The organism is Variovorax sp. CF313 (genome assembly GCF_000282635.1).
In the GTDB taxonomy this organism is placed as follows: domain Bacteria; phylum Pseudomonadota; class Gammaproteobacteria; order Burkholderiales; family Burkholderiaceae_C; genus Variovorax.
Map to the genome: position 1 here is coordinate 1 of NZ_AKIW01000019.1, position 53,030 is coordinate 53,030.

Annotated in this window: 53 protein-coding genes; 32 read left to right on the forward strand and 21 right to left on the reverse strand. The window is 68.2% G+C overall.

Annotated features, from left to right (window positions below; all coding sequences use genetic code 11):
- The 9 genes from PMI12_RS05945 to PMI12_RS05985 all read left to right on the forward strand — a co-directional run.
- A partial coding sequence (locus PMI12_RS05945; RefSeq protein ID WP_007830130.1) for a DUF4260 domain-containing protein occupies window positions 1-491 on the forward strand: 491 nt, incomplete at its 5' end.
- The gene (locus PMI12_RS05950) at window positions 485-877 is read left to right on the forward strand and encodes a hypothetical protein (RefSeq protein WP_007830132.1); all 393 of its coding nucleotides are present in this window, start codon (window positions 485-487) and stop codon (window positions 875-877) included. The genes PMI12_RS05945 and PMI12_RS05950, both read left to right, overlap by 7 nt.
- 50 nt (window positions 878-927) lie before the next feature.
- Window positions 928-1,626: a response regulator transcription factor gene (locus PMI12_RS05955; RefSeq protein WP_007830136.1), complete on the forward strand. Its 699-nt coding sequence runs from the start codon at window positions 928-930 to the stop codon at window positions 1,624-1,626.
- Window positions 1,627-1,664: 38 nt separating this feature from the next.
- Window positions 1,665-3,020, forward strand: coding sequence for a HAMP domain-containing sensor histidine kinase (locus PMI12_RS05960; RefSeq protein WP_007830141.1), 1,356 nt, complete (start codon window positions 1,665-1,667; stop codon window positions 3,018-3,020).
- Window positions 3,021-3,138: 118 nt separating this feature from the next.
- Window positions 3,139-4,182 (forward strand): NADP-dependent oxidoreductase, encoded by a 1,044-nt coding sequence (locus tag PMI12_RS05965; RefSeq protein ID WP_007830142.1) that lies wholly within the window; start codon window positions 3,139-3,141, stop codon window positions 4,180-4,182.
- Between the two features lie 170 nt (window positions 4,183-4,352).
- A complete protein-coding gene (locus tag PMI12_RS05970) occupies window positions 4,353-4,922 on the forward strand; it encodes a fimbrial protein (RefSeq protein WP_007830143.1) in 570 nt (189 codons plus the stop codon).
- Between the two features lie 151 nt (window positions 4,923-5,073).
- Window positions 5,074-5,850: a fimbrial biogenesis chaperone gene (locus PMI12_RS05975; RefSeq protein WP_007830144.1), complete on the forward strand. Its 777-nt coding sequence runs from the start codon at window positions 5,074-5,076 to the stop codon at window positions 5,848-5,850.
- Window positions 5,851-5,870: 20 nt separating this feature from the next.
- Window positions 5,871-8,534 (forward strand): fimbria/pilus outer membrane usher protein, encoded by a 2,664-nt coding sequence (locus PMI12_RS05980; protein ID WP_007830145.1) that lies wholly within the window; start codon window positions 5,871-5,873, stop codon window positions 8,532-8,534.
- Entirely contained in the window at window positions 8,531-9,532 is a 1,002-nt protein-coding gene (locus PMI12_RS05985) for a fimbrial protein (protein ID WP_007830156.1), read from the forward strand. The genes PMI12_RS05980 and PMI12_RS05985 overlap by 4 nt, the downstream gene beginning before the upstream one ends.
- 7 nt (window positions 9,533-9,539) lie before the next feature.
- Here the strand turns inward: PMI12_RS05985 and PMI12_RS05990 are convergent, their stop codons facing one another.
- The 9 genes from PMI12_RS05990 to PMI12_RS06030 all read right to left on the reverse strand — a co-directional run bounded on the left by PMI12_RS05990 (window position 9,540) and on the right by PMI12_RS06030 (window position 19,425).
- Window positions 9,540-9,863 (reverse strand): hypothetical protein, encoded by a 324-nt coding sequence (locus tag PMI12_RS05990; RefSeq protein ID WP_007830158.1) that lies wholly within the window; start codon window positions 9,861-9,863, stop codon window positions 9,540-9,542.
- Window positions 9,864-9,939: 76 nt separating this feature from the next.
- Window positions 9,940-10,779, reverse strand: coding sequence for a DMT family transporter (locus tag PMI12_RS05995; RefSeq protein ID WP_007830159.1), 840 nt, complete (start codon window positions 10,777-10,779; stop codon window positions 9,940-9,942).
- Window positions 10,780-10,976: 197 nt separating this feature from the next.
- Complete coding sequence (locus PMI12_RS06000) at window positions 10,977-11,687, reverse strand: AraC family transcriptional regulator (protein WP_007830161.1); 711 nt, start codon at window positions 11,685-11,687, stop codon at window positions 10,977-10,979.
- Window positions 11,688-11,771: 84 nt separating this feature from the next.
- Window positions 11,772-12,923 (reverse strand): SLC13 family permease, encoded by a 1,152-nt coding sequence (locus PMI12_RS06005; RefSeq protein WP_007830163.1) that lies wholly within the window; start codon window positions 12,921-12,923, stop codon window positions 11,772-11,774.
- Window positions 12,920-14,173, reverse strand: a complete 1,254-nt coding sequence (locus tag PMI12_RS06010; protein WP_007830165.1) for an MFS transporter — start codon at window positions 14,171-14,173, stop codon at window positions 12,920-12,922. Before PMI12_RS06010 ends, PMI12_RS06005 begins: the two co-directional genes overlap by 4 nt.
- A 19-nt stretch (window positions 14,174-14,192) precedes the next feature.
- Complete coding sequence (locus tag PMI12_RS06015) at window positions 14,193-14,945, reverse strand: hypothetical protein (RefSeq protein WP_007830168.1); 753 nt, start codon at window positions 14,943-14,945, stop codon at window positions 14,193-14,195.
- A gap of 150 nt (window positions 14,946-15,095) precedes the next feature.
- Window positions 15,096-16,454, reverse strand: a complete 1,359-nt coding sequence (locus tag PMI12_RS06020) for a sigma-54-dependent transcriptional regulator (protein ID WP_007830169.1) — start codon at window positions 16,452-16,454, stop codon at window positions 15,096-15,098.
- Window positions 16,439-17,899 carry a sensor histidine kinase gene (locus PMI12_RS06025; protein WP_007830170.1) on the reverse strand — a complete coding sequence of 487 codons (1,461 nt, stop codon included), beginning with the start codon at window positions 17,897-17,899 and terminating at the stop codon, window positions 16,439-16,441. Before PMI12_RS06025 ends, PMI12_RS06020 begins: the two co-directional genes overlap by 16 nt.
- Window positions 17,896-19,425, reverse strand: coding sequence for a class I adenylate-forming enzyme family protein (locus PMI12_RS06030; protein ID WP_007830171.1), 1,530 nt, complete (start codon window positions 19,423-19,425; stop codon window positions 17,896-17,898). The genes PMI12_RS06025 and PMI12_RS06030 overlap by 4 nt, the downstream gene beginning before the upstream one ends.
- A 195-nt stretch (window positions 19,426-19,620) precedes the next feature.
- On the opposite strand from PMI12_RS06030, the gene PMI12_RS06035 reads away from it, so the two are divergent.
- Entirely contained in the window at window positions 19,621-19,863 is a 243-nt protein-coding gene (locus PMI12_RS06035; RefSeq protein ID WP_007830172.1) for a GlsB/YeaQ/YmgE family stress response membrane protein, read from the forward strand.
- Window positions 19,864-19,876: 13 nt separating this feature from the next.
- Window positions 19,877-20,371: a hypothetical protein gene (locus tag PMI12_RS06040; RefSeq protein ID WP_007830173.1), complete on the forward strand. Its 495-nt coding sequence runs from the start codon at window positions 19,877-19,879 to the stop codon at window positions 20,369-20,371.
- A gap of 15 nt (window positions 20,372-20,386) precedes the next feature.
- Here the strand turns inward: PMI12_RS06040 and PMI12_RS06045 are convergent, their stop codons facing one another.
- The 9 genes from PMI12_RS06045 to PMI12_RS06085 are packed head-to-tail and all read right to left on the reverse strand — an operon-like array spanning window position 20,387 to window position 29,147.
- The gene (locus tag PMI12_RS06045; RefSeq protein WP_007830177.1) at window positions 20,387-21,814 is read right to left on the reverse strand and encodes a galactosyl transferase GMA12/MNN10 family; all 1,428 of its coding nucleotides are present in this window, start codon (window positions 21,812-21,814) and stop codon (window positions 20,387-20,389) included.
- Between the two features lie 46 nt (window positions 21,815-21,860).
- The gene (locus tag PMI12_RS06050; RefSeq protein ID WP_007830178.1) at window positions 21,861-22,967 is read right to left on the reverse strand and encodes a DegT/DnrJ/EryC1/StrS family aminotransferase; all 1,107 of its coding nucleotides are present in this window, start codon (window positions 22,965-22,967) and stop codon (window positions 21,861-21,863) included.
- Window positions 22,964-23,920, reverse strand: a complete 957-nt coding sequence (locus PMI12_RS06055; protein ID WP_007830179.1) for a Gfo/Idh/MocA family protein — start codon at window positions 23,918-23,920, stop codon at window positions 22,964-22,966. Before PMI12_RS06055 ends, PMI12_RS06050 begins: the two co-directional genes overlap by 4 nt.
- Window positions 23,917-24,711 (reverse strand): hypothetical protein, encoded by a 795-nt coding sequence (locus PMI12_RS06060; protein WP_007830180.1) that lies wholly within the window; start codon window positions 24,709-24,711, stop codon window positions 23,917-23,919. Before PMI12_RS06060 ends, PMI12_RS06055 begins: the two co-directional genes overlap by 4 nt.
- Window positions 24,708-26,171, reverse strand: a complete 1,464-nt coding sequence (locus tag PMI12_RS06065; protein ID WP_042672942.1) for a glycosyltransferase family 4 protein — start codon at window positions 26,169-26,171, stop codon at window positions 24,708-24,710. Before PMI12_RS06065 ends, PMI12_RS06060 begins: the two co-directional genes overlap by 4 nt.
- Window positions 26,172-26,179: 8 nt before the next feature.
- Window positions 26,180-27,181 carry a lipoyl synthase gene (gene lipA, locus PMI12_RS06070; protein WP_007830183.1) on the reverse strand — a complete coding sequence of 334 codons (1,002 nt, stop codon included), beginning with the start codon at window positions 27,179-27,181 and terminating at the stop codon, window positions 26,180-26,182.
- A 7-nt stretch (window positions 27,182-27,188) separates the two neighbouring features.
- Window positions 27,189-27,917 carry a lipoyl(octanoyl) transferase LipB gene (gene lipB, locus PMI12_RS06075; RefSeq protein ID WP_007830184.1) on the reverse strand — a complete coding sequence of 243 codons (729 nt, stop codon included), beginning with the start codon at window positions 27,915-27,917 and terminating at the stop codon, window positions 27,189-27,191.
- Between the two features lie 31 nt (window positions 27,918-27,948).
- Window positions 27,949-28,257: a YbeD family protein gene (locus PMI12_RS06080; protein WP_007830185.1), complete on the reverse strand. Its 309-nt coding sequence runs from the start codon at window positions 28,255-28,257 to the stop codon at window positions 27,949-27,951.
- Window positions 28,254-29,147, reverse strand: coding sequence for a D-amino acid aminotransferase (locus PMI12_RS06085; RefSeq protein WP_007830186.1), 894 nt, complete (start codon window positions 29,145-29,147; stop codon window positions 28,254-28,256). The genes PMI12_RS06080 and PMI12_RS06085 overlap by 4 nt, the downstream gene beginning before the upstream one ends.
- 157 nt (window positions 29,148-29,304) lie before the next feature.
- Between PMI12_RS06085 and PMI12_RS06090 the strand changes: the two genes are divergently transcribed.
- The 20 genes from PMI12_RS06090 to PMI12_RS06185 all read left to right on the forward strand — a co-directional run bounded on the left by PMI12_RS06090 (window position 29,305) and on the right by PMI12_RS06185 (window position 50,245).
- A complete protein-coding gene (locus PMI12_RS06090) occupies window positions 29,305-29,790 on the forward strand; it encodes an ATP synthase subunit I (RefSeq protein ID WP_007830187.1) in 486 nt (161 codons plus the stop codon).
- A 4-nt stretch (window positions 29,791-29,794) separates the two neighbouring features.
- A complete protein-coding gene (atpB, locus tag PMI12_RS06095) occupies window positions 29,795-30,664 on the forward strand; it encodes a F0F1 ATP synthase subunit A (RefSeq protein WP_007830189.1) in 870 nt (289 codons plus the stop codon).
- Window positions 30,665-30,725: 61 nt separating this feature from the next.
- On the forward strand, window positions 30,726-30,989 hold the full coding sequence (atpE, locus tag PMI12_RS06100) for a F0F1 ATP synthase subunit C (RefSeq protein WP_007830191.1): 264 nt from the start codon (window positions 30,726-30,728) through the stop codon (window positions 30,987-30,989).
- A gap of 81 nt (window positions 30,990-31,070) precedes the next feature.
- Window positions 31,071-31,541, forward strand: a complete 471-nt coding sequence (locus tag PMI12_RS06105) for a F0F1 ATP synthase subunit B (protein ID WP_007830193.1) — start codon at window positions 31,071-31,073, stop codon at window positions 31,539-31,541.
- Between the two features lie 8 nt (window positions 31,542-31,549).
- Complete coding sequence (locus PMI12_RS06110; protein WP_007830197.1) at window positions 31,550-32,080, forward strand: F0F1 ATP synthase subunit delta; 531 nt, start codon at window positions 31,550-31,552, stop codon at window positions 32,078-32,080.
- Between the two features lie 39 nt (window positions 32,081-32,119).
- A complete protein-coding gene (atpA, locus tag PMI12_RS06115) occupies window positions 32,120-33,733 on the forward strand; it encodes a F0F1 ATP synthase subunit alpha (protein ID WP_007830199.1) in 1,614 nt (537 codons plus the stop codon).
- A gap of 33 nt (window positions 33,734-33,766) precedes the next feature.
- Window positions 33,767-34,642: a F0F1 ATP synthase subunit gamma gene (gene atpG, locus PMI12_RS06120; RefSeq protein ID WP_007830201.1), complete on the forward strand. Its 876-nt coding sequence runs from the start codon at window positions 33,767-33,769 to the stop codon at window positions 34,640-34,642.
- Between the two features lie 89 nt (window positions 34,643-34,731).
- Window positions 34,732-35,118: a hypothetical protein gene (locus PMI12_RS28660; RefSeq protein ID WP_007830202.1), complete on the forward strand. Its 387-nt coding sequence runs from the start codon at window positions 34,732-34,734 to the stop codon at window positions 35,116-35,118.
- 134 nt (window positions 35,119-35,252) lie between these two features.
- Window positions 35,253-36,653 carry a F0F1 ATP synthase subunit beta gene (gene atpD / locus PMI12_RS06130; RefSeq protein WP_007830203.1) on the forward strand — a complete coding sequence of 467 codons (1,401 nt, stop codon included), beginning with the start codon at window positions 35,253-35,255 and terminating at the stop codon, window positions 36,651-36,653.
- 12 nt (window positions 36,654-36,665) lie between these two features.
- Entirely contained in the window at window positions 36,666-37,085 is a 420-nt protein-coding gene (locus tag PMI12_RS06135; RefSeq protein ID WP_007830205.1) for a F0F1 ATP synthase subunit epsilon, read from the forward strand.
- Window positions 37,086-37,311: 226 nt separating this feature from the next.
- Entirely contained in the window at window positions 37,312-38,481 is a 1,170-nt protein-coding gene (locus tag PMI12_RS06140; RefSeq protein WP_007830207.1) for an ROK family protein, read from the forward strand.
- Window positions 38,478-40,016, forward strand: coding sequence for a sugar ABC transporter ATP-binding protein (locus PMI12_RS06145; protein ID WP_007830208.1), 1,539 nt, complete (start codon window positions 38,478-38,480; stop codon window positions 40,014-40,016). The genes PMI12_RS06140 and PMI12_RS06145 overlap by 4 nt, the downstream gene beginning before the upstream one ends.
- Window positions 39,979-41,010: an ABC transporter permease gene (locus tag PMI12_RS06150; RefSeq protein ID WP_007830211.1), complete on the forward strand. Its 1,032-nt coding sequence runs from the start codon at window positions 39,979-39,981 to the stop codon at window positions 41,008-41,010. The genes PMI12_RS06145 and PMI12_RS06150 overlap by 38 nt, the downstream gene beginning before the upstream one ends.
- A gap of 43 nt (window positions 41,011-41,053) precedes the next feature.
- Window positions 41,054-42,016, forward strand: a complete 963-nt coding sequence (locus PMI12_RS06155; RefSeq protein ID WP_007830212.1) for a substrate-binding domain-containing protein — start codon at window positions 41,054-41,056, stop codon at window positions 42,014-42,016.
- A 109-nt stretch (window positions 42,017-42,125) separates the two neighbouring features.
- Complete coding sequence (locus PMI12_RS06160) at window positions 42,126-43,289, forward strand: Gfo/Idh/MocA family protein (protein ID WP_042672931.1); 1,164 nt, start codon at window positions 42,126-42,128, stop codon at window positions 43,287-43,289.
- Between the two features lie 25 nt (window positions 43,290-43,314).
- Window positions 43,315-44,019, forward strand: a complete 705-nt coding sequence (locus PMI12_RS06165; protein ID WP_007830214.1) for a phosphatase PAP2 family protein — start codon at window positions 43,315-43,317, stop codon at window positions 44,017-44,019.
- A 77-nt stretch (window positions 44,020-44,096) separates the two neighbouring features.
- Window positions 44,097-44,624 carry a DUF3617 domain-containing protein gene (locus PMI12_RS06170; protein ID WP_007830215.1) on the forward strand — a complete coding sequence of 176 codons (528 nt, stop codon included), beginning with the start codon at window positions 44,097-44,099 and terminating at the stop codon, window positions 44,622-44,624.
- Window positions 44,625-44,715: 91 nt separating this feature from the next.
- Entirely contained in the window at window positions 44,716-45,843 is a 1,128-nt protein-coding gene (locus tag PMI12_RS06175; protein ID WP_007830216.1) for a ligase-associated DNA damage response exonuclease, read from the forward strand.
- The gene (locus PMI12_RS06180; RefSeq protein WP_007830217.1) at window positions 45,840-47,495 is read left to right on the forward strand and encodes an ATP-dependent DNA ligase; all 1,656 of its coding nucleotides are present in this window, start codon (window positions 45,840-45,842) and stop codon (window positions 47,493-47,495) included. The genes PMI12_RS06175 and PMI12_RS06180 overlap by 4 nt, the downstream gene beginning before the upstream one ends.
- On the forward strand, window positions 47,492-50,245 hold the full coding sequence (locus tag PMI12_RS06185) for a ligase-associated DNA damage response DEXH box helicase (RefSeq protein ID WP_007830219.1): 2,754 nt from the start codon (window positions 47,492-47,494) through the stop codon (window positions 50,243-50,245). Before PMI12_RS06180 ends, PMI12_RS06185 begins: the two co-directional genes overlap by 4 nt.
- Before the next feature lie 5 nt (window positions 50,246-50,250).
- Here PMI12_RS06185 and trxC read toward each other — a convergent pair whose 3' ends face one another.
- Entirely contained in the window at window positions 50,251-50,700 is a 450-nt protein-coding gene (trxC, locus tag PMI12_RS06190; RefSeq protein WP_007830221.1) for a thioredoxin TrxC, read from the reverse strand.
- 77 nt (window positions 50,701-50,777) lie between these two features.
- On the opposite strand from trxC, the gene pdeM reads away from it, so the two are divergent.
- Window positions 50,778-51,455 (forward strand): ligase-associated DNA damage response endonuclease PdeM, encoded by a 678-nt coding sequence (pdeM, locus tag PMI12_RS06195; protein WP_007830223.1) that lies wholly within the window; start codon window positions 50,778-50,780, stop codon window positions 51,453-51,455.
- Between the two features lie 45 nt (window positions 51,456-51,500).
- On the opposite strand, the gene PMI12_RS06200 is transcribed toward pdeM, so the two are convergent.
- Together PMI12_RS06200 and PMI12_RS06205 are read right to left on the reverse strand one after the other, a co-directional pair.
- Window positions 51,501-52,031: a TPM domain-containing protein gene (locus PMI12_RS06200; RefSeq protein ID WP_007830225.1), complete on the reverse strand. Its 531-nt coding sequence runs from the start codon at window positions 52,029-52,031 to the stop codon at window positions 51,501-51,503.
- A gap of 5 nt (window positions 52,032-52,036) precedes the next feature.
- Window positions 52,037-52,948: a TPM domain-containing protein gene (locus PMI12_RS06205; protein WP_157632150.1), complete on the reverse strand. Its 912-nt coding sequence runs from the start codon at window positions 52,946-52,948 to the stop codon at window positions 52,037-52,039.
- Window positions 52,949-53,030: the final 82 nt, after the last annotated feature.

The window sequence follows — 53,030 nt, forward strand, 5'->3', positions numbered from 1 at the left end:
GACCTCCCCCAGGCTTTGCGCACTTCGTGTCGCTGCGCCACCCCCCTCTCCGGGGGCGACACCAGTGGCCCGGCGAAGCCGGTTCCACGGTGTCTCCCGAAGAGGCCGCGGCGGCAGCCGCGGGCGGCGTGCGCACCCTGCTGCGCCTCGAAGGCGCAGTGGTGCTGGGCGTGGCGCTCGCCGCCTACGCCCGGTTCGGGGCGGGCTGGGGCGTGTTCGCGCTGTGGCTGCTCGCGCCCGATCTCTCGCTGCTGGGCTACCTCGCGGGACCGCGCACGGGAGCGGCGCTCTACAACGCCGCGCACTCGTACGTCGGCCCGGTGCTGCTGCTGGCGCTCGGCGTGTTCGCGGCCATGCCGTGGGCGGTGGCCGGCAGCCTGATCTGGCTGGCCCACATCGGCATGGACCACGCGCTCGGCTACGGGCTCAAATACGCGACCGGCTTCGCCGCCACGCACCTGGGCCGCATCGGCAGGGCTGATCCATGGTGAGCCGCGACGACGGCGCTTCCCATGCCATGCACGCGCCTGCCGCGCGCGCATGGATGCTGACAGAGGCGCTCGCGCTGGGCATCGCGTCGATGGTGCATGCGGGGTTCCTCGCGCCCGGCTACGCGCATCCGGCAGCCCGCACCGCAGAGGCGGTGATCGCCACCGTGCTGGTGCTGGCCTCGGTCGAGACCTGGCTGCGACCCCACCATGCGCGCCGCGCGGCCATCTTCGGCCAGGGCTTCGCGCTGCTGGGCACGCTGGTCGGGCTTGGCACCATCATCGCGGGCATCGGCCCGCGCACGGTGCCCGACGTGGTCTACCACGCGCTGCTGCTTTCCATCCTCGTGACGGGCCTGACCTGGGCGCTGCGATGCCGGCGGGTCTGATGGTCAGCGAGGTCATTCGCCACCTTCTTGTCCGGAGGCACAATCCCGCCATGCCGCGCATCCTGCTGATCGACGACGACGAACATCTCGCCGCGCCGCTGACCACCTACTTCGCACGCTTCGGCTGCACGCTGGAAAGCGCCGTTCGCCCGAGCGAAGGCCTCGCAAAGTTGCGTGCAGGCACCTACGACGCCGCCATCCTCGACGTGATGCTGCCCGAGATGGACGGCTTCGAGCTGTGCCGCGAGATCCGCAAGGAAAGCGACATTCCCATCGTGATGCTCACCGCGCGCGGCGAGGTCATGGACCGCGTGGTCGGCCTCGAACTCGGCGCCGACGACTACGTGCCCAAGCCGTTCGAGCCGCGCGAACTGGTGGCGCGCGTGCAGACCATCCTGCGCCGCCAGCGCAGCGCCGCGCCGCAGGCAGTGGCCAACGGCACGCAGCATCGCGTGTTCGACGGCCTGGCTATCGACCTCGACCGGCGCCAGGTGCTGCGCCACGGCGAGCGCGTGGAGCTCACCGGCACCGAGTTCGAACTGCTGGCGCTGCTGGCGGCCGAGCCCGGCAAGGTGTTCAGCCGCGACGACATCCTCAACCGCCTGCGTGGCCACGAGGCCGAGCTCTACACGCGCGCGGTCGACATCGTGGTGAGCCGGCTGCGCAAGAAGCTCGAGCCACTGGACTGCATCAAGACACTGCGCAACGCCGGCTACGCGCTGGCGGTTGCGCGCAGCGAGCCCGCATGAGATCTCGCCGGGGAGGTTTGCGCAAGGCGTGGCGCGAAATGGCCTGCCGCCGTGACGAGCTGCACAGGCAATGGCATGCCCAGTGGCACGAGAAGGTGCAGGGCAAGCGCCGCTGGCGCCGCTCGCTGCGCATACGGCTGGTGATGATGTTCGTGATGCTCGCGCTGGTGATGGCGGCGGTCTTCATGGTCGGCATGAAGAAGTCTTTTTCCACCGGCTGGGCCGAGGCCGCCAAGCCGATGCTCACGGACTACACCGACCGCCTGGTCGCGGAGATCGGCACGCCGCCCGACGTGGCGCGGGCGCAGGCGCTGGTGGCGCGGCTGCCGATCACCATCCGCATCGTCGGCCCCAAGGTCAACTGGGACTCCAACCCCCGCGGCGCGAGCAGCCCGGGCGGCTGGATGCACGACCGCGAAGAGGCGTTCGGAGGCGACAAGTGGTTCATCCGGCCCACTGCCGACGGACACCGCGTGATCTTCGGCTGGGCGCCCAAGCTCTGGCAGCTCGCGCCGCGGGTCATCGGCTGGGCCACGCTGGGCGTGCTGCTGTCCTGCGTGCTGCTGGCATATGCCTACGTGAGCCGGCTGCTGCGGCCGCTGATCGACATCCGCGAAGGCGCGCAGCGCTTCGGCCGCGGCGAGTTCACGCAGCCCATTCCGGTGCGCCGCAACGACGACCTGGGCGACCTCGCGCAGCACATCAACACCATGGCCGACGACATCCAGGCGATGCTCGATGCCAAGCGCGGCCTGCTGCTCGCGCTGAGCCACGAACTGCGCTCGCCGCTCACGCGCGCGCGCCTCAATGCCGAGCTGCTGCCGGCCACGCCCGAAGGCCAGGCAGAGCGCGAGGCACTGCTGCGCGACTTGAACGAGATGCGCGACCTCATCAGCGACCTGCTCGAAAGCGAACGCCTCGCGAGCCCGCACGTGGCGCTGCTGCGCGAGCCGGTCGACCTCGCGGCGCTGATCCGCGAGATCGTGGCCGAGATGCCTGGTGCGCAGCACGTGCACCTCGACCTGGCCGATGGCCTGCCGCCGCATGCCGTCGACCGCATGCGCATCCGCCTGCTGGTGCGCAACCTGCTGGACAACGCGCTGCGCTACAGCGCCGACGCACCGCGGCCGCCGTGCGTGTCGCTGCGCGCGGTACTCGACGGCAAGAAGCAGGGCATCGAGATCGAGGTGCGCGACCACGGCCCCGGCGTGGACGTCGAACAGCTCGGGCGCCTGACCGAGCCCTTCTACCGCACCGACGGCGCGCGGGCGCGCGCCACCGGCGGCGTTGGCCTTGGCATGTACCTGTGCAGGCTGATCGCCGAAGCGCACGGCGGCGAGCTGACCGTGCGCAACGCCGAGCCCGGGCTGCAGATCGTCGTCCGGCTGGCCTGACGCCCGGCGGAGCTGGCGGGCCGGCGGGTGCTGTCGCCTGCGCTACCAGCGCGCCTGTGGCCCGCGGCTACGATGCGCCTCCGTGCCAGCGTCCGGCATTCAAGGTCAAGGAGACACCATGAGCAGCCCCCTCACCAACCACCAGGTCCGCCTCGCCAAACGTCCCGAAGGCGCGGCCACGCGCGAGAACTGGAAATTCACCACCGAACCCGTCGGCGAGCCGGCCGAGGGCGGCGTGCTGGTCAAGACGCTGTCGCTGTCGCTCGACCCGGCCATGCGCGGCTGGCTCAACGACGCCAAGAGCTACATCCCGCCCGTGGGCATCGACGAAGTGATGCGCGCCGGCGGCGTCGGCCGCGTCATTGCCTCCAAGAACCCGCAGTTCGCGGTGGGCGACACCGTGTACGGCACGCTGGGCGTGCAGGAATACATCCTGATCCCCGAAGACCAAGTCAAGCGCAACGGCCTGGTGAAGATCGACTTGCGCGTGGGCACCATCACCCAGTGGCTCAACGTGCTGGGCATGCCCGGCATGACTGGCTACTTCGGCCTGATGGACGTGGGCATGCCCAAGGCCGGTGAAACGGTGGTGGTTTCCGGCGCGGCCGGCGCCGTGGGCCAGACCGTGGGCCAGTTGGCCAAGATCAAGGGCTGCCGCGTGGTCGGCATTGCCGGCGGCGCCGCCAAGTGCGACTGGGTGGTAAAGGAGCTGGGCTTCGACGCCTGCATCGACTACAAGGCCGGCGCCGGTGCAGTGCGCGAAGGCCTCAAGGCTCATTGCCCGAAGGGCGTGGACATCTACTTCGACAACGTCGGCGGCGAGATCCTCGACATGGTGCTGGCGCGGCTCGCGCGCAAGGCCCGCATCATCATCTGCGGCGCCATCAGCCAGTACAACAACGCCAACAGCATGCCGGCGGCCGGCCCGAAGAATTACCTGAGCCTGCTGGTCAACCGCGCGCGCATGGAAGGCATCGTGGTGTTCGACTACGCCGACCGCTATCACATCGCCGTCGCCGAAATGGCCGGCTACCTGAAAGACGGGCGCATGAAGAGCAAGGAGGACGTGGTGAAGGGCCTGGACACCTTCCCGGAATCGCTCAACAAGCTGTTCGCCGGAGAGAACTTCGGCAAGCTGGTGCTGCAGGTGGCTGACGAATAGCGTCCCGATTTCCAGTAGCGGGGGTTTATTTCACGGTTATTCGAAAGAGACTATTAACTATAGTTAACTCCACTAACTTCACCCATTTTGCGTTTTTGAGTCCCTAGACTGCGGCTGCCTTGCCGAAATGCAGGTAGTTACATAGTCATATCAATACTCAGGGAACGCAAATGCCAAAGACCATCTTCGTCAAACTCGCAACGCTGGCCGTGGCCGGCATGCTGTCGCAAGGCGCTTTCGCGGCGGACGGCACCGTCAACTTCACCGGCGAGATCGTCGACGCGCCTTGCTCGATTTCGCCCAACAGCCAGAACATGACCGTGCCGCTGGGCAAGGTTTCGCGCACCGTGTTCGGCACTGTCAGCGGTACGCCGCCCGTGAGCACCGCGACGATCGGCAAGAAGTCCACGCCCGCCCACTTCACGATCGACCTGCTGGGTTGCGGCGCGACCGCCAAGGGTGCGACCGTGACCTTCTCGGGCACCGCCGACCTCGACGACGCCAGCTATCTGCGCGTGGCCAACTCTGGCCAGGTGGGCGTGGGCGCGGCTTCGGGCGTGGCGATCGAGCTTGGCGATTCCGCCGGCACCAAGATCGCGCTGGGTTCGCCGTCCGGCGAATACGTTCTGGGCCTCGGTGACAACTCGCTGAAGTTCCAGGCTGCGTACGTCGCGACCCGCACGGCCGTGACGGTCGGCCCGGCCAACTCGGTCGCGCAGTTCACGGTTGCCTACAAGTAAGTAGCCCCCTTCGCCGGCGCCGAGCCCGGACCCCGCGTCCCCGGCCGGCGCCGGCATTTCCCTCTTTCCCGTTTTCTCGGCGGTGCCGCGATGCGCCGCCGTGCCGGGGTGCGTGCGTTGCGCATCTCGCTCGCGCCAAGGACTTTTTCTCATGTGCAGCAACAATCGCTTCCGCTGGGCTCTTGCCGTCCTGCTGATGCTGGGTCTCCAGTGGCCGGCCGGCGCGGGCGTGATGCTCGGCGGCACCCGCGTGATCCTCGGTGAAAAGGACCGCGAAGCTTCCATTCCGGTGAAGAACACCGGCACCACGCCCTACGTGGTCCAGGCCTGGATCGATGCCGGCGAAGGCAGGAACAAGACCCCGCTGCTCGTCACGCCGCCGCTGTCGCGGCTCGACCCCGGCATGGAAAACATCCTGCGCATCATGCGAGTGGGCGGCGAACTGCCGGCCGACCGCGAGTCGGTGTTCTGGCTCAACGTCAAGGAGATTCCCGAGAAGCCGAAGGAAGAAAACGTGCTGCAGATTGCGGTGCGCAGCCGCATCAAGCTGTTCTACCGGCCTGCGAAGCTCGCGGGCAAGCCCGAGGAATCGCGCGCCCAGCTCAAGTGGGCGGTCGGCGCCGGTGCGCAGGGGCAGGGCGCCGTGCTCAAGGTCGGCAACCCCACGGCCTATCACGTGACCTTCACCGCGCTGAACGTCAACGACGGCCAGCAGCTGATCAATGCCGACATGGTGCCGCCGTTCGGCGAAATGGCGTATCCGCTGAGCGCCGTGAAGACGCCGCAGGCGGTCCAGCTCAACTTCACCACGCTCAACGACTACGGCGGCGAGTCGCCCGAAGAGTTCGTCAAGGTGCCCGCAGGTGCCGAGCCGGTGGCCGTGCAGGCCGAGCCGGTCCCGCTGCCCGCGCGCAGTGCGAAGCCTTGAGACGCGAGGGATGAACCGCCATGCGTTGCTCACCCGCTTTCCACGCGCTGTTCCGGCTGACGATATGCGCCGCCTTGCTGGGCGCCGTGGGCCTGCCCGGCCATGCGCAGCAGCAGGTGGCCGGCTCCAGCTTCAATGAAGAGTTCCTCGGCATCGGCGGCGACCAGCCGCATGCGGACCTGTCGCTTTTCTCCTTCGGCAACCGCGTGCTGGCCGGCAGGTACATGGTCGACGTGTCGCTCAACGAACGCGGCGCCGGACAAACCGAAATCCGCTTCGTCGAGAAGGATGGGAGGAACGACGCCGTGCCCTGCCTCACGCGCCCCATGCTCGACGACTGGGGTGTCAACGTGGCGGTGTTCCCCGCGCTGGCGAACGTTGCGGAAGATGCCTGCGTCGACCTGGCTGCGACCATTCCCGATGCGGCGTTCACCTACGACGGCGGCAAGCAGCGCCTGTTCGTCAGCATTCCGCAGGCGGCGCTGAAGCGCTCGGCGCGCGGCGCGGTCGGTCCCGAGAAGTGGGACAGGGGCATCACCGCCGGCATGTTCGACTACCAGCTGAATTTCGCGCGCTACAGCGGCAACCGCTACCGCAACGATGCCAACCCCTTTGCGGTGCCGCAGAACGTGTTCGACGGCAACCCCTTTGCCGATCGCAACAGGAACATCCTCCAGCGCAACACCCTGTTCGCGGGCCTGCGCGCCGGCTTCAACCACGGCGACTGGCGCTTGCGCCACTTCTCGACCTACAACCGGGGCATCGACGGCCGCAGCCGCTGGCAGGGCATCAGCACCTACGCGCAACGCGACCTCGCCTCCATCCACGGCCGGCTGCTGATCGGCGACGGCAACACGCCGGGCAACTTCTTCGACAGCCTGCCGTTTCGCGGTGTGCAGCTGTCGTCCGACGATGCGATGCTGCCCGACAGCCAGCAAGGCTATGCGCCCACCATCCGCGGCGTGGCGCAGACCAACGCACGCGTCACGGTGCGCCAGAACGGCTATGTCGTCTACAGCACCTTCGTGGCGCCGGGCCCGTTCGTCATCGACGACCTCTATCCGACCGCGTCGAGCGGCGACCTCGAGGTGACCATCGTCGAGGCCGACGGCCGGCAGACCCGGTACACCCAGGCCTTCTCGGCCGTGCCCACGCTGCTGCGCGAAGGTACCTGGCGCTATTCGGCCACCGCGGGCAAATACCGCAACGGCTATCACGGCGGCACACCGGGCATGCGGCGTTCCCTCTCGCAGCCGGCTTTCATGCAGGCGACGCTGGCGCGCGGCCTGGGCAACGAGGTCTCGCTCTACGGCGGCGCGCTGATGGCGAACATGTACCAGTCGCTGCTCGTGGGCGTGGGCAAGAACCTGCGCGATTTCGGGGCCGTGTCGGTCGACTTGTCGAGCGCGCGCACCACCGACCGCACCCGCGCCCAAGGCGTGAGGACATACGGCGGGCAGTCGCTGCGCTTCCTCTATTCGAAAGCCTTTCTCGATTCGGGCACCAATTTCCGCGTGGCCGGCTACCGCTATTCGACCAGCGGCTACCGCACCTTCCAGGAAGCGGTGCAGATGCAGGACCTGCGACCCTTCGAATCGTTCAACAGCCGCCGCAACGAGGTGCGCTTCGAACTCTCGCAGCAACTCGGCGACCAGGGCACGGTGTACGCGTCCGCACGCCAGCAGAGCTACTGGGGCACCGCTGCCAAGGACCGGCTGGTGCAGCTGGGCTACTCGGGCAACTACAAGCAGTTCGGCTACAGCGTGTTCTACAACCACACCACCAGCCTGAACCGGCCGGCTAGCCGCCAGATCATGTTCACGCTGACCGTTCCGCTCGGCGACACCCGCGCCAGCGCCCAGTACGCCGTGACCCGCGACGGCAGCAGCCGCGTCAACCAGCAGGCCAGCGTCTATGGCTCGGCCTTCGAAGACAGCCGCCTGACTTACAACGTGACGGCCGGCCATGCGAACCGGGGCGGTAGCGACAGCGGCAGCGCGGGTGCGAGCTACCTGTCGCCGGTCGGGCGTTTCGACGTCGGCCACTCGATGGGCCGCGGCTATGGCCAAAGCACCTTCGGCATGGCCGGTGGGGTGCTGTTCCATGGCGGCGGCGTCACGCTGTCGCAGCCGCTCGGCGAAACCGTGGCGCTGGTGCGGGCGCCAGGGGCGCAGGGCGTGGGCTTCGAGTCGCAGCCCGGCGTGGCAACCGACCGGGCCGGCAATGCCGTCGTTCCCAACCTGACGCCGTACCGCCTGAACCGCCTGGCCATCCGCACGGCCGATCTCGGCGACACGGTGGAAGTGAAGAACGCCGCGACCGAGGTGGTGCCCACGCGCGGCGCCGTGGTGCACGCGAAGTTCGAGACCTCGGTGGGCTTCCGCCTGCTGATGACGCTGACCGATCCGGGCGGCCGCATGCTGCCCCTGGGCTCGAAGGTCGAGAACGAGGCGGGCCAGGAAGTCGGCGTGGTCGGTCCCGAGGGGCAGGCCTTTGTCACGGGGGCGGGCAGCACCGGCCGCCTGACCGTGCGGTGGGGGGCTGGCAAGGCCGACCAGTGTGTCGTGTCCTACAGCCTTCCCGAAGAAGAGAACCCACCGCCGATCCGCGAGCTGAGCGGGCAATGCGATACCACCACAACCGCGCCCACGCCAAACGACAAACAACCAAAGGGAACGGAATGAGCCACAGCATTTCTTCTGGCCTCATGCGTATCGCCGTTGCAGCAGCGGCGGCGCTGCTCGGCGCGCAAGGCGCCTGGGCGGCGTGCACGCGCTACCCAGGTGCGACGGAGAAGTTCATCACCATGGACATGGGCAAAGTGATCATTTCCAATGATCTGCCTGTCGGAGCCGTGATTGCGAGGAAGGTGTTTCCTATTCCAACCAGGGGCACGTCGGAGTACATGTTCGACTGCACCCGGGGCGGCGGCACGCTCATCGGGGAGATGCTGCTGGGAGCACCGATGCCGAGCGATCCGACGACCTACTCGACGGCGGTGCCAGGTATCGGCATCCGCTTGTCGCGAGTGATCGACGCAACCTTGACCGTGAACTACCCGCACCGGCTTCCGCGTGGACCCTTCTACATCTACTTTCCGCTGGGAACGCAGTTCCAGGTCGAGCTGATAAAAACAGCGGCCGCTACAGGAAACGGGGCACTGGCCTCGGGGACCTATACCCGCTACTACGGTGACGGCGACGGTGTGTCGATGCTGACTACCGTGCTCTCCGGCAATGGCATCACCATCGCCGCGCCGTCATGCTCGGTGGACCTGGGCTCCCGGAACGTTTCGGTGCAGTTCGGGAGGGTGCCCCAGAGCAACTTCAAGGGCAGAGGCTCCACCACCGGCGACCGCAACTTCAACATCAAGCTCAGCTGCCAGGCCGGGCAGAACACGCAGAACACCGTCTACCTGCGGATGGATGCGACGCAGGACCCGTCGAACGAACAGGGCGTCCTGAAGATCACCCAGGGCGGCTCGGGCACCGCCACTGGCGTGGGCATCCAGGTGGTCGACAACCAGGGCGTGCCGGTGAAGTTCGGCGAAGACACGCTGGTCGGCCCGTCGAAGAATGGCGACTATGTGCTGCCGTACACCGCGCGCTACTACCAGACGGGCAACAAGGTGACGCCGGGGCGTGCGGACGGCACGGCCACCTTCACCCTCGACTACAAATAGCCTGCGCTCAGTTTTCGTCGGGGCGCATGGGAATGTCGCCCATCGCCTCGTCCTCGCGCAGGCCGCGCGCGGCCTTCAGCAGCTCGATCGACAGCCCTTCGCCGTGGCCGGCGAAACCCTTGGCGATGCCTTCGAGCACCGTCGACAGGCCGGTTTCGCCGTCGCTGCGCGCGTCCATGCTGATGTTCAGCACCCGGGCCGCCATCTGGCGGTAGGTGACGGCGCCCGCGCCCTCCAGCGCGGCCACGAGGTCGAGGTACAGCGCCAGGTTCAGGTCGAACACCAGCTTGGGCGTGATCTCGAAATCCTCGCTCTTGTTCTTGCTGTCCATGGGAATTGGCTCCTTTTTTTCCTTGGCCCCCACTCTAGCCAGAAAAAAGCGGGCAATCCGTCGGATACAGCCTGATTCAGCGTGCGCGGGTGCCCATGATTGCGGCCGAGATGATGAGCCAGGCCGCGAGCACGATGGTCCAGGTCAGCGGCCTGCCGGTGACGAGCAGCAGCAGCGCAGTCGAGCCCAGCGGCGTGATATAGCTCAGGATGCCGATCTGCCGCGCGTCGCCGCGCTTGAGCGCCATGTCCCACACGAAGAAGGCCGCGCCCAGCGGACCGAGGCCGCACAGCACGAGCAGCAGCCAGTCGCGGCCCGACAGCGTCACGGAAGGTTCGAGCACCGCATGGCAGGCCAGCGAGAGCAGGCCCGAGACCAGCCCGAACAGCCCGATCGCCGAGGTCGGGAAGGCCGCGACGCGCTTCGTCCACAGCGAGTAGCTGGCCCAGACGAAAGCCGAGGCCAGCGCCGGCAGGAAGCCCCAGTAGCCGGCGACGGCCGTGGCGCCAACCCTTGCGCCGAGGATCGCGGCAGCCGCGCCTGCGAAGCCCAGCAAGCCCGCCACCAGGTGCAGCGGCCGCAGCGAAACGCCCGGCAGCAGCACCGGCGCCAACACCACCATGAGCAGCGGCCACAGGTAGTTGACCAGGTTGGCCTCGACCGGCGGGGCGTAGCGCAGCGCGATGAACAGCAGGAAGTGATAGCCGAACAAGCCGTAGATGCCCAGCGCCAGCGTGCGCGGCGGCACCCTCCAGGCGCGGCGGTCGCGCAGCACGAGCGGCCAGCTCGGCACGCTGCCGATGATGAGCGCGAGGCCGGTGAGCAGGAACGGGGGCAGGTGGGACAAGGCCGTGCCGAGCGAGGCGAGTGTGGTCCAGAGCGCGATGGCGAGAAGGGCGTAGACGGTCGACGACATGGAGGCCGAGGCTACGCGATGAGGTCGTCGTGCAATGACGGTTCGTCGTCGCGTAACGACGGTTTGCTCTCCTGCTCCTTCCCCCTCTGGGGGAAGGTCGGGATGGGGCAGGCCTTGGAGCGGGTGCTGCGCCGTTTTCGACGCCGCCGTGCCCCCACCCCGGCCCTCCCACAGCGGGGGTGGGAGAAATGCCGAAGTCAGCGGCGAAGCGCCGCCGTGAGCGCCGATGGCGAGCGATAGCCTGTGCGGCGCGCCGTCTCCGCCACGCTCATTCCGCCGAGCCGCAGCTCGCGTGCATGCGCCAGCCGCAGCGAGCGCAGCCAGTGCATCGCGCCCATGCCCTGTTCGTCTCGGCAGCGCTGCGCGAACTGGCTCGGGCTGAGGCAGGCGGCACCGGCCAGGTCGGCCACGCCCAGCGGTTCGTGCCAGCGGGCGCGGGCCCAGTCGGCGAGCACAGGCCAGTCGATGCGACGGCGGCGTGAATCCGAATGAGAGGGCGGCGCGGGGTTCCAGGCCTCCAGCAGCAGCGCGGGCCCGTTCTGCAGGGCCAGGGCCGAGGCCTGCGGCTGCCGCAGGCATTGCGCCAGGTAGCGCGCCAGCGTGTGCAGCTGCGGCGCACCGGGCGGTGCGCGCTCGGCGCAGCGGGCCCATGCCGCGTGTGTGGTGTCGAGCACCAGGCACACGCTGCCTTGCTTGCGCGCGCTGAAGTCGTGCCGGTCGCCGGGTGCGACCACCTGCGCCTCGCCCACGCCGATGCCGGCACCGCGGCCTTCCACTTCGATCTCCAGCACGCCGTCGAGGCCGATCAGCACCTGGAAATGGTCGTGCGCGTGGCTGCCGTGCGAGTCGCCGTAGTTGCGCAGCGAGAGTGCGTGGCTCGTCGGCGGGGAAGAGGCAGGGGTGTACATGTTCTTGCGTATTGTCCGCGCAGCCTCTTCGAGGCGGCCGGCTGCCGGCCGCGGCACGCCACGCCATAGGCGCGCGCGGCGCCATCAACCGAGCCGCAGCAGCACCGCCGACGCCGCGCACACGATCAGAAACGGAATGCTGATGCGGTGGAACTCGCGCAGCCCGTGCGGCACCTTGGCCAGCCGCAGCGCGATCAGGTTGGCCAGCGAGCCCAGCACGCAGCCGAAGCCGCCCACGCTCACGCCGGCCGCGAGCGCGGGCAGGTCGTGCACGTAGCGGTCCAGCAGGATGGTTGCCGGTACGTTGCTGATGAATTGCGAGGTGACGATGGCCGCGAAGTATGCGCGCCAGCCTTCGGCAATCGGCCACCGCCCCACGGTCGCGGCCACGGCTGGCAGCTCGGCGAGCTGGCGCAGGTCGACGAACATCAGCGCGATGATCGCCAGCAGCGCCCAGTCGACATCGCGCAGCACGCGGCGCTGGAACAGCAGGTAGGCGCCGAACACCACGGCCAGGCCCGCCAGCAGCCAGTGCCGGTCGAGTGCGACAACGAAGCCCACGAACAGCACGCCCGACAGCGCCAGCAGGCGCGGCCGCACCGCGGCAGGCTCGGCGGCGGGCTTGAGCGCGATCGGCGTTCGCGGCGCCAGCAGCCACACGGCCACGACCAGCCAGAGCAGCATGACGAGCACCGTGGGCGCCATCATGGCCATGAAGCCGCCGAAGCTCTCGCCGGTGCGGTGCCACAGGTACAGGTTCTGCGGGTTGCCGATGGGCGTGAGGGCAGAGCCCGCGTTCACCGCCAGCGCTTCCAGCACCACCAGCCGCGCCAGCGGCAGGTGCGCCTGCGTGGCCAGCACGCGCGTGAGCGGCACCAGCAGGAACAGGCTCACGTCGTTGGTGACGAGCGCCGACAGCACGGCGGCGGTGGCGGTGAGCAGCAGCGCGAGCTGGCGCAGGTTGGTGGTGCGTGCGAGCAGGCGCTGCGCGGCCGATTGCAGCATGCCGCTCCTCTCCACCCCCTGCGTGATCGCGAGCAGCCCGGCCAGGGCTCCCACGGTCTGCCAGTCGACCAGCTCGAGCCAGTCCATCGGTGAGCGCGGCCGCAAGAAGGCGAACACCACAGCCACCGCCAGCAGCACCCAGAGCAGGCCATTGCCGCCGCTTTCGTGCGGCGACGGGGCGTTGTCGTCGGGGGAGGCAGGAGGCAGGGCGGGCGCGGTGTCTTTGGTCATGGGGCGGTGGTGGTCAGGGCGGAGGCGGCCGGCGCGCTCGCGGGAGAAGAACGAGGCCGGTGGCGAGTTTCGGGCATTGCCAGGGCAAACAGCGTCAAGGCACCGGCCGCAATGCCCGCGAGCATGACAAATGCCGTGCCGTAGCCGGCCAGGTGCGCGACCGTGCCCGCGACCAGGTTGCTGAGCGCAGCGCCCAGCCCCACGCAGGCCCCACCGAGGCCGAGCGCAAAGTTGAAGTGGCCGCTGCCGCGCGTCAGGTCGCCGATCATCAGTGTGAACATGGCGCCGAAGATGGCCGCGCCGATGCCGTCGAGCACCTGCAGCGCCAGCAGCACGGCAGGGCTGTCGGCCAGCAGGTAGAGCAGCCCGCGCACCGGCAGCACCGCGAAGCCGACCAGGAAGATGGGCTTGCGCGCGAGCCGAGGCGCCCAGCGACCGACCGCGAGGCCGATCGGGATGGTCACCAGCTGCGTGACGATCACGCCGCCCGAGAGCCACAGCGTGGCCGAGCTGCCGGACTGCGTGCCGACCTTCTGCGCCACCAGCGTGAGCATCGCGGCATTGGCCAGGTGGAACAGGAAGGCGCAGGCCAGCAGCACGAAGAGGCGGTGGTCGTGCCAGCGTGCCGTGGAGGGCGCACCGCCGGCGTGCGCATCGGCGCCGCGCGCAAGGCGCAGGTCGATGTCCCGGTGGCGGATCGCGAGCGCCGCCGCGATGGTCGGCAGCGCCATCGCCACCGCGTAGAAGAACATCGCATGCGGCCCGAAGGCATGGCCCACCCAGCCGGTGCCCAGCGCCCACAGCACCGTGCCGGCTGCCGTGATCGCGACGTTGCGGCCGACGCGGGCATCCAGCCCCGCACGGCCCACCATGCCCAGGCTGATGGCGGCGATGGCGGGCGCAACCAGCGTGCCGGCCGCGCCGATCAGCGACTGTCCCGCGAGGATGACGCCGTAACCCGGCCAGTTCGCCATCACCACGAGGCAGCTCGCGATGAGCGCGATGGCCCCGGCGATCCAGCGCGGCTTGTGCCGCACGCTGTCGATCAGCGCGCCGGCCGGCGCCTGCATCGCCAGCCCGACCAGCGCCGAGACGAACATCACGGTGCCGATGCGCTGCGGATCCCAGGCCAGCGTGCCGGCCATGAAGACGATCAGGAACGGACCGACGCCGCCCTGGATGTCGGGCGCGAAGAAGGCGAGTGCATCGAGTGCGCGCAGGCTGCGGCGGGAGGGGGCGGCGGTGGTCATGGCGGGCCGGTGCGGGGGATCAGGAAGCGGGCGCCGGCGGGGGCGGCATCATCATCGGCGCGGCCGGCGGCATGGGACCGGCGCCGCGCGGACTCCAGGGGACACCGGCCCCGCCGAACACTTCGCGCACCGTGTCGGCGGTCGGGCCGAGGCTCGTCGCTTCGAGGGCGGTGCCTTGTGCGCCGCGCGTGCCCCAGCCGCGCGCATGCAACTGCGCGCCGGGCTGCAGCTGGGCGCCGTACATCGCGCCGATGTGCGGCGGGAAGCGCACGATGGTCTTGTCGGCGAGCACCACGCCGTGCACGTCGCCGCGGTCGGTGTACAGCAGGCGCTCGATGCGGCCCCCCGCCGACATGGCCACGAGCGTGCCCGGGTCGCGCAGCGGCGGCGGGGCCATGCCCGGCATCGGCGGCTGGTCGGCCACGCTGCGGCCGTTGGCGCCGATGGTCTGTGCGCGCACCACCGGCACGCTGGGGGCGCGCCAGCCGCTGACCTGCGCCGTGTCGCCGGGCCTGAGCATCTGCATCATGGCGGCCGAGAGGTGCGGTGGAAAGGCGACCTGCGTGCCATCGGAAAGCAAGAGGCCATCGGCCTCGCCGTTCGGGTTGATCAGCCATTGCTGCACGCGGCCGGTGGCAACCATCCCGGCCTGGAATGCGATGGCGCCGTGCGGCGGGGGCATGGGTCCGTGCGGCGGCGCGGGTGGCAGCTGGGCGAAGGCGGCGCTGCCGGCCAGCAGGCAGGCGGCGGTGAGGGCGAGGCGGGAGGTCATGAGCGGTTCCTTGTGGAATGGAGACCCCATCGACATCTCACACAACGTGCCAGCGCATGAACCCTTTGAAATCAACGACTTGCGCGCACCGTGCGGGCGGCGGCCGCATGATCCGGGGACACCATGCGTCCGCTTTCCGGACGCTTCGTCTCAGTCGATCCCGTACTGCGTCAGCTTGCGATAGAGCAATTGACGGTGAATGCCCAGGCGGCGTGCGGCCTCGGCACGGTTGCCCTGCGTTTGGGCCAGCGCGTGGGCGATCAGCAGGCGCTCGAGCTTTTCGACGGCGGCGGGCAGTTCGCCTTCGAGCCACTCGGCCGGCACCGTGTCGGACGCTTCGCCGCGTGGCGCGGCCCCGGGTCCGATGGCCAGGTCCGCCGCGCCGATCACGCGGTGCCGTACCAGCGCATGGCAGCGCTCCATCACGTTGCGCAGTTCGCGCACGTTGCCGGGCCATGGGTGGCTCAGCAGCCGTTGCGCGGCCTCGGCCGACAGCGCCTTCGGCGCATCGGATGCGGCCGCGCGGCGCAGGAAGTGCTCGGCCAGCGGGATGATGTCGGCCAGCCGCTCGCGCAGCGGCGGCATGCGGATCGACAGCACGTCGAGCCGGTACAGCAAGTCTTCGCGAAAACGGCCCTCGCGCACGGCGGCGGCCAGGTCGCGGTGCGTCGCGGCGATCACGCGCACGTCGACCTTCACCGTCCGGTGGCTGCCCAGCGGCGTGACCTCGCCCTCCTGCAGCGCACGCAGGATCTTGGCCTGCACGTCCAGTGCCATGTCGCCGATCTCGTCGAGCAGCAGCACGCCGCCATCGGCCGCGCGAAAGCAGCCGGGGCGTTCGCCGCTCGCGCCGGTGAAGGCGCCGCGCACGTGGCCGAAGAGTTCGCTTTCGAGCAACTCCTTCGGAATCGCCGAGCAGTTGACGGCCACGAAGGGCCGGCCGGCGCGGGCCGAATGGCGGTGCAGCGCGCGCGCCACCATTTCCTTGCCGGTGCCGGTTTCGCCGAGGACCAGCACCGGCATCGCGCTGGCGGCGGCCAGGCCGATGCGCTTGTGCACCTCGCGCATCGCGTGGCTCGGGCCGATCAGGTCGCTGCCGTCGCCGTCCTGCGGCACACCGGAGGGCGACGCTGCCGCGTGCTGCTGCTGCAGCGCGCGTTCCAGCACCTCGCGCACCGCCTCGCGGCTGATCGGCTTGGCCAGGTGATCGAAGGCGCCCAGGCGCATCGCCTCGATGGTGTTGCCCGCGCTCGCGAACGCCGTGAGCACGATCACCGGCGGCAGGCGCACGAGCCTGGCCTGCATGGCTGCGAGCGTCTGCAGGCCATCCATGCCGGCCATGCGGTGGTCGAGGAACACGGCGTCGAAGCGCTCGCGCGACGACGACAGCGTTTCCAGCGCCTCGGCGCCGCTGGCCGTCGCCACCACGCCGTGGCCGAGGCCCTGCAGCGTTTCGGCGAGCGTGTCGCGGAAGGCGTTGTCGTCGTCGACGATCAGGAGGTGCGCCACGGAAGCTCCAGTTCGAAGCGGGTGCCCGGTTGCATGGGCACATGATGCAGCTCGCCGCCGTGCGCCAGCGCCACTTCGCGCGCCAGCGCCAGGCCCAGCCCGGTGCCGTCGGCGCGGCCGGTGGCAAAGGGCTCGAAGAGGCTGGCCTGCAGCGGTTCGGGTACGCCTGGGCCATCGTCGTCCACGCGGATGAGCAGCATGCGCGCATTGGGCTGCACGACGGCCAGCACCACGTGGCCGCCGCGTGGCGCATGGCGCACGGCGTTGTCGAGCAGGTTGTCGACGGCGCGCGCAAGGTGTACCGGGTCGAACACGGCGCTGGCGGGCAAGTCGTGATGCAGCGAGATCTGCACGCCGCCCGCCGCTGCCTTCGGCGCGACGGCGGCCACGCGCTCTTCGAGCCAGCGATGAAGCGCCACCTCGGCCGGCGCGAGGGCTACCGGCTGCACCAGCGCGAGCAGGCTTTGCACGAGGCCGTCGAGCCGGTCGATCTGCCCGACGATGACCTGCAGCGCCTGGCCCTGCCGCTCGGGCGCGGCGGCCAGCGCGTTCTCGGCCTTCAGCCGCATCGTGGCGATCGGGTTGCGGATCTCGTGGGCGATGCCGCCGGTCATGCGGCCGAGCGCCGCCAGGCGCTGGTCGCGGCTGTGCTGCTGTGCGGCCGCCCGCACGTTCATGCGCGCCTCCTCGAAGCGCAGGCGGTAGCGGTTGAAGCCGTCGACGATGCGGTCGAGTTCGTGCACGCCGGTGCGCGGCAGCTCGGGCATGGCATCGCCGTCCGCATCGGCCTGCGCGAGCCGGGTTTCGAGGCGCTGCACATGGCGCAGTCCACGTCGAAGGATGAAGCCAAGCCAAAGGCCCGATGCGAGCACCAGCGCCAGCAGGACGCTCAGGCCGGTGCGCAGGCTGTCCTGCGCGGCCAGCGCGCCGCCGCTGGTGCGAGTCATGGTCCACGCCGCCAGGTCGTTGCCCGGCGCGGCCAGCGGGCAGGCCGAGACGATCAGCGCCTCACGGCTGCCGCGCACCACATCGGTCTGCGGCTGCCGGGTGCGCGCCGCGAGCTGTGCCATCTCGGCGATCAGCGGCTGCTCGGCCACGGGCACGTCGCGCTTGACACCGCTGCCTTCGTAGGTGGGGTAGGCATAGGCCAACTGGCCGCCGGCGGCCTGCCACACGCCGCCCTCGACATGGGGCGCCTCGATCAGCACCAGCTGCAGCAGTACCTGCAGCAGATCGACCTGCGGCTGCGCCGAGGAAGGTGCGGCCGCCGACCTGGCATAGCGCGCCGCGATCGCGCGGCACGACTGCTCGGTCGCAGCGCGCCCCGCAGCCACCTGCGCGCCGGCACTGCTGCGGTAGAGCGTGAGCATCACCACGGCCAGTGCGGCGCACATGCCGAACAGAAGCATCCAGAAAAAGACCAGCTGACCGCGAAGGGATTTCATCCACCGCGTTCACGCAGTTCGCGCTTGAGCACCTTGCCGATGGCGCTGCGCGGCAGCTCCTCGATGAAGGAGAGACGTGCCAGGCGCTGCGTCTTGCCGAGCTGGGCGTTGGTCCATTGCAGCAGCGCGTCCTCGGTTGTGCTGTCGCCCTCGCGGCGCACCACGAAGGCCACCGGCGTTTCGCCCCATTGCTCCGACGGCACTCCGATTACCGCCACGTCGGCCACCGCCGCATGGCCGCGCAGCACGGCCTCGAGGTCGCTCGGGTAGATGTTGAAGCCGCCGCTGATGATCATGTCCTTCTTGCGGTCGAACAACGTGAGGAAGCCGTCGGCGTCGAAGCGCCCTACGTCGCCGGTGCGGATGAAGCGCTTGCCGGTGGCGTCGAACCATTCGGCCTCGCGCGTCTTCTCGGGCTGGCGGTGGTAGCCGGTCATCATGCCGCCCGAGTGGCCCACCACCTCGCCGGCCACCTCGGTGTTGCCGCGCGGCAGTTCGTTGCCTTCCTCGTCGATCAGGCGGATATCGCTGCCCTCGGCGGGCTGGCCTACCGTGTGCAGCTTGGTCGGGTGCAGGTGCGCCTCCAGGATGCAGGTGCCGCCGCCCTCGGTCATCCCGTAGAACTCGATCAGCCCGCCGGGCCAGCGCTTGAGCACGTCGGCCTTGAGCGCGGCGTTGAAGGGCGCGCTGGTGCTGAACTTGAAGCGGAACGACGACAGGTCGTGCGCGTCGAAGCGCGGATGCGCCATCAACCGCTGGTACTGCACCGGCACGAGCATGGTGTGCGTCACGCGGCGTTGCTCGGCCAGCTGCAGGTAGCCGAGCGCGTCGAACTTGGGCATCAGCACCACGCAGCCGCCGAAGGCGATGGTGGGGAAGAACACCACCAGCGTGGTGTTGGAGTACAGCGGCGTTGACAGCAGCGTGACGGTGTCGGGACCGTATTCGTATTTGGCGCCGCGCTGTACGTGGGCCCAGCGCATGCCGTGGCCCTGCACGATGCCCTTGGGCTCGCCCGTGGTGCCCGACGAATAGATGATGTTGAAGGGCCACGAAGGCTGCGTCTCCACGGCCTTGGGCTGCACACCTGCCGGCGCGAGCCAGCCTTCGAAGTCGCGGCCCACGTTCGAGCCGTCGAGCGCAATGCGTGCAATGCCGCCTTCCTTCGCGGGGCCGATCACCTCGGCGGCCGAGGCGTCGCTGAACAGGATGCGCGCATCGGCGTCCTCGATCATCCGGGCCAGGCTGGCGGGCGTGGAGCCGGGCGCCAGCGGGGCCACCGCGACGCCCGCGCGCAGCGCGCCCAGGAACACCGCCGCGTAGTTCACCGACGACGAGGCGCAGATGGCGATGGCATCGCCGGGCTGGAGCCCGTCGCGCTGCAGGCTGGCCGCGACGCGGTCCATGAGCGCGTCGAGTGCGCGGTAGTCCAGGGTGCGCCCGGCATCGGCCAGCGCGGCGTGGTCGGGCGTGTGTTGCGCATGGAGGTGGACCAGATCGGCAATGGCGCCGAAATTGCGTTCCATTTCGGCTTGAACGGCAGGGTGCGTTTGCAAGGTCATTCCTTCTTCTTGAGCAACCGGCAGGATAGCGAAATGCTGCCGCTTTCGGCCAGCTCCTTGGCGACCGCGCGGCTGTCGGAGGGCGTATCGTCAGGCCGCGCTCAGGATGGACGGGCAACGATCCCGCATCATCTTTTTTCAACAGACAGGGAGTCTCTCTTGCACATCATCTGGACCATCTTGATCGGCTTCATCGCGGGGCTGATCGCCCGCGCCATCCTTCCGGGCAACAACTCCATGGGGTTCATCCTCACCGTGGTCCTGGGCATTGCCGGGTCGCTGGTGGCGACCTATGCAGGACAGGCCCTGGGGCTGTACGCTGCGGGCGCGGGCGCCGGCTTCATCGCCTCGGTGATCGGCGCGGCCCTGCTGCTCGGGGTCTGGCATCTCGTGGCCCGGTAACAAGGAGATCTCCATGGGTTTACTCGACATCCTCCAGCAGGCCATCGGCGGCAACGGCAGCCCCGAGGCCCACCTCGACAAGGTCACGCAGCAGGCATCGACCGACGAAGTCGGTGCGGGGCTCGCCGCGGCCATGCGATCCGACCAGACGCCGCCTTTCGGCGACATGGTGGGCAAGCTGTTCGGCCAGTCGTCGCCGCAGCAGCAGGCCGGCGTGCTCAACCAGATCCTGGCCACGCTGGGCCCGGCAGCGGCCTCGGCGCTGGCCGGCGGCGTGCTCGGCCGCATGCTGCAGCCGGGGCAGACGCAGGTCACGCCCGACCAGGCCTCGCAGCTGTCGCCTGCGCAGGTGACCGAGATTGCCGCGCATGCCGAGCAGCAGCACGCGGGCGTGATCGACGAGGTGAGCCGGTTCTATGCGCAGCACTCGGGGCTGATCAAGACACTGGGCGGCGCGGCGATTGCCATCGCGCTGGCGAAGATGAAGGAGAACGCCACGCGCGGTTGAGGCTGCGCGGCCCCGTCAGCGGGACGACGCAGTGGTGTCGGGCTGCGCCGTGTCGCCGCCGCGTTCGTACGCATCACGCGCCAGGCTGCGCCGGTTCCATAAATGCATGGATGCCGCACGCTGCGGCGTCAGCTGCGTCGGGAAATGCACGAAGTGGCTGTCGGCGGTCGCGTAGATCGCGGGCGCGTCCAGCGACAGCGTGTCCACCACCTGGGCTTCGGTGACGAGGCCGTGGGCATTGAAGACATTCGCGAAGTAGGTCTGGTCGCCGCCGTTGGCGTGCACCGACGAGCGGTCGGGCGCGGCCTCGATCTGCCGGCAGACGTCTTCCACCAGCGCGTGCATCGCGGGCGTGTTGCGCACGCCGACCACGCTGGAGTTCATGTTCCAGGCCGTGTGGTCGTTGCCCACCAGCGCCTGCCGGCCGTCGACCAGCGGCTCCATGCGCAGCGACTGGTTCATGGCCAGGATGTCCGCATCGATCCACAGCAGGAACTCGTGCTCCGCGAGGTGGCGCCGCATGACGTGCGGCTTGGCCCACGAGCCTGTCAGGCCGTTGGCAAAGCCGGGCACCTTGCGGTAGAGGTGGTAGCCGTAGCCATGGCGCAGGCAGTAGCGCGCGAGGCTTTCTTCGTGGATGCGGCCGTAGCTGGCGATGTGGTGCGTGTAGATGCTGACGAAGGCGATGCGCGCGCCGGGGTTTAGGTGCAGGTCGTCCTCGGGTGGGGGCGTGGTCCCGGCGAGTAAGAGGAAGGGCGGGCGTTCGTCGGCGGCCAGGGCCGCGGCGTCCTCCACGAGGTTCTGCACGCCGCGGAAGTCGTAGTCCAGCGCCGGCGTCCACTGGTTTCCGGCGCCTGCGCGGCGCCAGGTGGGCGCGTCGCTGGCCACCAGCGGGCGCACACCCTGGATCGATTCGTAGTAGCTGCCCGCGGGCCAGTTGGCCTGCACATTGGCGTGGATGCCGTTGAGCAGGGGAAGGGCGCAGGGGCGGGGCGGGAAGACACGGGCGACCAGCGCGTTCTCGGGCTGCTCGTTGTCCTCCAGGATGCGCACTGCCCAATGGGAGACATGGTCGACCAACTGGCGCACCTGCTCGCGCACCGCGGCCGTGTTGCGCAGCAGCAGCATGCTGGTGTTGCAGAGCGCGTCGTCGTCGGGTTGCGCGCAGACCAGCGCGTCGATGCCGTCGAACACCTCTTCCAGCGGTCGGGGCCAGTAGACGACAGCGAACTGGTCGAGTACCAGCAGCAGGCTGCCCTCGTCGGCCTGCGCCAGGTGCTGGTAGATCGCGTGGTAGCGGAAGAAGACCGGCTGGCGCGGACCCCACACATGGGTGCTGTCGGCGATGCGGTGCGCGTAGCCGTACCGGCGCGCATAGGCTGCGTGGTTCTCGACCAGGCCCTCGACGGGGCGTGTGGCCAGCGTGGTCAGGATGGTGGCCATCTGATCCGTTCTCCCTTTCGATGTGGTCCCGCGGCGTTGGCCGCCGCTATGCGCCGGAAGCTTGCCGTACGACGCCGATGATGTACTCGATTTCCTCGTCGCCGAGCATCGGATAGAGCGGCAATGCGAGCGAACAGCCGGCCAGTTTTTCGCTGTGCGGCAGGGCGCGGGTGCCATGCCAGGGCCGCAGCGCCTCGTGCCGGTGCAGCGGCTGCTCGTAGTAGACCCGGGTGGCGATCCCTGATGCGGCCAGCCGCGCCGCGAAGGCCGCGCGTTCGCGGGGGCCGGGCAGGGTGATGACGAAATAGTTCCACGCGTGGCCCGCCGAGCCTCGCGGCAAACCGATCGGGCAGTCCGCCCAGGCCGCCATGTAGCGCGCTGCGATGGCGCGCCGTCGCGCGATGTTGTCCGGAAAGTCGTCCAGCGCGGCATTGAGCAGGCAGGCCTGCAATTCGTCCATGCGGCTGTTGTGTCCGAGGCAGTGGTGCCGGCCGTCGGCGTAGCCGTGGTTGCGCAGCAGCCGCGCCTTGCGGGCATGCTGCGGATCCTTGAAGGCCAGCGCACCGGCGTCGCCGGCGGCGCCGAGGGTCTTGGTCGGATAGAAGCTCATCGCCGCGGCGTCGCCCCAGGTGCCGGCGGCATGGGCGCCCAGGCATTGCGCGACGTCCTCGACCAGCCACAGCTTCTCGTCGCGGCAGTAGGCGGCCAGTTCGGGCAGGCCGCTCGGGTCGCCGAAGAGGCCAACCGCGAGGATTGCGCGGGTGCGCGGCGTGCGGGCGTCGCGGAAATGCGCGAGCGTCGGCAGGAAGTCGTCCGGCGCGCTGTCGACGAAGACCGGCCGCGCGCCCGCAGCGAGCACCGCTTCCGCGCAGGCGACGAAGGTGTAGCTCGGCAGCAGGACCTCGTCCAGCGCGTCCCCTCCGCCCGCGCTTCCGATGCCGAGGCTCTTGAAGGCCAGCAGAAGCGCTTCGGAGCCCGATCCCACGGCCACGGTCTCGCGGCCTTGCAGCAGGCCGGACAGCCGTGCCTCGAAAGCCTCGGCCTGCGGACCGAGGATGTACACGCCGCTGCGCAGCACTGCGGCGAGGGACTGGGCCAGGTGCGCCGCTCTCGGTTCGGTGGATGCGGCCGACCGGAACAGCGGGATCTTCATGCGTGCAGTACCTGGCAAGCCCGGGTCACGGCCGCCAGGCCATCGGCACCCGACGCGACGCGGCTGGCCTGGCCCAGGATGGCGCGCCTGAAGCCGTGGTACTGCCGTGCCAGGGCGTCGTCGCCGGTCGTCGTCGTCGTCGAACGCGCGCCGCTGCGCAGGTCCAGCAACTGCTCCCGGTGGCCGTCGCACACCTGCAATCGAGCGATCGCCGGCGTGCTGGCGTAGCCGCTCTCGAATTCGGCGACCAACGTGCCCAGCCGCACGCGCGCACGCACGCTGTGCACGTCGATGTGCCGTGCGAGCACTTCCATTGGCGCTTCCGCGGGAATCGCGCACAGCCAGGCGAACAGGTCGAGGTCGTGCACCATCAGGTCCAGCACGCTGTCCCTGGCCATGGCAACGCGCGTCGAATAGCGGCGAAACCGCATGAACGGACGCTGGTCCTGGCGGTGGCTTGCCGCGGCATTGCGCAGCCGGGCGAGGAGCACGGTGCCGAACACGGGGTTGAAGCGCTCGATGTGGCCGGTGCTCAGCGTCACGCCGTATTGCCGCGCCGTGCGGACCATCAGGGCACCGTCGTGCCGGTCGATGCAAAGCGGCTTTTCGACCAGCACGTGGCAGCCGCGCCGCATCAACGACAGGGCAAGCTCGGCGTGCGCGTCGTCGCTGGTGGCAACGGTGGCCGACGCGATGCCCGGCGGCAGGTCGTCAACGCTGGACAGCAATGGCAGCGCCGCGAGATCTGCGCCGGCGCGGGCCGACGACGAGCAATCCACGAGGGCACGCAGCTGGAAGCCGCGCAGGGCGAGGAGCTTTCGGGCGTGGATGCTGCCGAAGCGGCCAAGGCCCACGATCGCATGGGCCAGTGCGGCGTCGACCGGGCTCGCGGCTGCCGTATCGGCGGCGATGGCGGTCGTGCTGTCGTCGCTGGCTGGCGTCGTGAAGGTCATCGAGGCATCGATGGATGTGTCATCGCGTCGCGCAGCCGATCCGCCACGGCCTGCAGATGCGCGCCGCGGATGACGTGCTTGTAGACGCCGGCTGCGACGCGTTCCTCCCCGAAGATTTCGAAGGCGGGTTTGGTGGCGGGCGCCTCCGCCAGTTCATAGCGCGTGGGCTGCGCGGCGAAGAGGCATTCCCGGCCGTAAGCCTGGGCGCCGAACTCGGCGATGAAGCCCGCCAGCTCGCGCTCCAGCTGGCCGCCGAAGCTGTGCGCGTAACCGTGCATGTCGTCGAGCTTGGCCTGCAACTCGGGGCCGTCGAGCTCGACCATGACATGGCGCTCGGAAGCCAGCCGTGCCGGTGGACTCGGATGGCCCACGGTGGGATAGCCGAGCGATACGACCGTGCGGCCGCGCGCCACGGCGTGCGCGGCGACCTGGTTGGCCAGCAGGCGGCACAGGTCGTGCGAAGGGTTGTAGTCCTCGGCTTCATCGGCAACGATGCAGTCGATGCCTTGCTCCACGACGTGCGTCGTCAAGGCGTGGACCCACTGCGTGAACAGGCGCGTGTCGCCTTCAAGCAGCGCCCGGTAGATGTCGGCATCGGCAACCGGCCGCACCACATCCGCAATCCAGCGGGCCCCCGCGCGTGCGAGGTTGTCGATCGTCGGTTCGAGCCGCGGCACGCCGCTCGAACCGGCGCCGTTGGTCAGCACCACGAAGTCCGGCCGCTCGTTGCGCAGCCACTTCCACAGCAGCAGTTCGTGCCCCGAATGGGCGGCGATCACCAGCGCCTTCATGCGCGCGGACCGCCGGGCCGGACGAGGGTTGATACCCGCCGCAGCGGTCCGGTCACACGCCACGAACGGCTGGCGTAGACCTCGCGCAGCTGTGCCTGGAGCAGGGCGAGTTCGGTGCGCGCCTGCCGGGTCTGCTGCTCGGCTTCGGCCAGCCGTGCGTTGCAATCGGCGTTCGATTGCGACGCCTGCGCCGCCTGTACGGCCTGCGCGGCGGTCTGCATGGCGAGCTGCGCTGCGGCCTGCATGGCGGCGAGCTCCGTCTGCCGGCGTGCCTCTTCGGCCTGGCGTTGCAGCTCTGCCTGCAGCGCGTCGATTCGAGCCTGATGCATGCGTTGATGGTCGTTGAAGGATTGCTGGATCCACCCGATGTGCTGCTGCAGGGACGCAACAGCCAGATGCGCCGCCGACGGGTTGCCGCGCCGGATCCAGTCCTCCATATAGCGGGCCACCTCATTCGCGCGCTGGCTTGCGGGCACCTCGATCACGGGGTGCTGCAGGGCCATGCGCTGCGCGCAGCGCTCAAGCGCGCCGAGCGTTGCGTCGAGGCCGCCATGCGCACGCATCCATTCGCCGGCCTTGCCCGCATCCTCGGCGTCGTATCGATCGAGTTCGGCGCCCACGTTCTCCCGCGTGATCGGCCGGATCAGCAGCGCCCGGCCGAAATTCCAGCGCCGCGCGTGGGCCACGGTGGCCGCCGTCACCATCTCGCCCATGCCCGAACTCGGATCGAGCACCACCACCGCGTTGCCGGTGCACAGTGCCTCGGTGGCGCAGCGCCCCTTGCCGAAGACGATGTCGTAGCGGCCGAGTGCCTCGGCCGGGTCGGGCAGGTGGTTGCCGGTGCCGCTGCCGATCACGTCCAGCGACAGTCCGCGCTGCACGCAGGCGGCGCGGATTTCCTCGAGCTGCGCGTCGTGCGAGGCGTAGTTGCTGAAGACCAGCGCCGTCCGGGGCCGGGCCGGCAGCCCGCCGCGCCGCGGAAAGCGCGAAAGATCGATCCCGTTCTGGATCAGCTCGATGCGTTCGCGCGCGATGCCGAACTCGTGCACCAGGCGCTCGGCGCAGTTCTCGTCGACGGCCACATGGCATACGACCTGCGTGAACTGCGCCGGGCGTCCGTGTTCGGCGCTTCGGTCGTGGCATATCGTGAGGACCGGCACGTCGTGGAAATGCAGCAGCGCGCGAACCGTCTCGTGGTGCGTGTTGCCGATGATCACGTCCGGCCGCGCCGCAATGTCGCTCAGTTCGGTGACGCAGGCAATCGAGGCAAAGCGCAGTTCGTCGGCCATGTCCCCGAAGGCCGTTGCAAAGATCGTGACGGCGTGGCCGCGGCGGCGCAGCCACAGCGCCAGGTCGCGGGTGAACATTTCCGCCCCCGTGCGATGCACGAGATAGCACATCGCCAGCAGGATGTGCAGGGGCCTGCCTGACTGCGGCGCGTCCGCCGCTGGGACGGTCACCGCGGCGTTCAATCGAGCGAGGGCGCGCCGGCCAGAACGTGTCCTGCCTGCTGGTCGGCGTGGTAGCTGGAGCGCACCATCGCGCCCACGGCCGCGTGGCTGAAGCCCATCTTGTAGGCCTCTTCCTCGAACATCTTGAAGGTGTCCGGGTGCACGTAGCGGCGCACCGGCAGGTGCGAGCCCGACGGCGACAGGTACTGGCCGATGGTCAGCATGTCGATGCCGTGCGCGCGCATGTCGCGCATGACTTGCAGGATCTCCTCGTCGGTCTCGCCGAGGCCCACCATGATGCCGCTCTTGGTCGGCACGTCGGGGTGCAGCGCCTTGAACTTCTTCAGCAGGTTCAGGCTGAACTGGTAGTCGCTGCCGGGGCGCGCTTCCTTGTACAGGCGCGGCGCGGTCTCGAGGTTGTGGTTCATCACGTCCGGCGGCGCGGCCTTGAGGATTTCAAGGGCGCGGTCGTCGCGGCCGCGGAAGTCGGGCACGAGGATCTCGATCTGCGTCGTCGGCGAGAGCTCGCGGATGTTGCGGATGCAGTCGACGAAGTGCTGGCTGCCGCCGTCGCGCAGGTCGTCGCGGTCGACGCTGGTGATCACCACGTACTTCAGGCGCAGCTTGGCGATGGTCTTGGCCAGGTTGAGCGGCTCGTCCTTGTCGAGCGGGTCGGGGCGGCCATGGCCCACGTCGCAGAACGGGCAGCGGCGCGTGCACTTGTCGCCCATGATCATGAAGGTGGCCGTGCCATTGCCGAAGCATTCGCCGATGTTCGGGCACGAGGCCTCTTCGCAGACCGTGTGCAGGTTGCTCTCGCGCAGGATCTGCTTGATCTCGTAGAAGCGCGTGGTCGGGCTGCCGGCCTTGACGCGGATCCACTCGGGCTTCTTGAGCACCTCGCCCTGCTGCACCACCTTGACGGGGATGCGCGAGAGCTTGGCCGCGGCCTTCTGCTTGGCCAGCGGGTTGTAGTTTTCGGCGCTTTGGGCGTCGCGGACGACTTCTGTGGTGCTCATTGGTGTGTCAAGGCGCGAGGAAGGCGCCGAGCTTCTGGCTCAGCACCGTGGCGGCTTCTTCCCATGTGGTTTGGATGCCGATTGTAGAAAGGTCGACCGTCTGCAGCCCCGCATACCCGCATGGGTTGATGCGGGAGAAGGGTTCGAGGTCCATCTCGACATTGAGCGCCACGCCGTGGTAGGTGGCGTGGCGGCTCACCTTGATGCCCAGCGCAGCGATCTTGCCGAGACCGCGAAACGGGTCGCCCGCGGGCAGCGGGCCGGTCAGCGCCGAACCGGTTGAAGGCGATGCTTTCAGCATCGCGTGCGAGAACGGGTCGTCCAGCCGCACGTAGATGCCCGGCGCGCTCGCCACGCGGTGGCCGGTGACGCCGAAGTGAGCCAGCGTGCGCAGCACCGATTCCTCGATGCGATAGACGTATTCCTTGACGAAGTAGCCCGCGCGGCGCAGGTCGATCAGCGGGTAGGCCACCACCTGGCCGGGGCCGTGGAACGTGACCTGGCCGCCGCGGTCGGTCTGCACGACGGGAATGGCGCCGGGGTTCAGGATGTGGTCCTGCTTGCCCGCAATGCCTTGCGTGAAGACCGGGGCGTGTTCGCAAACCCATAGCGCATCGGGCGTGTCCGCTGTGCGCTCCTGCGTGAACTGCTTCATTGCCGCGAAGGTGTCGGCGTAATCGACGCGGCCCAGCGGGCGCAGCTCGATGGCGGGGACGATGGCGGCGGTGCCTGTCATGGCGTGGTTCGCCGTGCGGACGGCACGGGGGTCAAAGCACGACCTTGACCATCGGATGCGCCGACAGCGCGCGGTAGATGTCGTCGAGCTGCTCGCGGCTGGTGGCCGTGACGGTGATGGTCACGCCGAGGTAGTTGCCGGCCTTGCTGTCGCGCAGCTCGACGGTGGTGGCGTCGAAGGCGGGATCGAAGCGCTCGGCGATCTGGGTGACGGCGTGCACGAAGCCGTCGACCTTGGCGCCCATCACCTTGATCGGAAACTGCGAGGGGTACTCGATCAGCGATTCCTTGCGCGGATCGGGGATCGCGGTGGTGTCGGTGGTGGTCGTGTTGTCGGTCATGCCGGGGCTCCGTGTTTCTGTGCGTTGTGTTGCTTGGCCTGCTGGTAGGCCGCATACAAGCTCTGGTAGATGGGGCCGGGGCGGCCATTGCCAATAGCCTGCCCGTCGAGGCTGACGACGGGCAGCAGCTCCTTGCTGGCCGAGGAGATCAGCAGCTCGTCGGCGGCGAACACCTCGTCGCGCGAGATGGGGCGCAGCGCGAACGCAATGCCCTGCGCCTTGCACAGGCGCTCGAGCAGCCCGTAGCGGATGCCGGTCAGCACGAGGTTGTTCTTCGGCGGGCCCGCCAGCGTGCCGTCCTTCACGATCCACACGTTGCTCGACGAGGCCTCGCTGAGCCATTCGTCGCGGAACATGATGGTCTCGGTCGCGCCGGCTTCCACGCTGATCTGGCGCGCAAGCACGGCGCCCAGCAGGCTGGTGCTCTTGATGTGCGCCTTCTGCCAGCGGAAGTCGGCCGCGGTGACGCAGGCCACGCCCTTGGCGCGGATGGCATCGGAGATGGGCGGCAGCGGGTTCACCATCACGAACACCGTCGGGCGGATGCCGCGCACCATCGCGTGGTCGCGCGGGGCCACGCCGCGCGTCACCTGAAAGTAAACGGACTGGGGCGCGTTGCCGCCGGGCTCGACCAGCCGCATCACGATCTCGCGCCACTGCGCGAGCGACAGCGGGTTCTCGATCTGCAGTTCGGCGAGCGAGCGGTCGAGGCGGGCCATGTGCTCCTCGAAGCAGAAGGGCTGGCCGAAGTAGACGGGGACGTATTCGTAGATGCCGTCGCCGAAAATGAAGCCTCGGTCGAGGACGCTGATCTTCGCGTCGCGCAGGGCGGGGTATTCGCCATCGAGGTAACAAAGCGTGGCGGGCAGGGCATCGGTGATAGGGTGCATGCCGGAATTATGGTTGCGTGCGCCGCGTCGGGTTCGCGTCAGGGAATGCGGCATCGATTTGCATGCGCGGCAGCACGGGTGGCGGGACAGGCTGGGTTTTTACTTATAATCAATGGCTTTGTAGAAATTCTGGGTCGTCATCCGGGCTTCATTCGAAATGAAAAAAATCGCCCGTCAAGACTCGGAGGTCGCTGAAGACCTCGACGCAGAATTCAAGCCGTTGACCGCCGATGAGGCGCGTGAACTGCGGGCAAAGAACCCTTCGGTCTCCCCATGGCGGGTGGTCGCGGGGCAGTTGGTTGTCGGTCTGGTGGTGGCTCTGGCCGCCTGGGGACTGACGGGGAGGCAAAATCTGGGTTGGTCCGCCGCTTATGGCGCGATCGCGGTGGTCATTCCGGCGGCGGTGTTCGCACGCGGGTTGACCGGCAGGTTCTCTTCCCTGAATCCAGGCACTGCGGTGTTCGGATTCTTCCTCTGGGAAATGGTCAAGATGGCCTTGTCCGTGGCGATGCTGATCGCCGCGCCGAGGCTGATAACGGCGCTGAGCTGGCCAGCAATGCTGATCGGCCTGGTGGTGACAATGAAGGCGGCCTGGTTGGCGGTGATGTTCTCGCCCCGGCGCCGGCAACAACGAGACGAGTAACGGAATGGCTGCTGAAAACGCTGCGGAACATGGTCAGACCGCTGGTGAATACATCGTTCACCACTTGACGCATCTGCAAAGCTCCAAGCCTGCAGGTGTGGCCGATCTTTCGGTCTTCAACTTCGATTCGCTGTTTTTCTCCATCGCTCTGGGTGTCCTGGGCTGCTGGTTGCTCTGGCTGGCTGCACGCAAGGCCACGTCGGGCGTTCCGGGCCGCTTCCAGGCTGCCGTCGAACTGCTGGTTGAAATGGTCGACCAGCAAGCCAAGGGCATCGTCCACAACGCCACGAGCCGCAAGTTCGTCGCACCGCTGGCCCTTACCATCTTCGTGTGGATCTTCCTGCTGAACGCAATGGACCTGTTTCCGGTCGATTTGTTCCCGGCGATCTGGGCCAAGATCTTCCACATCGCGGGTGAAGACCCGCACCACGCCTACCTGCGCGTCGTGCCTACCGCCGACCTCTCGGTGACGATGGGCATGTCGGTGGCCGTGCTGCTGATCTGCATCTTCTACAACATCAAGATCAAGGGCGCCGGAGGCTGGATCCACGAGCTGTTCACCGCACCCTTCGGCAACCACTGGGCGCTGTACCCCTTCAACTTCGCCATGCAGATGATCGAGTTCATCGCCAAGACGGTCTCGCACGGCATGCGGTTGTTCGGCAACATGTACGCCGGCGAACTGATCTTCCTGCTGATCGCCCTGATGGGCGGTGCCTGGTCCGTGTCGGCCACCGGCATCGGCCTGGCCATCGGCCACATCATCGCGGGCACGGCCTGGGCCATCTTCCACATCCTGATCATCACGCTGCAAGCCTTCGTGTTCATGATGCTGACGCTGGTCTACATCGGCCAGGCCCACGATCACCACTGATCATCCGCTTTCGTTTTTTGTTTTTCGTTTTCTCTTCAACCAAAGTCCTCTAGGAGTCATCATGGAAGTTATTAGCTTTGTTGCACTGGCCGCCGGCCTGATCATCGGTCTGGGCGCTGTGGGCGCATGTATCGGCATCGGCATCATGGGCAGCAAGTACCTCGAGTCGGCCGCACGTCAGCCTGAACTCATGGGCGAACTTCAAACCAAGATGTTCCTGCTGGCTGGTCTGATCGACGCCGCTTTCATTATCGGCACCGGTATCGCTCTGTGGTTCGCAACGGCCAACCCGTTCCTGGCTCAGATCGCCAACCTGCCGAAGTAAGTCTTTCTCGTCGGACCTGCGTCGTCGTTCCCTAGTCCCCTAGCGAATGGCTTCGATTCAATCCCAAAGAGAGGGTGAAAAGTGAGCATTACCGGTACCCTGATCGTTCAGATGATCGTGTTCCTGATCCTGGTCGGGTTCACGATGAAGTTCGTGTGGCCGCCGATCGCGAAAGCGCTGGACGACCGCGCTGCGAAGATCGCCGAAGGCCTCGCTGCCGCCGACAAGGCCAAGTCCGAGCTGTCCGCCGCCAACAAGCGCGTGGAAGCCGAACTGGGCCAGGCGCGCAACGAGTCCGCACAGCGTCTTGCCGACGCCGAACGTCGCGCCCAGGCCATCGTTGAAGAGGCCAAGGCCCGCGCGACCGAGGAAGGCAACAAGATCGTTGCAGCCGCACGCGTCGAAGCCGACCAGCAGGCACTGAAGGCCCGTGAAGCCCTGCGCGAGCAGGTTGCTGCACTGGCCGTCAAGGGCGCAGAGCAGATTCTGCGCAAGGAAGTGAATGCGGGCGTTCACGCCGATTTGCTCGCCCGCCTGCAGACCGAACTCTGATAGAAGCCATGGCTGAACTCGCCACCATTGCACGCCCCTACGCCGAGGCGCTTTTCAAGGCGTCGTCGTCCGACGTCGCCGGAACCAGCGTCTGGCTCGAAAAGCTTGCCGCCATCGGAGCCAATCCGGAGCTCCAGCAACTCGCCGACAACCCCAAGGTTACGGCCGAGCAGGTTCTCGGCGTGGTCGCCGGTGCATTCGCTGCGCCGTTGCCCGCAATGGCCCAGAACTTCCTGGCTGCGCTCCTCGAGAACGGGCGTTTCTCGGTGCTGCCGGAAATTGCGAAGCAGTTCCGGACACTGTCCAACGCGAAGAGCGGCTCGTCCGACGCCGTGGTCTACAGCGCTTTCCCGATCGAAGTCTCGGCTCTGGCCAGTGTGGCGGCCGCGCTCGAAAAGCGCTTCGGTCGCAAGCTGCAGGTCACGGTCCAGCAGGAGCCGGAACTGATCGGTGGCATTCGTGTGGTGGTCGGCGACGAGGTGCTCGACACCTCCGTCAAAGCGCGCCTTGAACAAATGAAAGTTGCGCTGGCGGCCTGACCGGTCTCCATCGCCTTACAAAGAAAGAAGGAAAGAGTCATGCAACTCAATCCCGCAGAAATTTCCGAACTGATCAAGAGCCGCATCGAGGGCCTCGGGGTCAGCGCCAACATCCGCAACGAAGGCACCGTGGTTTCGGTGACCGACGGCATCGTGCGCGTGCACGGCCTGTCGGACGCGATGCAAGGCGAAATGCTTGAATTCCCGCCGAGCGCAGACGGCACGCCGTCGTTCGGCCTCGCACTGAACCTCGAGCGCGACTCCGTCGGCGCCGTGATTCTGGGCGAGTACGAGCACATCTCCGAAGGCGACACCGTCAAGTGCACGGGCCGCATCCTGGAAGTGCCCGTGGGTCCTGAACTCATCGGCCGCGTGGTGAATGCCCTGGGCCAGCCGATCGACGGCAAGGGTCCCATCAACGCCAAGATGACCGACGTGATCGAAAAGGTCGCTCCCGGCGTGATCGCACGGAAGTCCGTCGACCAGCCGATGCAGACCGGCCTGAAGTCCGTCGACTCGATGGTGCCCGTCGGCCGTGGCCAGCGCGAGCTGATCATCGGCGACCGCCAGACCGGCAAGACGGCTGTCGCCATCGACGCGATCATCAACCAGAAGGGTCAGAACATGACCTGCGTCTACGTTGCGATCGGCCAGAAGGCCTCGTCGATCAAGAACGTGGTGCGCGCACTCGAACAAGCCGGCGCGATGGACTACACCATCGTGGTGGCGGCATCGGCTTCCGAATCGGCGGCCATGCAGTACGTGTCGGCCTACTCGGGCTGCACGATGGGCGAATACTTCCGCGACCGCGGCCAGGACGCGCTGATCGTCTATGACGACCTGTCCAAGCAAGCCGTGGCCTACCGCCAGGTCTCGCTGCTGCTGCGCCGCCCGCCAGGCCGCGAAGCCTACCCCGGCGACGTGTTCTATCTCCACAGCCGCCTGCTCGAGCGCGCAGCCCGCGTGAACGCCGACTACGTCGAAGCTTTCACCAAGGGTGAAGTCAAGGGCAAGACCGGCTCGCTGACCGCACTGCCGATCATCGAAACGCAAGCCGGCGACGTGTCCGCTTTCGTGCCGACCAACGTGATCTCGATCACCGACGGCCAGATCTTCCTGGAAACCAACCTGTTCAACGCCGGTATCCGTCCCGCCATCAACGCCGGTATTTCGGTGTCGCGCGTGGGTTCGTCGGCGCAGACCAACCTGGTGAAGAACCAGTCTGGCGGTATCCGTACCGACCTGGCGCAGTACCGCGAACTCGCGGCCTTCGCCCAGTTCGCCTCGGACCTCGACGAAGCCACCCGCAAGCAGCTCGACCGCGGTGCCCGCGTGACCGAACTGCTCAAGCAGACCCAGTACAGCCCGCTGCCCATCTCGCTGATGAGCGCCACGCTGTTCGCGGTGAACAAGGGCTTCATGGACGACATCGACGTCAAGAAGGTTCTCTCGTTCGAACACGGCTTCCACCAGTTCCTCAAGTCGAGCCACGCACCCCTGCTGGCCACGATGGAAAAGAACGGCGCCAAGTGGGACCCGAAGCCCGCGAAGGCCGACGACAGCGACGAGAAGAAGGCTTTCAAGAAGGTCTGCCAGGACGCGGAAGCCGAACTGCTGGCCGCCGCCACTTCGTTCAAGAAGTCGTTCGCCTGATCGACGCCTTGATCGACGCAAGAAGGAGCTCTCATGGCAGCTGGTAAGGAAATCCGCGGCAAGATCAAATCGGTGGAAAACACCAAGAAGATCACCAAGGCCATGGAAATGGTCTCGGTTTCCAAGATGCGCAAGGCGCAGGAACGCATGCGCGCCGCTCGCCCCTACAGCGAAAAGATCCGCAACATCGCGGCCAATCTCGGCAAGGCGAACCCGGAGTACACCCACGCGTTCATGAAGACGACCGAGGCCAAGGGCGTCGGTTTCATCATCGTGACCAGCGACAAGGGCCTGTGCGGCGGCTTGAACACCAACCTGCTGCGTGCCGTGACGGCCAAGCTGCGCGAAGCGCAGGCAGCGGGCAACGTGGTCGAGTCGGTTGCCATCGGCAGCAAGGGTCTGGGTTTCCTGAACCGCATCGGCGCTCGCGTGGTGGCGCATGTGACGCACCTGGGCGACACGCCGCATCTCGACAAGCTCATCGGGCCGGTCAAGACGCTGCTCGACGCCTATGCCGAAGGCAAGCTGTCGGCTGTGTACCTGTGCTACACGAAGTTCATCAACACCATCAAGCAAGAGCCGATGGTGGAGCAACTGCTGCCGCTGAAGGCCGAGACGCTGCAGGTCGAGTCGGGTCATCATTCGTGGGACTACATCTACGAACCCGACGCGCAAAGTGTGATCGACGAGCTGCTGGTGCGCTACGTGGAATCGCTGGTGTACCAGGCCGTGGCTGAAAACATGGCGTCCGAGCATTCGGCGCGCATGGTGGCCATGAAGGCTGCGACCGACAACGCGGGCAACGTGATCAGCGAACTGAAGCTGGTCTACAACAAGACCCGCCAGGCCGGCATCACCAAGGAGCTGTCCGAGATCGTGTCCGGCGCGGCTGCGGCCGCAGGCGTTTGATCGAGGCAATGCAACAGGCCGCGTTGCTGATCGGATGCGCTCTGCGCGTTCGCTAACCCAAGGCCTATTTTTAGGGGACTCTGCGCAAAATGAAGAAGATTCTTGCCCTGGTGGCGGTTGCCGCCGCCCTGACTGCCTGCTCCAAGAAGGAAGAGGCGCCTGCTCCTGCACCGGCTCCCGCCGCCGCACCCGCAGCGCCCGCTCCGGCCCCAGCTCCCGCAGCAGCGCCGGCCGCTCCCGCCGCAGCGGCCCCGACTGCATCGGCCGACCTGCCGCAGGAGTGCAACGACTACCTCGCCAAGGTGCAGGCGTGCGTTTCTTCGCAAAGCGGTGCTGCCGCCGACGCGATGAAGGCCAACCTCGACCAGACGAAGGCCACCTGGGCTTCGATGGGCGCGGACAAGGCTGCACTGGGCCAGGCCTGCAAGGCAGCTTCGGACGCCTTCGCTGCGCAAGCAACGGCCATGAAATGCTGATGAGCTGACGACGACAAGAAACTCAAGGGTGCCGGCCCGTCCGGCATTCTTGCAAAAGCGGCCCGTTTCGGCACCAGGACGCTTCTGCAAGAACCTGTCGCAAATTTATTGAGATCCATCCAGAAGGAAACGCCATGGCTGAAGGAAAAATTGTCCAATGTATCGGCGCCGTGGTCGACGTGGAGTTCCCGCGTGACCAGATGCCCAAGGTGTACGACGCCTTGAAATTCGAAGGCAGCGCGCTGACTCTCGAAGTCCAGCAGCAGCTCGGCGACGGCGTGGTGCGCACGATTGCGCTGGGCTCGTCCGACGGCCTGCGCCGCGGCATCATCGTGAAGAACACCGGCGCACCCATCACGGTGCCCGTGGGCAAGGCCACGCTCGGCCGCATCATGGACGTGCTGGGCGCGCCCATCGACGAACGCGGCCCGGTCGGCCAGGAGCTCACCGCTTCGATCCACCGCAAGGCTCCCGCGTACGACGAACTGTCGCCTTCGCAAGACCTGCTGGAAACCGGCATCAAGGTGATCGACCTGGTGTGCCCGTTCGCCAAGGGCGGCAAGGTGGGCCTGTTCGGCGGCGCCGGCGTGGGCAAGACCGTGAACATGATGGAACTCATCAACAACATCGCCAAGGCACACTCGGGTCTGTCGGTGTTCGCCGGTGTGGGTGAACGTACCCGCGAAGGCAACGACTTCTATCACGAGATGGCCGACTCCGGCGTGGTGAACCTCGAGAAGCTCGAAGACTCGAAGGTCGCCATGGTCTACGGCCAGATGAACGAACCCCCGGGCAACCGTCTGCGCGTGGCGCTGACCGGCCTGACCATTGCCGAGTCGTTCCGCGACGAAGGCCGCGACGTGCTGTTCTTCGTGGACAACATCTACCGCTACACGCTGGCCGGTACCGAAGTGTCGGCTCTGCTGGGCCGCATGCCTTCCGCCGTGGGCTACCAGCCGACGCTGGCCGAGGAAATGGGCCGCCTGCAGGAGCGGATCACGTCGACCAAGGTCGGCTCGATCACCTCGATCCAGGCCGTGTACGTCCCAGCCGACGACTTGACCGACCCGTCGCCCGCTACCACCTTCGCTCACCTGGACTCCACCGTGGTGCTGTCGCGCGACATCGCTTCGCTCGGTATCTACCCCGCCGTGGACCCGCTGGACTCGACCTCGCGCCAGCTCGACCCGAACGTGGTCGGCGAAGAGCACTACAACGTGGCCCGCGCCGTGCAAGGCACGCTGCAGCGCTACAAGGAACTGCGCGACATCATCGCCATCCTGGGCATGGACGAGCTGGCTCCCGACGACAAGCTCGCCGTGGCCCGCGCCCGCAAGATCCAGCGTTTCCTGTCGCAGCCGTTCCACGTGGCCGAAGTGTTCACGGGCTCGCCTGGCAAGTACGTGCCGCTGGCCGAAACCATCCGTGGTTTCAAGATGATCGTGAACGGCGAAGCCGACCACCTGCCGGAACAAGCGTTCTACATGGTGGGCAGCATCGACGAGGCGTTCGAAAAGGCCAAGAAGGTCGCTTAAGAAGGAATCACCATGGCAGGCACCATTCATGTGGACGTGGTCAGCGCGGAAGAGTCGATCTTCTCGGGCGAAGCCAAGTTCGTCGCGCTGCCCGGTGAAGCCGGTGAGCTCGGCATCTACCCGCGCCACACCCCGCTGATCACGCGCATCCGCCCCGGCGCCGTGCGCATCGAAACGGCCGACGGCGGCGAAGAGTTCGTCTTCGTGGCCGGCGGCATTCTCGAGGTGCAGCCCAATGCCGTCACCGTGCTGTCCGACACCGCGATCCGCGGCAAGGACCTCGACGACGAAAAGGCCAATGTGGCCAAGGCCGCAGCCGAGGAAGCACTGAAGAATGCGAAGAGCGACATCGACATCGCGATGGCGCAATCGGAGCTGGCCGTGATGGCCGCCCAGATCGCTGCGCTGCGCAAGTACCGCCAGAAAAAGTAATCGGCCTTCCCGATTGCTCGGTCAAGGAGCCGCCCTCGGGGCGGCTTTTTGCTTTTGAAGCTCGCATCGCTCCGTCTCGCTTCGATCTGAATTTGGTCAAAGTTCAGCCTTGTCCGGCTAAAGGCCTCCGCCTAGTATTCGCCTTCGCCCCAACCAGGGCGCGGCGAAGACAAGAACACCGGAGACAAGACGCGTGGCACGTTGGAGTGGCATCACTGCGGACGAGATGCGGCTGCTGGAAACGACCTTCTGGTCGGCCGGCGGTTCGCGCCATGCCATGGCCGAACAGCTCGGTTTTTCCAAGAGCAAGGCCAACGGGCTGATCGCCGGCCTCGTCGACCAGGGCCTGCTTGCCGAAGCCGGCCTGCAGCGCTCCTCGGGCGGGCGCCGCGCCGAGAATCTCCAGCTGAATGCCGGGCTCGGCGTGCTCGTCGGCATCGACATCGGCGCCACCAGTCTCGATGTGGCCGTGCTGCGGCCCGACCTCACTGTGCTCGCGCAGCACGACGAACCAGCCGACGTGCGCGAAGGCCCGGCCGTGGTGCTGGCGCGCGTGCGCACGCTCATGCGCGAACTGCTGGCCCGCTGCAATGTGGGCGCCAGGGACGTGCTCGGCATCGGCATTGGCGTGCCCGGCCCCGTGAACTTCGAGATCGGACAGCTCGTGAACCCGCCACTGATGCCGGCGTGGGACAGCTTCTCGATCCGCGACTACCTGCGCGAGGACTACGCGGCGCCTGTCTTCGTCGACAACGACGTGAACCTGATGGCGCTTGGCGAACTCTGGCGCCTCAAGCGTTCGCTGAGCAACTTCCTCGTCATCAAGATCGGCACCGGCATCGGCTGCGGCATCGTCTGCCACGGCGAGGTGTACCGCGGCGCCGCCGGTTCGGCCGGGGACGTGGGCCACATCTGCGTCGACCAGGAAGGCCCGCGCTGCCACTGCGGCAATCTCGGCTGCGTCGAGGCCATGGCCGCCGGTCCCGCGATCACGCGCATGGCGATGCAGGCGGCCGAAGCCGGCGAAAGCGCGGCGCTCGCCGAGTGCCTGCGCGTGCACGGCCGTATCGACGCGATCGATGTGGGCCAGGCCAGCCGCGGCGGCGATACGGCGGCCAACGCCATCATCCAGCGCGCAGGCAGCCTGATCGGGCAGATGCTTGCGTCGGTCGTCAACTTCTTCAACCCGTCGCACGTGTTCATCGGCGGCGGCATCACGCGCATCGGCCCGCTGTTCCTCGCGGCCGTGCGGCAGAGCGTGTACCAGCGCTCGCTGGCACTCTCCACGCGGCATCTCGAGATCCAGTACGCGCCGCTCGGCACGCAGGGCGGCCTCGTCGGCGCGGGTGTGCTCGCGATGCACGAGACGCTGAAGGTCCGAGGAGTGGCGCCATGACGGCGGCAGGCACCGGCAAGGGCAGCGTGGCCGTCGAGTTCGACGGCGTGGTGAAGGCCTTTGGCCCCGTGCAGGTCTTGCACGGCGTGAGCTTCGCGCTCGCGCCCGGCCACGTCTACGGCCTGCTCGGCGAGAACGGCGCGGGCAAGTCGACGCTGATGAAGATCCTCGCGGGCTATGAATCGCTGAGCGGCGGCACGCTGCGCATCAACGGCCAGCCGCAGCAGTTCGGGAGTTCGCGCGACGCCGAGGCGCTGGGCATCGTGCTCATCCACCAGGAGTTCAACCTCGCGGAAGACTTGAGCGTGGCGCAGAACATCTTCCTGGGCCATGAAAAGAAGAAGGGCTGGCTGCTCGATGACGCATCGATGGAGCGCGACGCCGCCACGGCACTCGCCGCGGTCGGGCTGAAGATCGACCCGCGCACCAAGGTCCGTCGCCTCATCGTCGCCGAGAAGCAGCTCGTCGAGATCGCCAAGGCCATCGCCCGCCGCGCGCGCCTGCTCGTCATGGACGAGCCCACCGCGACGTTGACGCCGGGCGAAACCGAGCGCCTGTTCAAGCTCATCGCCCAACTGCGTGCCGACGGCGTGACCATCGTCTACATCTCGCACAAGCTCGACGAAGTGGAGCAGGTCACCGACGAAGTGATCGTCATGCGCGATGGCCGCTTCGTCGCGCGCGCGCCCACGGCCGAGGTCACGCGCCAGCAGATGGCCAACCTCATGGTGGGCCGCGAACTGGCCGACCTCTACCCGCCGCGCGACGTGGTCGTGGCGGCCGATGCACCCGCCATGCGCGTGCGCAACTTCAGCGTGTCCGGCTGGGCGCAGGATGCGAGTTTCGAGGTGCGCCCCGGCGAGATCCTTGGCTTTGCGGGCCTCGTCGGCGCGGGCCGCACTGAACTCTTCGAAGGGTTGCTCGGCCTGCGCCCCGCGAGCGGCAGCGTCGAGATGCTCGGAAAGCCGGTGCCCGGTGGCAAGGGCTGGCGCAACCCGCGCGATGCCGCGAGGCACGGCCTCACGTACCTCAGCGAAGACCGCAAGGGCAAGGGCCTGCACGTCAACTTCGGCCTGCGTCAGAACCTCACGCTGATGGCGCTCGAGCGCTATGCACAGCCATGGCTCAGGCCCGAGGCCGAACGCGGCGCGCTGGCCGAGGCGGTGAAGGACTACGGCATCCGCACCGGCTCGCTCGACGTCAGGGCCTCGTCGCTGTCGGGCGGCAACCAGCAGAAGCTCGCGCTCGCCAAGGTGCTGCAACCTCGCCCCAAGGTGGTGGTGCTCGACGAGCCCACGCGCGGCGTCGACGTGGGCGCCAAGCGCGACATCTATTTCCTGATCCAGCGACTCGCCCGCGAAGGGCTCGCGGTGATCGTCGTTTCGTCGGAGCTGATGGAGCTGATCGGCCTGTGCCACCGCGTCGCGGTGATGCGCGCGGGCCGGCTCGTCACCACGCTCGATGCAGGCCATCTGACCGAAGAGGAGCTCATCGCTCATGCCACCGGAACCGCAAACTCCCCCGCAGTCGCTTGAGGCCGCGCAGCAGCAGCACCGCAGCGAGGCGGCACCGCGCTGGACGCAGCGCCTGCACGGGCTCGGCCCGGTCATCGGACTCGCGCTGCTGTGCATTGCCGGCACGCTGCTGAACGGCGACTTCGCCACGCTCGACAACGCGATGAACGTGCTCACGCGCACCGCCTTCATCGGCATCATCGCGGTGGGCATGTGCTTCGTGATCATCTCGGGCGGCATCGACCTGTCGGTGGGCTCGATGGCCGCGCTCATCGCGGGCAGCGTGATCATGTTCATCAACTGGGCCGGCCCGGCGTCGGGCTCGCCGCTGTTGGCGGTGGTGATGGGCGCGGTGCTGGCGGTGGTGCTCGGCGCGGTGTTCGGCCTTGCGCACGGCCTGCTGATCACCAAGGGGCGCATCGAGCCCTTCATCGTGACGCTGGGCACGCTCGGCATCTTCCGCGCCTACCTCACGTACTTCGCCGACGGCGGCGCGCTCACGCTCGACAACGAGCTGTCGGACCTCTATGCGCCCGTGTACTACGCGAGCCTTGCGGGCATCCCGGTGCCGGTGTGGGTGTTCGTGATCGTCGCGATCATCGGCGGCGTGATCCTGAATCGCACGGCCTATGGACGCTACGTGCAGGCCATCGGCTCCAACGAGCAGGTGGCGCGCTATGCGGCCGTGGACGTCGACCGCGTGAAGATCCTGACCTACGTGCTGCTCGGCGTGTGCGTGGGCATCGCCACCCTGCTGTACGTGCCGCGCCTGGGCTCGGCATCGCCGACCACCGGCCTGCTGTGGGAACTCGAGGCCATCGCGGCCGTGATCGTCGGCGGCACCGCGCTCAAGGGCGGCGCGGGCAGCATCACCGGCACCGTGGTGGGCGCGATCCTGCTCTCGGTCATCAGCAACATCCTGAACCTCACCAGCATCATCAGCGTGTACCTGAATGCGGCGGTGCAGGGCTTCGTGATCATCATCGTCGCGTTCCTCCAGCGAGGTCGCCGCTAATCCCTTTCCCGTTCGTTCCATCAACCACAAGGAGACACCCAGCATGACGACTTTCACCCGACGCCTCGCACTCACGGCGGTTGCCGCCGCAGCGTTCGCCAGCCTGCCCGCGTTTGCCGCGGAAAAGGTCAACCTCGGCGTTTCGATTCCCGCGGCCACGCACAGCTTCATGGGCGGCATCAACTACTGGGCCAACCAGGCGAAGAAGGACCTCGAGAAGGAACACAAGGACCTGAAGATCACGATCAAGACTGCGGCGAACGCGCCCGAGCAGGCCAACCAGCTGCAGGATCTTTCGACGGTCACCAAGATCAACGCGCTGGTCGTGTTCCCGTTTGAATCGGCCGCACTGACGAAACCGGTCGCGCAGGTCAAGGCCAAGGGAGCGTACGTCACCGTGGTCGATCGCGGCCTGACCGACACCAGCGCGCAGGATGCGTACGTGGCGGGCGACAACACCGCCTTCGGCAAGATCCCGGCCGAGTACATCGTCAAGCAGCTCGGCGGCAAGGGCAACGTGGTGGCGCTGCGCGGCATCGCGACCACGCTGGACAACGAGCGCATGGACGCGTTCAACGCCGTGCTCAAGGGCAGCCCCGACATCAAGCTGCTCGACGCCAAGTACGCCAACTGGAACCGCGACGATGCCTTCAAGGTCACGCAGGACTACCTCACGCGCTTCAAGAACATCGACGCCATCTGGGCGGCCGACGACGACATGGCCGTGGGTGTGCTCAAGGCCATCGAGCAGGCCAAGCGCGACGACATCAAGATCATCTTCGGCGGCGCGGGCGCCAAGGGCATGGTCAAGACCATCATGGACGGCAAGGACAAGCGCATTACGGCTGACGTGAGCTACTCGCCGAAGTTCATCTACGACGCGATCAAGCTGACGGCCGAGGCGCGGCTGAAGGGCGAGAAGCTGCCGGCGACGACGATCATTCCTTCGGTGCTGATCACGAAGGAAAACGCCAAGGACTTCTACCACCCCAACTCGCCGTTCTGAGTTCTCCCCCAGGCTTCGCGCACTTCGTGTCGCTACGCCAACCCCCTTCCGGGGGCAACACCTGCGGCCCGGCGAAGCCGGTTCCGCGGTGTTCCTTGAAGAACACGACATGACCGATACCTCTCTTCGCAAGCTCCGATATGCCATGGTCGGCGGCGGCCGCGACGCCTTCATCGGCGGCGTGCACCGCAAGGCCATGGCGCTCGACGGCCAGATCGAACTCGTGGCCGGCGCGCTGTCGTCGAGCCCGGACAAGGCGCGCGCCTCGGGCCGCGACCTCGGCCTGGCCGACGGCCGCAACCACGGCGACTGGCAGTCGCTGCTGGCCGACGAGCTGAAGCGCCCGCTGGAAGAGCGCATCGACTTCGTGTCGATCGTCACGCCCAATCACGTGCACTTTCCGGTGGCGCAGGCCTTTGCCGAAGCCGGCTTCCATGTGGTGTGCGACAAGCCGCTGGTGCACACGCTCGCGCAGGCCGAGGCGTTGGTCGCCGCCGTGGCGAAGCAGGGCACGGTGTTCGGAGTTACCTACAACTACACGGGCTACCCGATGGTGCGGCAGGCGCGCGAGATGGTGCGCTCGGGCCAGATCGGCGAGGTGCGCAAGGTCGTCGTCGAATACAACCAGGGCTGGCTCGCGAGCCACGTCGAAGGCGGCACCAACAAGCAGGCCGACTGGCGCACCGACCCCGCGAAGAGCGGTGCGGCGGGTGCCATCGGCGACATCGGCTCGCATGCCGAGAACCTCGTCGCGACCGTCACCGGGCTGCAGATCGACAGCTTGTGCGCGGACCTGAGCGCGCTGGTGCCGGGCCGCATGCTCGACGACGACGGCAGCCTGCTGCTGCGCTTCGAGGGCGGCGCGCGCGGCGTGCTGATCGCCTCGCAGATCAACACCGGCCTGGAAAACGACCTGCGCCTGCGCGTCTCCGGCACGCTGGGCACGCTCGAGTGGCGCCAGGAGCAGCCGAGCCAGTTGATGCATCTGCCGCACGACGGACCGAAGCGCGTGCTGACGCGCGGCGCGCCCTGGCTGTGCGAATCCGCGAAGCGCGCGAGCCGGCTGCCGGCGGGGCATCCCGAAGGTTTCATCGAAGCCTTCGCGAATGTCTATGCGGGCGTGGCGGCGGACATCCGCGCGCGGCTGGCGGGTCAGCCGGCCGACCCGCTGGACGCCGACTACCCGCGCGTGGAGGACGGCGCGCGCGGCGTGCGGTTCATCGAGCGCACTGTGGCCTCTGCGAAAAGCGAATTAAAGTGGACGCCCTGGTAGCGCGCTGCGCGCTGCACAGGCTTCCATGACACCTTCCGCCTCCGACGCATCTTCTTCATCGACGGCACAGCAGCCCTGGGTGCCTGCCCTGTGGCGGCGCTGCATCACGCTGTTTCCGTTGAAGCTGGTCGGCAACACGGTCGCCACTCTCGGCTTCTTCCCCCTGTACTTCTGGATCATGAAGCACGCCGGCCAAGCCTGGGTGCTGCCGCTCACGGCCGTCGACCATCTCATCGCCTTCTGGCCAGCACTGCTGCCGGTGTACCTCTCGCTCTGGGGCTACATCGCGCTGCCGGTGCTGCTGGCCAAGGACAAGCGCGAGCTGTCGAGCTTTTCCTTCGGCTGCGCGGCGATGACGGTCTTCGCGCTGCTCGTGTTCTGGTTCGTGCCCACGGCGATTCCGAACTTCGTGGTCGACACCGCGCCGGGCACCTCGCTGCAGTTCCTCAAGATGGTCGACTCGGCGGGCAACGCCTTTCCTTCGCTGCACGTCTCGTTCTCGGTGTTCACCTGCGTCGCGCTGGCGCGGCAGCTGCGCGAAATGGGGGCGCCGCGCTGGTTGCGCATCGCCAACATGGCCTGGGCCGTCGGCATCGTCTACTCGACGATGGCGGTGCGCCAACATGTTTTGATCGACGTGCTGGGCGGCCTGGCGCTGGGCGTGGCGCTCGGTGTCGCCACACGGCAGCGCGGCCCGGCGCTCGCACCGGTGCACGCGCGACCGGCGTAGGCCGATTGCGGTATTCCGCCGCGGCGGGGTGCGCGGTACAACCCGGGCATCGTCGTCCACCGGTGCGGGAGCCCGCCATGAAGATTCGTTTGTCCTCCCTCGCAGCCTGCATCGCGGCCGGTGCCGTCGCATGCCCTGCGTTCGCCCTCGACTTTCCCTCGCGCAAACCCGGCCTGTGGGAAATCCAGACCGGGGACGGCACGGGCAAGGGACCCGGCGCCGGCCACACCGTGCAGCAGTGCATCGACGCGGCCAGCGACAAGGCGCTGCGTGACATGGGCCAGGGCATGGGCAAGGACATGTGTTCGAAGCAGGAGCTGCGTTCCGACGGCGGCAAGCTGGTGATGGACTCGGTCTGCAAGATCGGCAATACGGTCGCCACCTCGCATGCGGTGTTGAGCGGCGACTTCGGCACGGCCTATCGCATGGAAAGCAAGTCGACCTACAACCCGCCGCTGATGGGCCGTGCCGAAGGCGCGAGCGTCATGGAGGCCAGGTGGATCGGCCCCTGCAAGGCCGACCAGAAGCCGGGCGACATGGTCATGTCCAATGGCATGAAGATGAACGTGCTCGACATGGCGAAAAACCGGCCGAAGAAGCCGTAGCCCGCCGCACGCCGGGTAGGCGCCGGCCCACAGCGCTTTGCGCCCGCCGTGGCGCGGCGGGAAACCGTCGCTGCGCCTACGATGGCGTGCCATGCCCGCACAGCAGGAAGCAGACCTCCTCGTCGTCGCCCGGCCCGAGGGCCTCTATTGCCCACCCGGCGATTTCTACATCGACCCGTGGCGGCCGGTGGCGCGCGCCGTCATCACGCATGCGCATTCGGATCATGCGCGCGCCGGACACGCACGCTACCTGGCCCACACCGACAGCGCCGGCACGCTGCGTGCGCGCCTTGGCAGCGGCATCGACCTGCAGACGCTGGCCTACGGCGAGGCCATCGAGCACCGTGGCGTACGCGTCTCGCTGCATCCGGCCGGCCATGTGCTGGGCTCGGCGCAGGTGCGGCTCGAACATGGCGCTCGCGTGTGGGTGGCCTCGGGCGACTACAAGACCGAGCCTGACGGCACCTGCCCGCCCTTCGAGCCCGTGCCTTGCGACACCTTCATCACCGAGTCGACCTTCGGCCTGCCGATCTACCGCTGGCCCACGCAGGCCGTGCTGTTCGCGGAGATCGACGCGTGGTGGCGCGCCAATGCGCAGGCCGGGCGCGCATCGGTGCTTTTTTGCTATGCGTTCGGCAAGGCGCAGCGCATCCTGCATGGCGTGGATGCGAGCATCGGGCCGATCGTCGTGCACGGGGCGGTGGAGCCGCTCAATGCGGTGTACCGGGCGGCGGGCGTCTCTTTGCCGCCCACCTTGCGTGCGGACGATGAGGGTGTCGACGCCGCGTTGCTGAAGCGTTCGCTGGTGCTCGCTCCGCCATCGGCGCAGGGCTCGCCATGGATGCGCCGCTTCGGCAACTACGCTGATGCGTTCGCCAGCGGGTGGATGCAGCTGCGCGGCACGCGCCGCCGAAGAGGCGTGGACCGCGGCTTCGTGATGTCCGACCATGCCGACTGGCCCGGCCTGCAGCAGGCGATTGCCGGCACCGGCGCAGAGCGCGTGTTCGTCACGCACGGCAGCGTGCAGGTGATGGTGCGGTGGCTCACGGAGAACGGCCTCGATGCGCAGGGCTTCAAGACCGAGTACGGCGACGAAGACGATCAGGAAACTCCCTCCCCTTCCGGGGGTGGGCCGGGGAGGGGGCTTGCGGCGCTCGATGGAGACGCCGCGAGCCCCCATCCCAACCTTCCCCCAAAAGGGGAAGGAGAAATACCGTGAGAGCGTTTGCCGCGCTCTACCGCGAGCTCGATGCGAGCACGTCTAGCCTCGCCAAGCAGGTCGCGCTGCAGCGGTACCTGCGCGAGGCCGACGCGGCCGATGCCGCATGGGCGGTGTACTTCCTGGCCGGCGGCAAGCCGCGCCAGCTCGTGCCCACCAAGCTGCTGCGCCTGCTTGCACAGGAGGCTGCGGGCCTGCCCGAGTGGCTGTTCGACGAAAGCTACGACGCCGTGGGCGATCTCGCCGAGACCATCGCGCTGCTGTTGCCGCCGCCGAGCGAGGTGCACGACCTCGGTCTCGCGGGTTGGGTCGAGCAGCATCTGCTGCCATTGCGCGAAGCCGCGAAGACGGCACCCGGGCAGCTCGCCGACCGGCTGCGCGCGCAGTGGCGACAGCTCGCGGTCGAAGAGCGGCTGGTGTACTTCAAGCTCATCACCGGTGCATTTCGCGTGGGCGTGTCGAGGCTGCAGGTGACGCAGGCGCTCGCCGCGGTGGGCGGCATCGATGCCAAGCGTGTCGCGCAGCGGCTCATGGGCTACACGCACATCGGGGCACGGCCCCGGGGCGACGACTACCGCGCGCTCATCGCGCCCGAGTCGAGCGCCGAGCAGGTGCAGAAGACCAGCGGCCAGCCGTATCCCTTCTTCCTCGCGCATCCGTTCAACATTCCGCTCGAGCAGTTCGATGCCGTGCTGGGGTCGCCGTCCGGCTGGATCGTCGAGTGGAAGTGGGACGGCATTCGCGCGCAGCTCGTGAAGCGCGCAGGCGCCGTCTGGGTGTGGTCGCGCGGCGAAGAGCTGGTGACGGAGCGCTTCCCCGAGCTTGCCGTGCTGGGCGAGGCCTTGCCTGACGGCACGGTGCTCGACGGCGAAATCGCCGTGTGGCGTGAAGGCAAGGTACAGCCCTTCGCCGAGCTGCAGAAGCGCATCGGCCGCAAGACGCTCGGCGCCAAGCTGCTGCGCGACATTCCCGTGGTGCTGCTGGCCTATGACCTCCTCGAATGGGAAGGGCGCGACCTGCGCGCGCTGCCGCAGTCGGAGCGCCGCGTGTTGCTCGACGAGCTGATCACGCGGATGCAGCACCCTTCGCTGCTGCCGAGCCCGATGCTCACCGGCACCGGCTGGCCCGATCTCGCAAGGCAGCGCGAGGCCGCGCGCACCATGGGCGTCGAAGGCATGATGCTCAAGCGCCGCGATGCGCAGTACGGCGTGGGCCGCACCAAGGACGTCGGCGTGTGGTGGAAGTGGAAGATCGACCCGCTCAGCGTCGACGCGGTGCTGATCTACGCACAGCGCGGCCACGGCCGGCGCGCGAGCCTCTTCAGTGACTACACCTTTGCCGTGTGGGATGCTCCGCCCGAGCAAGCCGACCGCAAGCTCGTGCCCTTCGCCAAGGCCTACTCGGGCCTTACCGACGCCGAGATGGCGCGCGTGGACGCGATCATCCGCAAGACCACGGTGGAGAGCTTCGGGCCGGTGAAGAGCGTGAAGCCGACGCTGGTGTTCGAGCTGGGCTTCGAGGGCATCGCGCGCAGCACGCGGCACAAGAGCGGCATTGCGGTGCGCTTTCCGCGCATGCTGCGCTGGCGGGAGGACAAGCCCGTGGAGGAGGCGGACACCTTGCAGACGCTCGCTGCGTTGCTTCCCTCATGACCGACCCAATGGATCCCGAATTTCTCCCTCCCCCTTTGGGGGAGGGCAGGAGTGGGGGCAAGCGGCGTATCCGGAGCCAGCGGCCTGTCGTCGAAGGCCGCTTGCCCCCATCCCGGCCTTCCCCCGGCAGGGGAAGGAGCAAATCCAAGTCCGTGAAGCCTGCGCTCGACGCGTGGTTCGCCGCACGCGGGTGGAAGCCTTTCAAGTTCCAGCGCGAGGTGTGGAAAGCCATCGGCGAAGGCAGGTCCGGCCTGCTTCACGCGACCACCGGCGCGGGCAAGACCTACGCCGTGTGGCTCGGTGCGTTGCAGGCTTTCTCTCAAGCGCGCAAGGAAACGGCACACCCCGCAGCCCCTCCGCTCACTGTGCTGTGGCTCACCCCGATGCGCGCGCTTGCGGCCGACACGCTGCGTGCCCTGCAGCAGCCCCTCGAAGCCCTCGGCGCCGATGTGCATCCGTGGAGCACCGGCGTGCGCAGCGGCGACACCTCGTCGGCCGAACGCAGCGCGCAGAACCAGCGCCTGCCCAGCGTGCTCGTCACCACGCCTGAAAGCCTGTCGCTGCTGCTCTCGCGCGCCGATGCAAGCGAAGTGCTCGGCCATGTGCGGATGACCGTCGTCGACGAATGGCACGAGCTGCTCGGCAACAAGCGCGGCGTGCAGGTGCAGCTCGCGCTGGCACGGCTCAAGCGCTGGAATCCCGGCCTCGCGATCTGGGGCATGTCGGCCACGCTGGGTAACCTGCACGAGGCGATGCATTCGCTGCTGGGCCATGCGGACGGCGTGCTCGTGCAGGGCCAGGTGCCGAAGAAGCTCGTCATCGATTCGCTGCTGCCCGGCACCGCCGAGCGCTTTCCCTGGGGCGGCCACCTCGGGCTCACGATGCTGCCCCAGGTGATCGCGGAGATTGCCGCGAGCAAGACCGCGCTGGTCTTCACCAACACGCGCTCGCAGTCGGAGATCTGGTACCAGGCCATGCTGGAGGCCAAGCCCGAGTGGGCCGGCCTCATTGCGCTGCACCACGGCTCGCTCGACCGCGAGGTGCGCGAATGGGTCGAGCTGGGCCTCAAGAGCGGCGAGCTGAAGGCCGTGGTCTGCACCTCGAGCCTGGACCTGGGCGTGGACTTCCTGCCGGTCGAGCGCGTGCTGCAGATCGGCTCGCCCAAGGGCGTGGCGCGGCTGTTGCAGCGCGCCGGCCGTTCGGGCCATGCGCCGGGGCGGCCGTCGCGCATCACGCTCGTGCCCACGCACAGCGTCGAGATGGTCGAAGGCTCGGCCGCGCGCGCGGCCATCGCGGCGGGGCATATCGAGGCGCGCCACTCGCCCGACCAGCCGCTCGACGTGCTGGTGCAGCACCTGGTGACGGTGGCGCTGGGCGGCGGCTTCATACCCGATGACTTGTACGACGAGGTGTGCGGCACGGCCGCGTACCAAGGCCTCTCGCGCGAGAGCTGGCAGTGGTGCCTCGACTTCGTCTCGCAAGGCGGCCCCTCGCTCGCGGCCTACCCCGACTACCGGCGCGCGGTGCCCGATGCCGAGGGCGTGTGGCGCGTGCCCGACGCGCGGCTCGCGCGCCGGCATCGCACGAACATCGGCACCATCGTGAGCGATGCGAGCATGTCGGTGCAGTACCTCGGCGGCTCGAAGATCGGCAGCATCGAAGAGAGTTTCGTCGCGCGCATGAAGCCCGGCGACTGCTTCCTGTTCGGCGGCCGGCTGCTGGAGCTCGTGCGCATCCACGACATGACCGCCTGGGTGCGGCGCGCGAGCGGCAAGCGGCCCGCGGTGCCGCGCTGGAACGGCGGGCGCATGCCGCTGTCGAACACGCTGGCCGATGCGGTGGTGCAGCAGCTGGCGCTGGCCGGCGAGGGGCGCTACGACTCGCCCGAGCTGCAGTGCGTGCGGCCGCTGCTCGAGATACAGCAGCAGTGGTCGGCGCTGCCGACGCCGCAGACGCTGCTGGCAGAAACGCTGGACACGCGCGAAGGCTCGCACCTGTTCCTCTATCCGTTCGCGGGCCGGCATGTGCACCTCGGGCTGGCAAGCCTGCTGGCCTGGCGTGTCGCGCAGCACGAGGCGCGCACCTTTTCCATCGCGGTCAACGACTACGGCTTCGAGCTGCTGAGCGCGACCGGGGTCGATTGGGCCGTGCTGCTGCCGCAGGTGCTGAGGCCGCCGGAAGGCGAAGCGCCCGCGGTGCTGCTGCACGAGGTGCTGGCTTCGCTCAACGCGGGCGAACTCGCGCAGCGGCGCTTCCGCGAGATCGCGCGCGTATCGGGGCTGATCTTCCAGGGCTACCCGGGCGAGAAGCGCAGCAGCAAGCAGCTGCAGGCCTCGTCCTCGCTGTTCTGGGAGGTGTTCCGCAAGTACGACCCCGGCAACAGGCTGCTGCAGCAGGCCGAGCAGGAGCTGCTCGCGCAGGAGCTCGAGATCGGCCGCCTGCGCGCCAGCCTCGCGCGCATGGCCACGCAGCAGCTCGTGCTGAAGCCGCTCGCGCGGCCGACGCCGTTTTCGTTTCCGCTTATGGTCGAGCTGTTCCGCGAGAAGCTGTCGAACGAGAACGTGGCGGACCGCATCGCCCGCATGGTCGAGCAGCTCGAGAAGGCCGCGGGTGGCGTGGTCACGGCCGGCGGCGTCGAGCGCGTGAAGGGCACGCTGTCCTTCGGCCAGGAGGGGCCGGGCAAGCCGCCGAAGCCCGTGGGGCAGCGGCGCGACCGGCGCAGGCCGTCACGCCCGTTGCCGCCGCTGTGAGCCGGTCAGCCCGCGCCGTGCGCCTTCACCCACCGCACGATGTCCGCCGCGCCCATTGCGCCGGCCTGCCGCGCCACCTCGCGGCCGCCGCGGAACAGCGCCAGCGTCGGGATGCTTCGGATATTGAAGCGCGCACCCAGGGCAGGCACGGCCTCGGTGTCGACCTTGGCGAGCCGCACCCGTGGTTCCAGCTGGGCCGCGGCCTGTTCGTAGCCCGGTGCCATCTGGCGGCAGGGGCCGCACCAGGGCGCCCAGAAGTCGACCAGCACCGGGATCTCGTTGCGCGCGATGTGGCGGTCGAAGGTGGCTTCGTCCGGCAGCGCGGTGGAATGGCCGGCGAACAGCGGGCGGTGGCAGCTGCCGCAGTCGGGCGCGCTGTCCAGCTGCGCCGCGCGCACGCGGTTGGTCGTGTGGCAGTGCGGACAGACGATGTGCAGCGGGGGCGATTCGGTCATGTGCAGGAACTGGGGGCGGCCAGGGCCGATTGCAAGGTGGCCGCGCGAACCTGCGTCTTTTGCGACACTTCCAGCCCGTGAGCCATTCCGATTCTTTCCCATCGCCGTTCCCGGTCCGCTGGGCGGGCGAGCTGCTGCAGCTCTTGCCCGAGCGGGCGCTGTGGTGGCCCGATGCGCGCGTGCTGTTCGTGGCCGACCTGCACCTGGGCAAGGCCGCGGCCTACCGCGCGCTCGGCCAGCCGGTGCCGGGCGGCACGACGCAGGAAAACCTTGCGCGGCTCGATGCGTTGATGGCCCGGCTGGCCCCGCACCGCATCGTATTCCTCGGCGACTTCCTGCATGCGGCGCAGGCGCGCACGGTGCTCGCCGCGGCGGAGGCCTGGAGGGCGCGCCATGCCGGCATCGCGATGACGCTGGTGCGCGGCAACCACGACAGCCGTGCGGGCGATCCGCCGGACGCGCTCGGCATCGACGTGGTCGACGAGCCTTTTCTGCTCGGGCCGTTCGCCTGCTGCCACCATCCGCAGACGCACGCCACGCACTTCGTGCTCGCGGGGCACCTGCACCCCGTTTGCAGGCTCCACGGCCCGGGGCGCGACAGCGTGCGGCTGCCGTGTTTCGTGAGCGATGCGCAGCAGGCGGTGCTGCCGGCTTTCGGCGAGTTCACGGGCGGGTGGTTGATGGAGCAGGCGCCGGGGCGGCGCTTTCATGCAGTGGGTGGCGACGCGGTGTGGGCGCTGCCCGAGCAGGAATGATTTGGGCTCCTTCCCCCAGCGGGGGAGGGAGAAAGAAAGAGAAAGTCAGAGCACCACCGGCTCGTCCGGCAGTTCGTTCACGTCGATTTCGTTCTCGCCCAGCGGAAAGTGCTGCACCAGCAGGGCCGAGATTTCTTCCAGCGCCTGCGTGAGCCCGTCCTCGAAGCGGCCCTCGCGGAAGGCCGCGCCCATGCGCTGCGCCATCGCGGCCCATTCGGCATCATCGACGCGCGCGTTGATGCCGCGGTCCGCCACGATCTCGATCGCGTGCTCGGCCAGCAGCAGGTAGATCAGCACGCCGTTGTTGTGCGCGGTGTCCCACACGCGCAGCTTGCCGAACAGCGTGACGGCGCGCTCGCGCGGCGGTGCATGGCGCCACAGGTACGACATCGGCAGGCCGGCCTCGACGCAGATGCGGATCTCGCCGCTGTGGCGCCGCTCGCTCGCGGCGACGCGGCCTGCGAGGCGCTCCAGCGCGGCTGCGGGCAGCGCGCGGCGAACCTCGGACTCGTCGATCCAGCGGTGGCGCCAGATGCGGCCGAGCTTCGAGAAGAAGGTTGCGTCGGTTGCCGTCATCGTGTTCACCAGTCCCCCGACGCACCGCCGCCGCCGAAATTGCCGCCGCCGCCGGAGCTGAAACCTCCGCCGCCGCCACCACCACCACCACCACCACCACCACCGCTCCAGCCTCCGCCGCCACCGGAACTCCAGCCGCCCCCACCGCCGCCGCCCATCCGCCCGGCACCTGCGACCAGCGAGACGATGAGCGCGACAAGCGCCGCGATCACCGCGATGGCGATGCTGGTGGTGATGAAGAACACGACCACGCCGACGCCGCCCCCCACGACCACCGTGCCCAGCTTCTTGCCGAGGATGGCGCGCGCGATCGGCGCGCCGATGAAGACGCCGACGAACAGGAAGATCGCGAGGTTCTCCCAGTCGAAGCCACCGCCGCCTCCGCCGCCGTGGCTGCCCGTGTCGCGCGAGGGCTCGGGCAGCGGCTCGCCGTCGACCAGCCCGATGAGCCGGTCCACCGCCGCGTTCAGCCCGCCCGCGAAGTCGTTGCCGCGAAAGCGCGGCTTCATCTCCTCGTCGATGATGCGCACGGCCGCAAGGTCGGGCACCGCGCCTTCGAGCGCCTTCGCGGTGGCGATGCGCATCTTGCGGTCGTCCTTGGCCACGACCACCAGCAGGCCGTCGCCGACGTCCTTGCGGCCGATCTTCCAGGCGTCGCCCACGCGCTGTGTGTAGCTGGCGATGTCCTCGGGCGCGGTGGTCGGCACCATCAGCACCACGATCTGCGAGCCCTTGCGCTGCTCGAAGGCCGCGAGCTTGGTGTCGAGGCCGTTGCGCTGCGCGGCATCGAGCGTGCCGGTCTGGTCGATCACGCGCGCGGTGAGTGCGGGCACCGGCAGCAGGCCTTGCGCGAATGCGCCGCCCATCGTCAGCAGCATGAGTGCCGCCAGGAGGCGCGCGCCCCATTCCAGAAACACCGCGGAACCGGCTTTGCCGGGCCGCTGGTGTTGCCCCCGGCGAGGGGGGAGGCGCAGTGACACGAAGTGCACGAAGACTGGG

What these genes read in the sequence shown, in the direction of transcription:
- PMI12_RS06165 (WP_007830214.1), top strand. Translation starts at nt 43,315, where the DNA reads ATGACACCTTCCGCCTCCGACGCATCTTCTTCATCGACGGCACAGCAG.
- PMI12_RS05995 (WP_007830159.1), bottom strand. Translation starts at nt 10,779, where the DNA reads ATGTCGTCGACCGTCTACGCCCTTCTCGCCATCGCGCTCTGGACCACA.
- PMI12_RS06090 (WP_007830187.1), top strand. Translation starts at nt 29,305, where the DNA reads ATGAAAAAAATCGCCCGTCAAGACTCGGAGGTCGCTGAAGACCTCGAC.
- PMI12_RS05980 (WP_007830145.1), top strand. Translation starts at nt 5,871, where the DNA reads ATGCGTTGCTCACCCGCTTTCCACGCGCTGTTCCGGCTGACGATATGC.
- PMI12_RS06045 (WP_007830177.1), bottom strand. Translation starts at nt 21,814, where the DNA reads ATGGCCACCATCCTGACCACGCTGGCCACACGCCCCGTCGAGGGCCTG.
- PMI12_RS05955 (WP_007830136.1), top strand. Translation starts at nt 928, where the DNA reads ATGCCGCGCATCCTGCTGATCGACGACGACGAACATCTCGCCGCGCCG.
- PMI12_RS06170 (WP_007830215.1), top strand. Translation starts at nt 44,097, where the DNA reads ATGAAGATTCGTTTGTCCTCCCTCGCAGCCTGCATCGCGGCCGGTGCC.
- PMI12_RS05960 (WP_007830141.1), top strand. Translation starts at nt 1,665, where the DNA reads ATGGCCTGCCGCCGTGACGAGCTGCACAGGCAATGGCATGCCCAGTGG.
- PMI12_RS06150 (WP_007830211.1), top strand. Translation starts at nt 39,979, where the DNA reads ATGCCACCGGAACCGCAAACTCCCCCGCAGTCGCTTGAGGCCGCGCAG.
- lipA (WP_007830183.1), bottom strand. Translation starts at nt 27,181, where the DNA reads ATGAGCACCACAGAAGTCGTCCGCGACGCCCAAAGCGCCGAAAACTAC.
- lipB (WP_007830184.1), bottom strand. Translation starts at nt 27,917, where the DNA reads ATGACAGGCACCGCCGCCATCGTCCCCGCCATCGAGCTGCGCCCGCTG.
- trxC (WP_007830221.1), bottom strand. Translation starts at nt 50,700, where the DNA reads ATGACCGAATCGCCCCCGCTGCACATCGTCTGTCCGCACTGCCACACG.
- PMI12_RS06040 (WP_007830173.1), top strand. Translation starts at nt 19,877, where the DNA reads ATGGGTTTACTCGACATCCTCCAGCAGGCCATCGGCGGCAACGGCAGC.
- PMI12_RS06080 (WP_007830185.1), bottom strand. Translation starts at nt 28,257, where the DNA reads ATGACCGACAACACGACCACCACCGACACCACCGCGATCCCCGATCCG.
- PMI12_RS06000 (WP_007830161.1), bottom strand. Translation starts at nt 11,687, where the DNA reads ATGTACACCCCTGCCTCTTCCCCGCCGACGAGCCACGCACTCTCGCTG.
- PMI12_RS06055 (WP_007830179.1), bottom strand. Translation starts at nt 23,920, where the DNA reads ATGACCTTCACGACGCCAGCCAGCGACGACAGCACGACCGCCATCGCC.
- atpE (WP_007830191.1), top strand. Translation starts at nt 30,726, where the DNA reads ATGGAAGTTATTAGCTTTGTTGCACTGGCCGCCGGCCTGATCATCGGT.
- PMI12_RS06085 (WP_007830186.1), bottom strand. Translation starts at nt 29,147, where the DNA reads ATGCACCCTATCACCGATGCCCTGCCCGCCACGCTTTGTTACCTCGAT.
- PMI12_RS06160 (WP_042672931.1), top strand. Translation starts at nt 42,126, where the DNA reads ATGACCGATACCTCTCTTCGCAAGCTCCGATATGCCATGGTCGGCGGC.
- PMI12_RS28660 (WP_007830202.1), top strand. Translation starts at nt 34,732, where the DNA reads ATGAAGAAGATTCTTGCCCTGGTGGCGGTTGCCGCCGCCCTGACTGCC.
- PMI12_RS06030 (WP_007830171.1), bottom strand. Translation starts at nt 19,425, where the DNA reads ATGGAACGCAATTTCGGCGCCATTGCCGATCTGGTCCACCTCCATGCG.
- PMI12_RS06015 (WP_007830168.1), bottom strand. Translation starts at nt 14,945, where the DNA reads ATGACCTCCCGCCTCGCCCTCACCGCCGCCTGCCTGCTGGCCGGCAGC.
- PMI12_RS06175 (WP_007830216.1), top strand. Translation starts at nt 44,716, where the DNA reads ATGCCCGCACAGCAGGAAGCAGACCTCCTCGTCGTCGCCCGGCCCGAG.
- PMI12_RS05990 (WP_007830158.1), bottom strand. Translation starts at nt 9,863, where the DNA reads ATGGACAGCAAGAACAAGAGCGAGGATTTCGAGATCACGCCCAAGCTG.
- PMI12_RS06005 (WP_007830163.1), bottom strand. Translation starts at nt 12,923, where the DNA reads ATGACCAAAGACACCGCGCCCGCCCTGCCTCCTGCCTCCCCCGACGAC.
- PMI12_RS06025 (WP_007830170.1), bottom strand. Translation starts at nt 17,899, where the DNA reads ATGAAATCCCTTCGCGGTCAGCTGGTCTTTTTCTGGATGCTTCTGTTC.
- PMI12_RS06110 (WP_007830197.1), top strand. Translation starts at nt 31,550, where the DNA reads ATGGCTGAACTCGCCACCATTGCACGCCCCTACGCCGAGGCGCTTTTC.
- PMI12_RS06050 (WP_007830178.1), bottom strand. Translation starts at nt 22,967, where the DNA reads ATGAAGATCCCGCTGTTCCGGTCGGCCGCATCCACCGAACCGAGAGCG.
- atpB (WP_007830189.1), top strand. Translation starts at nt 29,795, where the DNA reads ATGGCTGCTGAAAACGCTGCGGAACATGGTCAGACCGCTGGTGAATAC.
- PMI12_RS06200 (WP_007830225.1), bottom strand. Translation starts at nt 52,031, where the DNA reads ATGACGGCAACCGACGCAACCTTCTTCTCGAAGCTCGGCCGCATCTGG.
- atpG (WP_007830201.1), top strand. Translation starts at nt 33,767, where the DNA reads ATGGCAGCTGGTAAGGAAATCCGCGGCAAGATCAAATCGGTGGAAAAC.
- PMI12_RS06060 (WP_007830180.1), bottom strand. Translation starts at nt 24,711, where the DNA reads ATGAAGGCGCTGGTGATCGCCGCCCATTCGGGGCACGAACTGCTGCTG.
- PMI12_RS06155 (WP_007830212.1), top strand. Translation starts at nt 41,054, where the DNA reads ATGACGACTTTCACCCGACGCCTCGCACTCACGGCGGTTGCCGCCGCA.
- PMI12_RS05970 (WP_007830143.1), top strand. Translation starts at nt 4,353, where the DNA reads ATGCCAAAGACCATCTTCGTCAAACTCGCAACGCTGGCCGTGGCCGGC.
- PMI12_RS06140 (WP_007830207.1), top strand. Translation starts at nt 37,312, where the DNA reads ATGCGGCTGCTGGAAACGACCTTCTGGTCGGCCGGCGGTTCGCGCCAT.
- PMI12_RS05985 (WP_007830156.1), top strand. Translation starts at nt 8,531, where the DNA reads ATGAGCCACAGCATTTCTTCTGGCCTCATGCGTATCGCCGTTGCAGCA.
- PMI12_RS06135 (WP_007830205.1), top strand. Translation starts at nt 36,666, where the DNA reads ATGGCAGGCACCATTCATGTGGACGTGGTCAGCGCGGAAGAGTCGATC.
- atpD (WP_007830203.1), top strand. Translation starts at nt 35,253, where the DNA reads ATGGCTGAAGGAAAAATTGTCCAATGTATCGGCGCCGTGGTCGACGTG.
- PMI12_RS06185 (WP_007830219.1), top strand. Translation starts at nt 47,492, where the DNA reads ATGACCGACCCAATGGATCCCGAATTTCTCCCTCCCCCTTTGGGGGAG.
- PMI12_RS05975 (WP_007830144.1), top strand. Translation starts at nt 5,074, where the DNA reads ATGTGCAGCAACAATCGCTTCCGCTGGGCTCTTGCCGTCCTGCTGATG.
- PMI12_RS05965 (WP_007830142.1), top strand. Translation starts at nt 3,139, where the DNA reads ATGAGCAGCCCCCTCACCAACCACCAGGTCCGCCTCGCCAAACGTCCC.
- PMI12_RS06145 (WP_007830208.1), top strand. Translation starts at nt 38,478, where the DNA reads ATGACGGCGGCAGGCACCGGCAAGGGCAGCGTGGCCGTCGAGTTCGAC.
- PMI12_RS05950 (WP_007830132.1), top strand. Translation starts at nt 485, where the DNA reads ATGGTGAGCCGCGACGACGGCGCTTCCCATGCCATGCACGCGCCTGCC.
- atpA (WP_007830199.1), top strand. Translation starts at nt 32,120, where the DNA reads ATGCAACTCAATCCCGCAGAAATTTCCGAACTGATCAAGAGCCGCATC.
- PMI12_RS06010 (WP_007830165.1), bottom strand. Translation starts at nt 14,173, where the DNA reads ATGACCACCGCCGCCCCCTCCCGCCGCAGCCTGCGCGCACTCGATGCA.